General features: G+C 60.3%; 55 protein-coding genes and 1 pseudogene (2 of these 56 cut by a window edge). 28 read left to right on the top strand and 28 right to left on the bottom strand.

Annotated features, from left to right (window positions below):
• Positions 1-431, top strand: the 3' portion of a protein-coding gene (locus JWU58_RS11620; RefSeq protein ID WP_206421997.1) for a hypothetical protein. Its footprint begins 325 nt before the window's first position; the window shows 431 of its 756 coding nt (coding positions 326-756); its start codon lies beyond the left edge, outside the window; it ends in the stop codon at positions 429-431.
• A gap of 24 nt (positions 432-455) precedes the next feature.
• Positions 456-1,067 carry a hypothetical protein gene (locus JWU58_RS11615; RefSeq protein WP_206421996.1) on the top strand — a complete coding sequence of 204 codons (612 nt, stop codon included), beginning with the start codon at positions 456-458 and terminating at the stop codon, positions 1,065-1,067.
• Between the two features lie 43 nt (positions 1,068-1,110).
• Here the strand turns inward: JWU58_RS11615 and JWU58_RS11610 are convergent, their stop codons facing one another.
• On the bottom strand, positions 1,111-1,473 hold the full coding sequence (locus JWU58_RS11610; protein ID WP_206421995.1) for a DUF427 domain-containing protein: 363 nt from the start codon (positions 1,471-1,473) through the stop codon (positions 1,111-1,113).
• Positions 1,474-1,665: 192 nt separating this feature from the next.
• On the opposite strand from JWU58_RS11610, the gene JWU58_RS11605 reads away from it, so the two are divergent.
• Entirely contained in the window at positions 1,666-3,609 is a 1,944-nt protein-coding gene (locus tag JWU58_RS11605) for a DNA topoisomerase III (RefSeq protein ID WP_206421994.1), read from the top strand.
• Between the two features lie 542 nt (positions 3,610-4,151).
• Positions 4,152-4,481: a hypothetical protein gene (locus JWU58_RS11600; protein WP_041480831.1), complete on the top strand. Its 330-nt coding sequence runs from the start codon at positions 4,152-4,154 to the stop codon at positions 4,479-4,481.
• 172 nt (positions 4,482-4,653) lie between these two features.
• On the opposite strand, the gene cynR is transcribed toward JWU58_RS11600, so the two are convergent.
• Entirely contained in the window at positions 4,654-5,535 is an 882-nt protein-coding gene (gene cynR, locus JWU58_RS11595) for a transcriptional regulator CynR (RefSeq protein WP_206421993.1), read from the bottom strand.
• Positions 5,536-5,657: 122 nt separating this feature from the next.
• Here cynR and cynS point away from each other — a divergent pair, with 122 nt between their 5' ends.
• The gene (cynS, locus tag JWU58_RS11590; RefSeq protein ID WP_206421992.1) at positions 5,658-6,125 is read left to right on the top strand and encodes a cyanase; all 468 of its coding nucleotides are present in this window, start codon (positions 5,658-5,660) and stop codon (positions 6,123-6,125) included.
• Positions 6,126-6,183: 58 nt separating this feature from the next.
• Positions 6,184-6,843, top strand: coding sequence for a carbonic anhydrase (locus JWU58_RS11585; protein WP_206421991.1), 660 nt, complete (start codon positions 6,184-6,186; stop codon positions 6,841-6,843).
• Positions 6,844-6,962: 119 nt separating this feature from the next.
• Here JWU58_RS11585 and JWU58_RS11580 read toward each other — a convergent pair whose 3' ends face one another.
• Together JWU58_RS11580 and glsB are read right to left on the bottom strand one after the other, a co-directional pair.
• Complete coding sequence (locus JWU58_RS11580; RefSeq protein WP_206421990.1) at positions 6,963-8,465, bottom strand: aldehyde dehydrogenase family protein; 1,503 nt, start codon at positions 8,463-8,465, stop codon at positions 6,963-6,965.
• A gap of 182 nt (positions 8,466-8,647) precedes the next feature.
• Entirely contained in the window at positions 8,648-9,556 is a 909-nt protein-coding gene (glsB, locus tag JWU58_RS11575) for a glutaminase B (RefSeq protein WP_024013269.1), read from the bottom strand.
• A gap of 138 nt (positions 9,557-9,694) precedes the next feature.
• Here glsB and JWU58_RS11570 point away from each other — a divergent pair, with 138 nt between their 5' ends.
• Positions 9,695-10,183 carry a GFA family protein gene (locus JWU58_RS11570; protein ID WP_123442228.1) on the top strand — a complete coding sequence of 163 codons (489 nt, stop codon included), beginning with the start codon at positions 9,695-9,697 and terminating at the stop codon, positions 10,181-10,183.
• A gap of 99 nt (positions 10,184-10,282) precedes the next feature.
• On the opposite strand, the gene JWU58_RS11565 is transcribed toward JWU58_RS11570, so the two are convergent.
• The 3 genes from JWU58_RS11565 to JWU58_RS11555 all read right to left on the bottom strand — a co-directional run bounded on the left by JWU58_RS11565 (position 10,283) and on the right by JWU58_RS11555 (position 13,021).
• Complete coding sequence (locus JWU58_RS11565; protein WP_206421989.1) at positions 10,283-11,569, bottom strand: ATP-binding protein; 1,287 nt, start codon at positions 11,567-11,569, stop codon at positions 10,283-10,285.
• Complete coding sequence (locus tag JWU58_RS11560; protein WP_016775114.1) at positions 11,570-12,277, bottom strand: response regulator; 708 nt, start codon at positions 12,275-12,277, stop codon at positions 11,570-11,572. It lies immediately after the preceding gene.
• Between the two features lie 141 nt (positions 12,278-12,418).
• A complete protein-coding gene (locus JWU58_RS11555; RefSeq protein ID WP_016775115.1) occupies positions 12,419-13,021 on the bottom strand; it encodes a MiaE family protein in 603 nt (200 codons plus the stop codon).
• 159 nt (positions 13,022-13,180) lie between these two features.
• Here JWU58_RS11555 and JWU58_RS11550 point away from each other — a divergent pair, with 159 nt between their 5' ends.
• The gene (locus tag JWU58_RS11550; RefSeq protein ID WP_123442225.1) at positions 13,181-14,044 is read left to right on the top strand and encodes a universal stress protein; all 864 of its coding nucleotides are present in this window, start codon (positions 13,181-13,183) and stop codon (positions 14,042-14,044) included.
• A 100-nt stretch (positions 14,045-14,144) separates the two neighbouring features.
• Here the strand turns inward: JWU58_RS11550 and JWU58_RS11545 are convergent, their stop codons facing one another.
• Complete coding sequence (locus JWU58_RS11545; protein ID WP_024013275.1) at positions 14,145-14,615, bottom strand: DUF1289 domain-containing protein; 471 nt, start codon at positions 14,613-14,615, stop codon at positions 14,145-14,147.
• A 467-nt stretch (positions 14,616-15,082) separates the two neighbouring features.
• Between JWU58_RS11545 and acnB the strand changes: the two genes are divergently transcribed.
• Positions 15,083-17,692, top strand: coding sequence for a bifunctional aconitate hydratase 2/2-methylisocitrate dehydratase (gene acnB, locus JWU58_RS11540; RefSeq protein WP_024013276.1), 2,610 nt, complete (start codon positions 15,083-15,085; stop codon positions 17,690-17,692).
• Between the two features lie 166 nt (positions 17,693-17,858).
• Here the strand turns inward: acnB and JWU58_RS11535 are convergent, their stop codons facing one another.
• From JWU58_RS11535 to JWU58_RS11525, 3 genes are all read right to left on the bottom strand, one after another.
• Positions 17,859-19,139, bottom strand: coding sequence for an HAAAP family serine/threonine permease (locus JWU58_RS11535; protein ID WP_206421988.1), 1,281 nt, complete (start codon positions 19,137-19,139; stop codon positions 17,859-17,861).
• A gap of 251 nt (positions 19,140-19,390) precedes the next feature.
• Positions 19,391-19,561, bottom strand: a complete 171-nt coding sequence (locus JWU58_RS11530; protein WP_177433339.1) for a hypothetical protein — start codon at positions 19,559-19,561, stop codon at positions 19,391-19,393.
• 52 nt (positions 19,562-19,613) lie between these two features.
• Positions 19,614-19,898, bottom strand: coding sequence for a hypothetical protein (locus JWU58_RS11525; protein ID WP_404939668.1), 285 nt, complete (start codon positions 19,896-19,898; stop codon positions 19,614-19,616).
• 137 nt (positions 19,899-20,035) lie between these two features.
• On the opposite strand from JWU58_RS11525, the gene JWU58_RS11520 reads away from it, so the two are divergent.
• From JWU58_RS11520 to JWU58_RS11505, 4 genes are all read left to right on the top strand, one after another.
• Entirely contained in the window at positions 20,036-20,419 is a 384-nt protein-coding gene (locus JWU58_RS11520; RefSeq protein ID WP_016775121.1) for a tautomerase family protein, read from the top strand.
• 156 nt (positions 20,420-20,575) lie between these two features.
• Positions 20,576-21,544 (top strand): 2-hydroxyacid dehydrogenase, encoded by a 969-nt coding sequence (locus JWU58_RS11515; protein ID WP_125926941.1) that lies wholly within the window; start codon positions 20,576-20,578, stop codon positions 21,542-21,544.
• Positions 21,545-21,707: 163 nt separating this feature from the next.
• Positions 21,708-22,775: a phosphotransferase family protein gene (locus JWU58_RS11510; protein ID WP_206421987.1), complete on the top strand. Its 1,068-nt coding sequence runs from the start codon at positions 21,708-21,710 to the stop codon at positions 22,773-22,775.
• Between the two features lie 37 nt (positions 22,776-22,812).
• Complete coding sequence (locus JWU58_RS11505; RefSeq protein WP_024013283.1) at positions 22,813-23,580, top strand: SDR family oxidoreductase; 768 nt, start codon at positions 22,813-22,815, stop codon at positions 23,578-23,580.
• 1,009 nt (positions 23,581-24,589) lie between these two features.
• Here the strand turns inward: JWU58_RS11505 and JWU58_RS11500 are convergent.
• From JWU58_RS11500 to JWU58_RS11480, 5 genes are all read right to left on the bottom strand, one after another.
• Entirely contained in the window at positions 24,590-24,847 is a 258-nt protein-coding gene (locus JWU58_RS11500) for a DUF1652 domain-containing protein (protein ID WP_024013284.1), read from the bottom strand.
• Between the two features lie 140 nt (positions 24,848-24,987).
• The gene (locus tag JWU58_RS11495) at positions 24,988-26,484 is read right to left on the bottom strand and encodes a helix-turn-helix transcriptional regulator (RefSeq protein ID WP_016775127.1); all 1,497 of its coding nucleotides are present in this window, start codon (positions 26,482-26,484) and stop codon (positions 24,988-24,990) included.
• A gap of 201 nt (positions 26,485-26,685) precedes the next feature.
• Positions 26,686-27,969: a Zn-dependent hydrolase gene (locus tag JWU58_RS11490; RefSeq protein ID WP_125918691.1), complete on the bottom strand. Its 1,284-nt coding sequence runs from the start codon at positions 27,967-27,969 to the stop codon at positions 26,686-26,688.
• Between the two features lie 136 nt (positions 27,970-28,105).
• Positions 28,106-29,590, bottom strand: a complete 1,485-nt coding sequence (locus JWU58_RS11485) for an NCS1 family nucleobase:cation symporter-1 (RefSeq protein ID WP_206421986.1) — start codon at positions 29,588-29,590, stop codon at positions 28,106-28,108.
• 286 nt (positions 29,591-29,876) lie between these two features.
• A complete protein-coding gene (locus JWU58_RS11480) occupies positions 29,877-30,029 on the bottom strand; it encodes a hypothetical protein (RefSeq protein WP_178083612.1) in 153 nt (50 codons plus the stop codon).
• Positions 30,030-30,214: 185 nt separating this feature from the next.
• Between JWU58_RS11480 and hydA the strand changes: the two genes are divergently transcribed.
• The 3 genes from hydA (at position 30,215) to preA (ending at position 34,461) form a co-directional block, all read left to right on the top strand.
• Positions 30,215-31,654: a dihydropyrimidinase gene (gene hydA / locus JWU58_RS11475; RefSeq protein WP_206421985.1), complete on the top strand. Its 1,440-nt coding sequence runs from the start codon at positions 30,215-30,217 to the stop codon at positions 31,652-31,654.
• A gap of 164 nt (positions 31,655-31,818) precedes the next feature.
• Positions 31,819-33,186 (top strand): NAD(P)-dependent oxidoreductase, encoded by a 1,368-nt coding sequence (locus JWU58_RS11470; RefSeq protein ID WP_206421984.1) that lies wholly within the window; start codon positions 31,819-31,821, stop codon positions 33,184-33,186.
• Positions 33,187-34,461 (top strand): NAD-dependent dihydropyrimidine dehydrogenase subunit PreA, encoded by a 1,275-nt coding sequence (gene preA, locus JWU58_RS11465; protein WP_071172797.1) that lies wholly within the window; start codon positions 33,187-33,189, stop codon positions 34,459-34,461.
• Between the two features lie 202 nt (positions 34,462-34,663).
• Here preA and JWU58_RS11460 read toward each other — a convergent pair whose 3' ends face one another.
• Entirely contained in the window at positions 34,664-35,284 is a 621-nt protein-coding gene (locus JWU58_RS11460) for a TetR/AcrR family transcriptional regulator (RefSeq protein WP_024013291.1), read from the bottom strand.
• Positions 35,285-35,374: 90 nt separating this feature from the next.
• Entirely contained in the window at positions 35,375-36,397 is a 1,023-nt protein-coding gene (locus JWU58_RS11455; RefSeq protein ID WP_206421983.1) for a hypothetical protein, read from the bottom strand.
• A 281-nt stretch (positions 36,398-36,678) separates the two neighbouring features.
• Between JWU58_RS11455 and JWU58_RS11450 the strand changes: the two genes are divergently transcribed.
• Positions 36,679-36,960, top strand: a complete 282-nt coding sequence (locus JWU58_RS11450) for a hypothetical protein (protein WP_125926934.1) — start codon at positions 36,679-36,681, stop codon at positions 36,958-36,960.
• 51 nt (positions 36,961-37,011) lie between these two features.
• On the opposite strand, the gene JWU58_RS11445 is transcribed toward JWU58_RS11450, so the two are convergent.
• Complete coding sequence (locus tag JWU58_RS11445; protein WP_016775135.1) at positions 37,012-37,218, bottom strand: hypothetical protein; 207 nt, start codon at positions 37,216-37,218, stop codon at positions 37,012-37,014.
• Between the two features lie 244 nt (positions 37,219-37,462).
• On the opposite strand from JWU58_RS11445, the gene JWU58_RS11440 reads away from it, so the two are divergent.
• Positions 37,463-39,217, top strand: coding sequence for an L-lactate permease (locus JWU58_RS11440; RefSeq protein WP_110601004.1), 1,755 nt, complete (start codon positions 37,463-37,465; stop codon positions 39,215-39,217).
• Positions 39,218-39,293: 76 nt separating this feature from the next.
• Here JWU58_RS11440 and JWU58_RS11435 read toward each other — a convergent pair whose 3' ends face one another.
• Positions 39,294-40,130, bottom strand: coding sequence for an IS3 family transposase (locus tag JWU58_RS11435; protein ID WP_241196157.1), 837 nt, complete (start codon positions 40,128-40,130; stop codon positions 39,294-39,296).
• Positions 40,127-40,432 (bottom strand): transposase, encoded by a 306-nt coding sequence (locus JWU58_RS27260; protein WP_225927690.1) that lies wholly within the window; start codon positions 40,430-40,432, stop codon positions 40,127-40,129. The genes JWU58_RS11435 and JWU58_RS27260 overlap by 4 nt, the downstream gene beginning before the upstream one ends.
• Positions 40,433-40,818: 386 nt before the next feature.
• Here JWU58_RS27260 and paoA point away from each other — a divergent pair, with 386 nt between their 5' ends.
• From paoA to paoC, 3 genes are read left to right on the top strand one after another with little or no spacing between them, the layout of a single operon-like run.
• Positions 40,819-41,442, top strand: coding sequence for an aldehyde dehydrogenase iron-sulfur subunit PaoA (gene paoA / locus JWU58_RS11430; RefSeq protein WP_016775137.1), 624 nt, complete (start codon positions 40,819-40,821; stop codon positions 41,440-41,442).
• Positions 41,439-42,395 (top strand): FAD binding domain-containing protein, encoded by a 957-nt coding sequence (locus JWU58_RS11425; protein ID WP_206421982.1) that lies wholly within the window; start codon positions 41,439-41,441, stop codon positions 42,393-42,395. Before paoA ends, JWU58_RS11425 begins: the two co-directional genes overlap by 4 nt.
• Positions 42,392-44,590 (top strand): aldehyde oxidoreductase molybdenum-binding subunit PaoC, encoded by a 2,199-nt coding sequence (gene paoC, locus JWU58_RS11420; protein WP_206421981.1) that lies wholly within the window; start codon positions 42,392-42,394, stop codon positions 44,588-44,590. The genes JWU58_RS11425 and paoC overlap by 4 nt, the downstream gene beginning before the upstream one ends.
• A gap of 337 nt (positions 44,591-44,927) precedes the next feature.
• On the opposite strand, the gene JWU58_RS11415 is transcribed toward paoC, so the two are convergent.
• Positions 44,928-45,404: a (R)-mandelonitrile lyase gene (locus JWU58_RS11415; protein ID WP_206421980.1), complete on the bottom strand. Its 477-nt coding sequence runs from the start codon at positions 45,402-45,404 to the stop codon at positions 44,928-44,930.
• 96 nt (positions 45,405-45,500) lie between these two features.
• Here JWU58_RS11415 and JWU58_RS11410 point away from each other — a divergent pair, with 96 nt between their 5' ends.
• Positions 45,501-46,394, top strand: a complete 894-nt coding sequence (locus JWU58_RS11410; protein WP_206421979.1) for a LysR family transcriptional regulator — start codon at positions 45,501-45,503, stop codon at positions 46,392-46,394.
• 6 nt (positions 46,395-46,400) lie between these two features.
• Here JWU58_RS11410 and JWU58_RS11405 read toward each other — a convergent pair whose 3' ends face one another.
• Positions 46,401-47,360: an aldo/keto reductase gene (locus JWU58_RS11405; protein ID WP_174823843.1), complete on the bottom strand. Its 960-nt coding sequence runs from the start codon at positions 47,358-47,360 to the stop codon at positions 46,401-46,403.
• Positions 47,361-47,471: 111 nt separating this feature from the next.
• Between JWU58_RS11405 and JWU58_RS11400 the strand changes: the two genes are divergently transcribed.
• Entirely contained in the window at positions 47,472-48,242 is a 771-nt protein-coding gene (locus JWU58_RS11400; protein WP_206421977.1) for an alpha/beta hydrolase, read from the top strand.
• Positions 48,243-48,493: 251 nt separating this feature from the next.
• A complete protein-coding gene (locus JWU58_RS11395; RefSeq protein WP_024013299.1) occupies positions 48,494-49,360 on the top strand; it encodes a CAP domain-containing protein in 867 nt (288 codons plus the stop codon).
• A gap of 1 nt (position 49,361) precedes the next feature.
• On the opposite strand, the gene JWU58_RS11390 is transcribed toward JWU58_RS11395, so the two are convergent.
• Positions 49,362-50,165: an OBAP family protein gene (locus JWU58_RS11390; protein ID WP_024013300.1), complete on the bottom strand. Its 804-nt coding sequence runs from the start codon at positions 50,163-50,165 to the stop codon at positions 49,362-49,364.
• Between the two features lie 96 nt (positions 50,166-50,261).
• Positions 50,262-50,429, bottom strand: coding sequence for a hypothetical protein (locus tag JWU58_RS11385; protein ID WP_206421975.1), 168 nt, complete (start codon positions 50,427-50,429; stop codon positions 50,262-50,264).
• A 177-nt stretch (positions 50,430-50,606) separates the two neighbouring features.
• Here JWU58_RS11385 and JWU58_RS11380 point away from each other — a divergent pair, with 177 nt between their 5' ends.
• Positions 50,607-51,035, top strand: coding sequence for a nuclear transport factor 2 family protein (locus JWU58_RS11380; protein ID WP_041480873.1), 429 nt, complete (start codon positions 50,607-50,609; stop codon positions 51,033-51,035).
• Between the two features lie 69 nt (positions 51,036-51,104).
• Here the strand turns inward: JWU58_RS11380 and mqo are convergent, their stop codons facing one another.
• The gene (gene mqo, locus JWU58_RS11375; RefSeq protein WP_024013303.1) at positions 51,105-52,751 is read right to left on the bottom strand and encodes a malate dehydrogenase (quinone); all 1,647 of its coding nucleotides are present in this window, start codon (positions 52,749-52,751) and stop codon (positions 51,105-51,107) included.
• A gap of 529 nt (positions 52,752-53,280) precedes the next feature.
• On the opposite strand from mqo, the gene JWU58_RS11370 reads away from it, so the two are divergent.
• Complete coding sequence (locus tag JWU58_RS11370) at positions 53,281-53,712, top strand: nuclear transport factor 2 family protein (RefSeq protein ID WP_016775147.1); 432 nt, start codon at positions 53,281-53,283, stop codon at positions 53,710-53,712.
• A gap of 167 nt (positions 53,713-53,879) precedes the next feature.
• Here the strand turns inward: JWU58_RS11370 and JWU58_RS27565 are convergent, their stop codons facing one another.
• Positions 53,880-54,605, bottom strand: coding sequence for a methyl-accepting chemotaxis protein (locus tag JWU58_RS27565; protein ID WP_420893287.1), 726 nt, complete (start codon positions 54,603-54,605; stop codon positions 53,880-53,882).
• A 132-nt stretch (positions 54,606-54,737) separates the two neighbouring features.
• Positions 54,738-55,022: pseudogene (locus JWU58_RS27560) on the bottom strand (HAMP domain-containing protein); the annotation flags it as partial.
• A gap of 714 nt (positions 55,023-55,736) precedes the next feature.
• On the opposite strand from JWU58_RS27560, the gene sodC reads away from it, so the two are divergent.
• Together sodC and JWU58_RS11355 are read left to right on the top strand one after the other, a co-directional pair.
• Positions 55,737-56,258 (top strand): superoxide dismutase family protein, encoded by a 522-nt coding sequence (sodC, locus tag JWU58_RS11360; RefSeq protein ID WP_016775149.1) that lies wholly within the window; start codon positions 55,737-55,739, stop codon positions 56,256-56,258.
• A gap of 125 nt (positions 56,259-56,383) precedes the next feature.
• Positions 56,384-56,507, top strand: partial view of a DUF2388 domain-containing protein gene (locus JWU58_RS11355; protein WP_016775151.1) — the beginning only. The gene runs 191 nt beyond the window's last position; 124 of the gene's 315 nt are visible here — the first part of the coding sequence; it begins with the start codon at positions 56,384-56,386; the stop codon falls past the right edge of the window.

The following is a 56,507-nucleotide window of genomic DNA, read 5'->3' as shown; positions in this document are numbered from 1 at the left end:
CGGAACTCGCTCGCGCCGTGTCCCAGTGCAGCACTGAGCTCTACATCAAATATGAAGAACTGGCACTGGTGACCGGTACCTACACAAAGTTCAAGGAGCTGGCCAAGACACGAGATGAGAAACACGCGGATATCAACCGCAGGCTGCAGCAAAGCAAGGATTCATTGACCGCTCCCGTCCAGGCAGAAGACATGATGGGGTTGGCGCGCAAGCTGGTGTCCACGCCATTCGAAAAAACAGAAGAGCAGCAAAAGCTGCTCGACGAAATAAAGGTTTATGCCGAACCAACCGTCAAGGCCTATGAGCTGATAGGAGCAGCCGAAAGCGAGACATTCGATAACGAGCGAGACTTTTTCTGGGCCACACATGATCTGTTTGCCGAAGAGATCAGCGCCAGGCAATCCAAAGGCTTCCTCAGCTATTTTTTCTGACCCGAACTTTGAAGGAGTATCGCCATGTTCAACGATAAACGTGTCGGCATTTCCTGCCCGGCATTGCAGGCAATCGAGCCAGTACTGAACAGCTGGATAAACTGCACGCAGCGCTACATTGATGTTTGGGAAGGTGGTGATTTGCCCTACTGGTACAACGAGCAGGCCAACGTGAGCATTCTCGCCGGAGCCGCCTGGAAAGCCGACTGGACCGCCATCGAGGAATACCAGATCATCAAGATCGCTACCGAGGCGGACGAAAAGACCTCAGTGATCGGCTGCAACGATTTGTACATTGCCGATGACAAAAACGGTTATTGCATCGAAGCCAAGATCGCTTACGTGCCAATTGATGATCTGACGGCCGCCCGCGACCGGATACTGGGCAAATGCAAACTGGCGACCTTTGAGGCCGGCCGGCTTGACTACGACGAGCCTAAAGTCGGCGCCGTATTTATCGCGCCCTATTCGCTCGCCAAACCGGCAAGCATTGAGCAGATCGAGGCCTTCCAGACAATGCTCCTGGCATTGCCCAACGATGCGCTCGCCTGGGTCTGCCCAACAGACGCACAGAAAACTCCCAGCCATGACAACAAGCGGTACCCGATGGTGGCGCTACTTTTGTTAAATGGCTGACTCGGCAAGATTGCCCGCTGGCGTATGAAGTACGTCAGCGGCATCAGCCTTCAGCCTTGATCACCTCGAATTTCACTTGATCCGGATAAAACGCCACGTACTCGCGGATCGGTTCAACCGAGACCTTCGGGTTTTCATAAGTCCACACCGCGTTGGCACCCTCATGTCCGGGCACTTGCAGGCTGAAATAGTTGGCGTCGCCCTTGTACGGGCAATAGCTGGTGTGGTCGGTGCGGGCGAAGTATTTTTCGTCGATGTCTTCGCGGGGGATGTAATAGACCGGCGGGTAGTTGGCTTCGTTGAGGATCATCGCGTGAGAGGACGCGGCGACCTGGATGCCGTGGAACTTCACCAGCAGGCAGCCGGCAAGTTGTTCCAGGCTGATCACGGGACTGGGGCTTTTCATGAGGTTCTCCTGAGCACAGCGAAGAGACCGGTTCAGGTATAGCTGATGGTTGCGCAGCTCGACTGGATTACGGCCGAACGGCTAAACCTCCTGCAACGCTTTTATCTGTATATCCATACAGATAAAAGTTGCTCCCGCCGCGAACTCCCGCCATTCTGTGCCCTCTCCACACACCAACCAGCGATGGTAGCTATGCGGCTGTACCTCTGTGAAAAACCTTCCCAGGCCAAAGATATTGCGGCCGTGCTCGGCGCCAAACGGCGCGGCGACGGCTGCTGGTTGGGGACGGACGTCACAGTGACCTGGTGCATCGGCCATTTGCTCGAAACAGCGCCGCCGGACGCCTACGACGCGCGCTACAAGCGCTGGGTACTGGCCGATCTGCCGATCATTCCCGACAAATGGAAAATGACCGTCAAGCCGCGCACCGCCAGCCAGTACAAAGCGGTAAAGCGTCTGCTTGGCGAGGCCAGCGAACTGATCATCGCCACCGACGCCGACCGCGAGGGCGAGATGATCGCCCGGGAACTGGTCGAGCACTGCCGCTATCGCGGGCCGATCCGCCGCTTGTGGCTGTCGGCGCTGGACGAGGCATCGATTCGCAAGGCCTTGGCCGCGCTGAAACCGGGAGCCGAAACCTTCAGCCTGTATCACTCGGCGCTGGGCCGTTCACGCGCGGACTGGCTGATCGGCATGAACATGAGTCGACTGTTCACCTTGTTGGGCCGGCAGTCGGGTTATCAGGGCGTGCTGCCTGTGGGCCGAGTGCAGACGCCCACCCTGCGACTGGTGGTCGACCGCGACCGCAGCATCGCCGATTTCGTCCCCGTACCGTTCTGGGCAATCGACGTGGATTTGCTGCACAACGGCACGACGTTTAGCGCGCAATGGCGCGCACCAGCGGATGCTTGTGATGATCAGGATCGCTGCCTGAATCAGGCGTTGGCGCAGCAAGCGGCAGCGGCGATCAACAGTGCAGCCAGCGCCCGAGTGATCAAGCTGAAAACCGAGCGCATGCGTGAAGTGGCACCACTGCCCTTCGATCTCGGCACCTTGCAGGAAGTCTGCTCGAAAAAGCTTGGCCTCGGTGCGCAGGAAACCCTCGACATCGCTCAAGCCCTGTATGAAACCTACAAAGTCATCACCTATCCGCGCAGTGACTGCGGCTTTCTGCCATTGAGCCAGCACAGTGAGGCGCCATCGATCCTCACAGCGTTGCGTCAGGCCGATCCGAGCCTTGAACCTTTGCAGAGGCATCTCGAACCGCAGCGGCGCTCGCGGGCCTGGAATGACGCGAAGGTCAGCGCTCACCACGGCATCATTCCCACCATCGCCGCGAAGAACCTCGAACGTCTGACCGGCAAGCATCGCGCGGTGTACACGCTGATTCGCGCGCGCTACCTGGCGCAGTTCCTGCCCAATTACGAATATGATCGCACCCAGGCCGATTTCGATTGCAGCGGGCAGGCGTTGCGCGCGGTGGGCAAGCAGATCATCGAAGCGGGCTGGAAGCGCGCATTGCCCGAAGCACTGGCACCGGCCAGGGGCCGCGAAGCACCAGCACCGCAAACCTTGCCGGCTCTGAGCCAAGGCGTCGAATGCGCTGTGGCGAAGGTGAATCTCAAGGACCTTTGGACGCAGCCGCCAAAACCCTACACCGAAGGCGATCTGATCAAGGCGATGAAGAACGTCGCCAAACTGGTCGAGGATCCGCTGCTCAAACAGAAACTCAAGGACACCACCGGCATCGGCACGGAAGCTACCCGCGCATCGATCATCCAAGGGCTGCTGGATCGTGGTTATCTGGTGAAGAACGGCAAGGCGCTGGCGGCGACACCTGCGGCATTCAGCCTGATCGATGCAGTGCCGCGGGCGATCGCCGATCCTGGCACTACGGCGATCTGGGAACAGGCGCTGGACATGGTGCAGAGCGGCGAGATGAGTCTGGAAGAATTCGTCACCAAACAGGCTGCGTGGATGAGCAAGCAGGTCAGCCGCTGCTCAGCTCTCAGCCTGACCATCAGCGGCCCGCCGCCAGCCGGCAAAGTCGCAGCGCCGTGGAAGAAAAAGCGCAAGTCGACGACCAGCAAAACCGCCGGTACGCGCAAACGCACGGCGCGTCCGACGACTCGCTGAATCCCTCGCGGTTCCCTTCTCTACGTTGCTGAAACGGATCTTTTCTCATTCCAAAACAGCTTTGTCCGACAATATGTAGTGCTTGAAAATAATCACTACAAAACCGTTGACGGCATCGTTTTGCTTTTGCATGATGAAGACGTTCCCCGATCGGGAGCACTGGTAACACGCTTGAGCAAACTCGTCTGACCGCCGAGTTGTTTTTTCCGGATACACGCTGCCCACAAGGCAGATTGAAGAAGCTGACCTGGCCTGAACGTCCAGTACAAGGACGAGAAGCGCTGGCGAAAATTCTCAAGACGCTTGTGGCCGACACTGGATTGTCGTCAAGGAGCCTCCCGGTTTTCGCTGCTTCTCCTCGTTGTGACGCTATTGCGTAGCAGTTATTCAACACGACTACATGCAACAGATGCATGACCCCGTACTTCATACGGGCGAGCGCTGACGTCCTGGTTTCGGTGCCAGGGATCAACTAACCGATGGGCTACCTGTATTAGCGAATCAACTTTGAAAGATCACCAGACTGGTCAAGGGGCATAACAATGAATCTGAACAATCAACCCACCATCGAAGAACTGGCGCGTATGTTCGCGGCGCAGAAAGACAGCCACGACAGCCATATTCTCTGGATCAGCAAGTCGGGCCAGGTACACATCGACTGCCTGTCGCCCCATGCTGGCGAGGAAGAGTTCGACCGCAACCACCAGAACCTGCTGGCCCGCCTGAAGATGTACCGCCGCGGCCACGGTTATGTCGGCAAGAAGGCTGCGGCCGACAAGGACTTCATTGGAAGTGTGCTGCAGACGCTGAAACAGGCGTGGGATTCGATGCAGAATCAGAATGAAGTTCGGGTGATTGATCGGTTGTATTGAATAACGCTTCAGTAAAAAAGGGCCTGCTTCGATAAGAAGCAGGCCTTGTTACATCCGGAACTCACCCTGCAACTTTGTGGGAGCGAGCCTGCTCGCGAATGCAGTCTTCAGGCGCAAACATCAGTGTCTGACACAGCACATTCGCGAGCAGGCTCGCTCCCACAGGTCTTGTTCATGTCGTACGCGTTTGCAGAACAAGATCAACAAACGCCAACGCCGCCGCACTGTGATAATTATTTCTTCGCCGCAACAACGCCGCGCCACGCTGTGGCGCCTCCCCTTCGACCCGCAAGCGGCGCAACGCGCGGTCTTCGCTGGCAATCGCCTCGGGCAGCATTGTCGCCAGCGGCGCATGCCGCACCACTTCCAGCAGCGTACTCACCGAATTCACTTCAATCCGCACCTGCGGCGTAATCCCGTGCTCACGGAAATACTCATCCACCAATAACCGCGTAATGAAGCCCGGCGCCAGCAAGGCGAAGTCCATTGAAGCCAATTCCGTCGACGTCAACACCGAAGGGCTGTCATAGAGCGGATGCCCAGGCCCGACCATGATCCCCAGCGTCTCGGTAAACGCCGGTATGCATTCGATATCGGCATTGCGCACCGGGGTAAACGCGATCGCGACATCCAGCGAGTCATCCGCCAGCCCTGCCTCGATGTCGTCCATCGACAGTTCGAACACTTCCAGATGAATCCCGGGAAACAGTGCCCCATAGTCGCGCACCAGTGGCCCGACCAGATACGCCATGAACGTCGGCGTCATCGCCAGGCGCAGGGTGCCGCGGGACAAGTCCTTCACGTCGTGCAAGGCGCGCTGCCCGGCCTCCAGCTCCACCAGCACGCGCCGCGCGCACTCGATGTAAGCCACGCCGGCATCCGTCGGCTTCACCGTGCGTGAGGTGCGATCGAACAGGCTCACGCCGAGGGTCTCTTCCAGTTGCCGGATCTGTTGCGACAGGGTCGGCTGCGACACGTGCAGCGCTTCGGCGGCGCGGGTGAAGCCACCGTGATCGGCAACGGCGAGCAAATAACGCAAATGTCGCAACAGCATGAGGGCACCATTTATAGGCAGGGCTTATGCGAAGCATTGTATATCGGTCTTGGACGCTATGAATCGACCGGCGCAACATTGCTTCCACACACAGCAAGCCAACCCCTGAAAGGAGTGACACCATGCAACAGTCCCACGCCTACAACGACAACAGCCTGGCCCTGACCACCCGCGTTCTCGACGCCAAGGCGAAAAAAGATCTGTCGTGGCAGGATCTGGCTGACGGCACCGGCCTCAGCCTGGCCTACGTCACCGCCGCCCTGCTCGGCCAGCATCCGCTGCCAGAAAACGCTGCTCAAGTGGTCGGCGACAAGCTTGACCTCAGCGCAGATGACGTCGCCGCTGTGCAGATCATTCCTTTGCGCGGCAGCCTCAGCGGCGTGCCAACCGATCCGACCATCTACCGTTTTTACGAAATGATCCAGATCTACGGCACCACGCTGAAAGCACTGGTTCATGAACAGTTCGGTGACGGCATCATCAGCGCGATCAACTTCAAACTGGACATCAAAAAAGTCGAAGACCCGGAAGGCGGCTCCCGCGCCGTGGTGACCCTCGACGGCAAGTTCCTGCCGCTGCGTCCGTTCTGATACGCCCGGCCCGCACCCTGCGTGCGGGCCATCTCATTTCTGCCACGAGGACACGCCCATGAAAGCCCTGATCGACGGCTTCCTGAAATTCCAGAACGAAGCCTTCCCGCAACGCAGCGAACTGTTCAAACATCTGGCCACGACTCAGCAACCCGGCACGCTGTTCATCACCTGTTCCGACAGTCGCGTGGTGCCTGAGCTGCTGACCCAGCAAGAGCCCGGCGAACTGTTCGTGATCCGTAACGCCGGCAATATCGTGCCTTCCTACAGCCCGCATCCGGGCGGGGTATCGGCGACAGTGGAGTATGCGGTGGCGGTACTGGGGGTGACCGATATCGTGATTTGCGGCCACTCCGATTGCGGCGCAATGACGGCGATTGCCCAGTGCAAATGCATGGATCACCTGCCCGCCGTCAGCGGCTGGCTGCAGCATGCCGAGTCGGCGAAGGTGATGAACGAAGCGCGCGTGCATGGCAGCGACGCGGCGAAATTGAGCTCGATGGTGCGCGAGAACGTGATTGCGCAACTGGCAAATATTCAAACTCATCCGAGTGTGCGCCTGGCGCAGGAGCAAGGGCGGCTGAATCTGCATGGCTGGGTGTATGACATCGAGACCGGCTCGATCGACGCGCTGTCGGCCGACCGCCGCACGTTTGTGCCGCTGGTCGAGCAACCTGAGACTTGCGCGATCAGCGCGCAAGCCAGCCACGCTGCCTGACTCCCCACCGTGATCGTTCCCACGCTCTGCGTGGGAATGCCTCAAGGGACGCTCTGCGTCCAGTGACGCGGAGCGTCACGGGCTGCATTCCCACGCGGAGCGTGGGAACGATCAACAGATCAGCGTTTCACCGTGAGATCAACCTGAGTCATCCGGCTACGCACGGTAAACACGCCATCGCCGGAAAGAATGGCACTGCGCGCAAACAGGCGCCCGCTCTCCCAATTCGAAAGGCCCAGTTCCGGCTTGTTCAACGCGTACTGGCCATCGACCCAACGGGTGATGCCGTTGCCCACGAACGGCGCATTCACCGCGTTGTAGAAGCGTTCCTGAACCGCCGCCGCCTCGCTGATCAACGACACGGTGAATTGCGGGCTGTAGCGGTTGAAGAGCGCAATCGCCTGATCCAGATCGTCGACAATCATCAGGCTGACTTCCGGGGTTTCTTCCCATTCCCACTCGCGGCCCAGGTCCGACTCGGGCAAAGACTCGGCCAGCGCTTCGGTCTGGTAACCCTCGGCGCGATAAACCTCGACTGTTGCGTTCTGCCATTCGCTTGGCAGGCAACTTTCACTGCCCGCGACGATGTGCAATTTGCAGCCTTGGCCGCGCGCAGTACCGGCGTCTTTCAAAGCTTCGAGGAACAGCGGCACCAGCTCATCGGCGCGTTCGCGCTGAATCAGGCAGACGTTCAGGGTGTTGCAGACCTTGCGGTCAAGCGAGTTGCGCACCACCGCCGCGAAGCGTGTGGCATCGGCATCACGGTCGGCGATCAGCCACGCACCGCCGGTGCCGTGCAGGCTGACGGCGGTACCGGCCTGCTGGGCAATGCTGCCCAACTGGCTGACCGCACGGCCCGAGCCGCGCGCCACCGCCAGCGACAGACGCCGATCGGCAAACATCGCCCAACCGGCAGCATGATTGACACTTTCGACCAACGACACCGCGCCAACCGGCAAGCCGGCTTCGGCCAGTGCCGGGTTCAAGGCGTGAGTGACGATGGCTTGCGCAGTGCCCAACGCATCGCTGCCGATGCGCAGCACAGCCGTATTACCGGTGCGCAACACTCCGGCGGCGTCGGCAAATACGTTGGGTCGGCCTTCGAAGACAAACGCGACGATGCCCAGCGGCGAGACCACTTGCTCAACCTTCCAGCCATCGTGCTCGACACTGCTGATCACTTTGCCCCGGGTCGGTGGCGCATCACGCCAGGCGCGCAGCCCGGCGATCATGTCGCGGCGCATGCGCTCATCGGCGAGCAAGCGTGTGGTCGAGCGGCCGCGCGCCTTGGCTCGCTCGATGTCGGCGCGGTTGGCGGCTTCGATCTGCGTCCAGCATTCAGGACTTTCCAGGCGCTGAGCGAACAGATCGAAAAACTGGCTGATGGCTTCATCGGAGACCGCCGACAACGCTGTGAATGCCGCAGCCGCACGCTCGATTGCCACCGAGGCGGCCTGTTGATCGGCCACGGGGATCAGCAACAACTCGCCACTGACCTGCTCGACCAGCAGATGGTCACCGGGCTGAAACCGCGCGGCCAGCTCGGGGCTGACCACGGTGACGCGGTTACCAGCGAAAGGGATCGGCGTGCCAGCGACTAGACGTTCGAGCGCAAGAGACATGAAGCGGATTCACCATGCAGAGGGCGGCCGAAAAATGTATAGAACACGATCCTGCAAAGCAACACTGCACCCGGTGGGAGCGAGCCTGCTCGCGAAAGCGGCCAGTGAGACGACATCGATGCTGAATGTACCGGCCTCTTCGCGAGCAGGCTCGCTCCCACACTGGAAATCGTGGTGTGTCTTCAGAACACCGACCAGCCAATCCGCGAGCTCAGCAGTTCCAGCGCCGCCATCCCCGCCAGCGAGTTGCCGGCGGCATTCAACTCCGGCGACCACACGCACACGCTGAACTGCCCCGGCACCACCGCAACGATGCCGCCGCCGACGCCGCTCTTGCCCGGCAGGCCGACGCGATAAGCGAAGTTGCCCGCCTCGTCATACAGACCGCTGGTGGCCATGATCGAGTTGACCTGTTGGGTCTGGCGGCGCGTCAGGATCTGCTCGCCGCTGTGCTTGCAGAACCCGTCATTGGCCAGAAAGCAGAACGCCCGGGCCAGATCGATGCAATTCATCCGCAGCGCGCAATGGCTGAAATAGCTGCGCAACACCGCTTCGACATCGTTGTGAAAGTTGCCGAAAGACTGCATCAAATACGCCATCGCCGCATTGCGCGCGCGGTGCTGGTATTCGGAGTCGGCGACCTTGCCGTCGATCATGATTTGCGGGTTGCCGGACAGACGCCGGACGAAGTCGCGCATCGACAGTGTCGGCGCGGCGAAGCGCGACTGGTTGATGTCGCAGATCACCAGCGCACCGGCATTGATGAACGGATTGCGCGGGCGGCCGCGCTCGAATTCCAGTTGCACCAGCGAGTTGAACGGCTGGCCAGAAGGCTCGTGGCCAAGCCGTTCCCAGATCGCTTCGCCGGAGTGATCGATGGCCTGCACCAGGCTGAATACCTTGGAAATACTCTGCACCGAGAACGGCGTTTCAGCGTCGCCGGCGCAATACATTTCGCCGTCGTTACTGTACACGGCGATGCCCAACTGGTTGGCCGGCACCGTGCCGAGGGCGGGAATATAGTCAGCAACTTTGCCCTGCCCGATCAGGGGCCGGACGGCGTCAAGGATCTCGTTCAACAGCGCTTGCATGCCGGGTTCCGAAAGTCTCGCCCCATGGGATCGCGGGGACACTGGGGCTAGACGCTGCGCCCGCCGGTCGCATCACACCGGCAAGCATCAGGCAGAATGTTCTAGGCTGAAGCGGACCATTAGACACGGGAGAGCACCATGCAACTCGAAGGCTCCTGCCATTGCGGCGAAGTCACGTTCAGCCTCGACAGCGCCCATCCTTATCCCTATCAACGCTGCTATTGCTCGATCTGCCGCAAGACCCAGGGCGGTGGCGGTTATGCGATCAACCTTGGCGGCGACGCGACCACTCTCAAGGTTCGCGGACGCAAAAACATCAGCATCTATCACGCGAAGATGAAAGCTGACGGCGATAAACGCGCCCATCGCAGCAGCGCCGAGCGCCACTTCTGCTCACTGTGCGGCAGCGGCCTGTGGCTGTTCAGCCCGGAGTGGCCAGAGCTGATTCATCCATTCGCCTCGGCGATCGATACGCCGCTGCCGGTGCCGCCGGAACACACGCACCTGATGCTTGGCTCGAAAGCGCCCTGGGTTGAAGTCGAGGCGAAGCCGAATGATCAGCAGTTCGATGAATATCCCGAAGAATCGATCGCCCAGTGGCATGAGCGACTCGGCGTGACTCGCTGAACACCGCGCCCTTCGCGAGCAGGCTCGCTGCCACATTTGGATTGCGATCACCTGTGGGAGCGAGCCTGCTCGCGAAGGGGCCGGGTCAGGCAATATCAATCAGTCCAGATGCGCCCAGGTCATCCTGAACAACGCCCCGCCCCACACCGATTCGCCAACCTCAACCTGCCCGCCATGGGACTGCGACACCCGCCGCACCAACGCCAGGCCCAATCCAAAACCGCCAGTGCGCCGATCCCGGCTGGCGTCCAGTCGGGAAAACGGTTCGAAGATTTTCTCCCGTCCCTCCAGCGGCACACCCGGGCCGTCATCGCTGACCCGTACTTCATAGTCATCGCCATTGCGCAGCAGCGACACCTCGACACGCTGTTCGGCATAGCGAATGGCATTGCGCAAAAGGTTGATCACCGCCCGCGCCATGAAGCGCGGTTCGATGCTTACCGTGTCGACCTGGCAACCGGCGATCGACAACTGCACGCCCACTGCTTCGGCCTCAAGCGCCACACTGCCGACGACGCTGTCTAGCCAATCGGCCGCGTGAATATTCTCCCGTTTGATCACTGTCGCGCCGTGCTCGAGGCTGGCGTAGGTCAGCAGCTCCGAGACCATCTCCTCCAGCTCACCAAGGTCGGCATACATGTCGGCGATCAGCTCGCGATTCTCGCTGGCGTCCGGTAGCTGTTTGAGCTGATCAAGTTCGAACGACAGCCGCGCAATCGGTGTGCGCAATTCGTGAGACACCGCGTTGGTCAGTTCGCGCTGGTTGGCGATCAAGCCTTCGATGCGCGCCGCCATCAGATTGAAGTGCTCGGCCAGATCGCGGATGTTCGAGCGCCGCGACAACTGAATGCGCACCGACAGATCGTTGTCGCCGAAACGCTCGGCCGCCAGCCGCAGCTTTTCCAGGTCGCGCCAGTGTGGACGCACCCAAAAAAACAGAACGATGCCGATCAACACCGCGAGCATCATGTACGCCGCGGTGATGTAGAACGGCATCAGGCTCGGCTCTGGCGGCAGCTTGATGCTGAGCAACTGCGAGCCGCCATCGATGTTGCTGATGAACTGCGTGTAATCGTCGCGGATCACCAACAGGTTCCGCGCGAGCTCGGCTTTTTCCTGCGGTGTGAGGGCCAGTTGATCGGCCTCGACCAGACTCAGCGACAGACCGTAATGCGCACGCAATGAATCGAGTTTCTGTTCACGCTCGGCGCCCTGGCGGCCTTGCAGATGATCGACCAGCGACCATGCCTGACCACGCACGGCTTCACGGTTGTAATCCTGCGTCTGGCTGTCGAGCAACGCATTGAAGGTGTGCTCGACCGCCTGCAAGGCCAGCACCAGACCCACCGTCATCACCAGAAACAGGCCGAGGAACAAGCGCAGCATCTACAGCTCCCACGCGAACGGATTGAACAGATAGCCCTTGCCCCACACGGTCTTGATGCACACCGGCTCGCGAGGGTTGTCCTTGAGTTTGTTGCGCAATTTGCTGATGTAGACGTCGACGCTACGGTTGAGGCCGTCGAAGGCAATGCCGCGCATGCGATTGAGAATGTCATCGCGGGAAAGAATCTTGCCTGCCGCGCTGGCAAGCAACCAGAGCAATTCGAACTCCATGGTGGTCAGCTCGATCAGCTCACCGGTCAGGCGCACTTCCCGGCAACTGCGATCGATGCTCAATTGCCCGAACTCGAGGAAACTGACGACGCTGGTATCCGGCGTCTGCCGCCGTTGCAACGCCCGCAGCCGCGCGAGCAATACCGGCGGTTTGATCGGTTTGATCACGTAATCGTCAGCGCCGGACTCCAGACCGAGAATGTGATCGAGATCGTCTTCCTTGGCCGTGAGGATCACGATCGGCGTGTCCGAAACACTGCGAATTTCCCGGCAGACCTGCAAACCGCTCTGCCCCGGCAACATCAGGTCGAGCACCAGCACTTTCGGCTTGAATTCCAGGAATGCAGCCATAGCCAGATCACCGCGATGCACCGTGCGCACCTCGTAGCCGTGTTGTTCTAGAAAGTGTGCGATCAGTGCGGCGAGACGCTCATCGTCTTCGACCAGCAGAACTTTGCCGAAACCCAGGTTATCCATAACAACCGTTGCCAAGCCAAACGTGGAAGGGCCGATATTATGCTGGCATTCATCGAATAGGCGATGACGGCAGACAGCAAAAACCGGCCACTCGGGCCGGTTTTCGGTGATGTTTCATACTCTTAAGAGTTTTTAACAAATTCAGGCGGGCACACCGCTGTGGAAGCGGAATTCCTCGTCCGGCGATTCGATCAGTTCCTGCTCGGCCGCACGGACGCGCTCGATCACCTGCGCGACATCCTTGGCATCACCATACTGATAGGCCAGTTTCAGATAACCCTGAAAGTGCCGCGCCTCGCTTTTCAGCAAACCGAAATAGAACTTGCCCAGTTCTTCGTCCAGATGCGGCACCAATGCTTCAAAGCGTTCGCAACTGCGCGCTTCGATGAAAGCACCAACCACCAGCGTATCCACCAGTTTCACCGGTTCGTGGCTGCGCACCACCTTGCGCAGGCCCGAGGCGTAGCGGCCGGCGTGCAGCTGACGCAACTCGATCTTGCGCCGTTTCATGATGCGCATGACTTGCTCGTGGTGCACCAGTTCTTCCCGGGCCAGGCGCGACATCATGTTGATCAGGTCGACATGGGCGTGGTACTTGGCAATCAGGCTCAGCGCCGTGCTGGCGGCCTTGAACTCGCAGTTCTTGTGATCGATCAGCAGGGTTTCCTGATCGGCCAGTGCCGCCTGGACCCAGGCGTCGGGCGTGCGGCAGCCAAGGAATTCGTGGATTTCGGGAAGGATCATGGGGCTCACGGTAAAAGGTGTTCGAGCGAAGGGCGCCGATTATACCGGCCTGCCCGCAGACCACCAGCGGCGGCTGTTGATATGCATCAAGTCGCAGACGTTCGGGTAGCAACTATAGTTGTGCAACGCCGTGCCTTTTCTTTGCTGGAGACTCCGCTCATGCAAGCCATTCGCAGCATTCTGGTGGTCATCGAACCTGAACATGCAGAAAGCCTGGCGCTCAAGCGCGCCAAGCTGATCGCCGGTGTCACCCAGGCCCATCTGCATCTGCTGGTGTGTGACAAGAAGCATGACCACGCCGGCCTGCTCAGCGTGCTCAAGGCGGCATTGCTCGCCGAAGGCTACAGCGTGACCACCGAACAGGCGTGGAACGAGAGCCTGCACGAAACCATCATCGATGTGCAGCAGGCCGAGGGATGCGGCCTGGTGATCAAACAGCACTTTCCCGACAGCTCGCTGAAAAAAGCCCTGCTGACCCCGGCCGACTGGAAGCTCCTGCGCCACTGCCCTACCCCGGTGCTGCTGGTGAAAACCGCCGGTTCGTGGAAAGACAAAGTGATTCTCGCTGCCGTCGATGTCGGCAATGCCGACGGTGAGCATCGGCATTTGCACAGCACCATCATCGATCACGGCTATGACATCGCCAGTCTGGCCAAAGCGCACCTGCATGTGATTACCGCGCATCCGTCGCCGATGCTCTCGGCGGCGGACCCGACGTTTCAGCTGAAATCGACCATAGAAGCCAAATACCGCGAGCAGTGCCGGGCGTTTCAGGCGGAGTTCGATGTCGATGACGAGCACCTGCACATCGAGGAAGGCCCGGCAGATGTGCTGATCCCGTTCATGGCGAACAAGCTCCAGGCGGCAGTAACGGTAATTGGCACGGTGGCGCGCAGTGGTCTGTCAGGCGCGTTGATCGGCAATACCGCTGAAGCGGTGCTGGATACGCTGGAAAGCGATGTCCTGGTGCTCAAGCCGCAGGAGGTTGAGGATCATCTGGTGGAACTGACGGCAAAACACTGAGGATTGCCATGCCTGACTGGCGCTTTCGCGAGCAGGCTCGCTCCCACATCTGGAATGCATTTCCCTGTGGGAGCGAGCCTGCTCGCGAAGCTTTTGCTGTTCAGGCGCCGAAGGCGTCTTTCAGAAAGCCCGGGGCGATGTAGCGCTGATAATGCGCTTCCGACAGCAGGAAGAATTCCCGATCAATGGCATCGCGCAGTTCCGGCAGGTTCCAGTCGCGGAACTCCGGCAGCAACACCATCCCGTACGCCTCAAGATTAATGATCACCCGCGCGCCCCGGGCAATCAGCTGATAGGCCCAGCAATATTCCGACTGATGCGGTACGAAGCGGATCTTGCGCTGTTCGAGCTGCTCGCGCAGGCGCGCCGGATCGAAGATCTCGACTTTGCTCGCCATCACTTGTGACAGCAATTGCTCCAGACGCAGCCACACAGCACGCTTTTCCTCCTCGTTGTACCCGTTCCAATGGATCACTTCGTGGTGGAATCGCTTGCAGCCACGGCACACCAGGTCACCGTAAACGGTGGAGCAGAGGCCGACGCAGGGGGTCTTGATGGTCTGATTGGGCATAAATGGGCAGAACACTGAAACGCGGAACAGGCCGGCATGTTAGCCCTTTGTAGGGCATTGATCACCCCTCAAACAGCAAGGTCTCGCCGGCGTCGCAAGTTTGCTCCGGCCGCGCTGATTGCCACGAAAGTCCAATAGAGCGCGACTTACCTTTAAATTTTTTTTGCCGTAGAATCAGCCAGCCTTTTAAGGCGCCAATGTCCGTTAGAAGCTGTTTTCAAAGCGTCACGAGCACAGTCGTTCCTTCAGAGCGGTGTTGGCGAAGGGTTTTTCCAGCGGGGAAAAGCCCAACGCCAACCCTCATCAGCTCCCCGTTCTGCAGGCGTAAAACTTTGAAAGCAGCTTCTGTAAGGAATTGCCGGTAATTCTGGCCGAACGACCCACAACGTCGTGAGGCGCATGAGTACGGCAATTTCGGGATGAGCGTCCCGGACACCCATTTGGGACCACTGATGAGGGTAATAACTGTGCTTGAAGCCTACCGCAAACATATCGAAGAGCGTGCAGCCCTGGGTATCGTTCCCCAGCCGCTTAACGCCGAACAAACAGCAGGCCTGATCGAGCTGCTGAAGAACCCTCCGGCTGGCGAAGAAGCTTTCCTCGTTGACCTGATCACCAATCGCGTACCACCTGGAGTGGACGAAGCCGCCTACGTCAAGGCAGGTTTCCTGTCTGCCCTGGCCAAGGGCGAAGCCACCTCCCCTCTGCTGGACAAGAAACGCGCTGTCGAACTGCTCGGCACCATGCAGGGCGGCTACAACATCGTCACCCTCGTTGAACTGCTGGACGACGCCGAGCTCGCGCCAGTCGCCGCCGAAGAACTCAAGCACACCCTGCTGATGTTCGACGCCTTCCACGACGTCGCTGAAAAAGCCAAGAACGGCAACGTTCACGCCAAGGCCGTGCTGCAATCCTGGGCTGACGGCGAGTGGTTCAAGAAGCGCCCGGTCCTGGCCGACAAGATCAGCCTGCGCGTATTCAAGGTCACCGGCGAAACCAACACCGACGACCTCTCCCCTGCGCCAGACGCCTGGTCGCGTCCTGACATCCCGCTGCACGCCCTGGCCATGCTGAAAATGGCCCGTGACGGCATCGTTCCGGACGAGCAAGGCAAGACCGGCCCGATGAAGCAGATCGAAGAAATGCGCGGCCAGGGCTTCCCGATCGCCTACGTCGGTGACGTGGTCGGTACCGGTTCCTCGCGTAAATCGGCCACCAACTCGGTGCTGTGGTTCTTCGGCGACGACATCCCGTACGTGCCGAACAAGCGCGCTGGCGGTTTCTGCTTCGGCAGCAAGATCGCTCCGATCTTCTACAACACCATGGAAGATGCCGGCGCCCTGCCGATCGAGTTCGACGTGTCGAACATGAACATGGGCGACGTGATCGACCTGTACCCGCACGCTGGCAAAGTCTGCAAGCACGGTACCGACGAAGTCATCACCACTTTCGAAATGAAAACCCCGGTGCTGCTGGACGAAGTCCGTGCCGGCGGTCGTATTCCGCTGATCATCGGCCGTGGTCTGACCGAAAAGGCTCGCGCCGAACTGGGTCTGCCAGCGTTCGATCTGTTCAAGAAGCCGGAAGCTCCGGCTGAAAGCACCAAGGGTTTCACCCTGGCGCAGAAAATGGTCGGCAAGGCCTGCGGTCTGGCAGAAGGCCAGGGCGTGCGTCCTGGCACCTACTGCGAACCGAAGATGACCACCGTGGGTTCTCAGGACACCACCGGTCCAATGACCCGTGACGAACTGAAAGACCTGGCGTGCCTGGGCTTCTCCGCTGATCTGGTGATGCAGTCGTTCTGCCACACCGCGGCCTATCCAAAGCCGATCGACGTGACCACCCACCACACCCTGCCTGACTTCATCATGACCCGCGGCGGCGTCTCCCTGCGTCCGGGCGACGGCATCATCCACTCGTGGCTGAACCGCATGCTGTTGCCGGACACCGTCGGTACCGGTGGTGACTCGCACACCCGTTTCCCGATGGGCATCTCGTTCCCGGCCGGTTCCGGTCTGGTCGCGTTCGCTGCAGCCACTGGTGTAATGCCACTGGACATGCCGGAATCGATCCTGGTGCGCTTCAAGGGCAAGATGAAACCTGGCATCACCCTGCGTGACCTGGTTCATGCCATTCCGTACTTCGCTATCCAGAACGGTCTGCTGACCGTCGAGAAGAAAGGCAAGAAAAACGCCTTCTCCGGCCGCATCCTGGAAATCGAAGGCCTGGAAGGTCTGACCCTGGAGCAGGCGTTCGAACTGTCCGACGCCTCGGCCGAACGTTCGGCTGCCGGTTGCACCATCAAGCTGTCGAAAGAGTCGATCACCGAGTACCTGCAGTCCAACATCACCCTGCTGCGCTGGATGATCGGCGAAGGCTACGGCGATGCGCGTACCCTGGAACGTCGTGCTCAAGCGATGGAAGCCTGGATCGCCAATCCTGAGCTGATGGAAGCCGATGCCGACGCCGAATACGCCGAAGTCATCGAAATCGATCTGGCCGAGATCAACGAGCCTGTGCTCTGCGCGCCGAACGATCCGGACGACGCCCGTCTGCTGTCCAGCGTTGCTGGCGAGAAGATCGACGAAGTGTTCATCGGTTCGTGCATGACCAACATCGGTCACTTCCGCGCTGCCGGTAAACTGCTGGATCAGGTCAAGGGTCAGCTGCCAACCCGTCTGTGGCTGTCGCCGCCGACCAAGATGGACGCTCACCAACTGACCGAAGAAGGCTACTACGGCATCTACGGCAAGGCTGGCGCACGCATGGAAATGCCAGGCTGCTCGCTGTGCATGGGTAACCAGGCACGCGTTGAGCCGAACAGCACCGTGGTCTCCACGTCGACCCGTAACTTCCCGAACCGTCTGGGCGACGGCGCGAACGTCTACCTGGCCTCGGCCGAGCTGGCGTCCGTTGCTTCGATCCTGGGTCGCCTGCCGACCGTCGAGGAGTACATGGAATACGCTGGCAAGATCGACAGCATGGCGGCCGATGTCTACCGCTACCTGTCCTTCGACCAGATCGCCGAGTTCCGTGAAGCTGCTGCGAACGCCAAGATCCCGGTCGTTCAAGCCTAACGCTGCAAGGCAATAAAAAACGCCGCCCATCGTGAGATGAGCGGCGTTTTTTTTGATCGTTCCCACGCTCCGCGTGGGAATGCAGCCCCGGACGCTCTGCGTCCCCAAGCGTGACGCAGAGCGTCACAAGAGGCATTCCCACGCAGAGCGTGGGAACGATCAGTCATTACACAGCCAGCTTGTAAACCAGCGCCGAAATCGCCACCAGCCCGACTGCCGTAACAAATACGTTCGACGCCTGACCGCGATAGCGCGCCATCGCTGGCACTTTGCGAATCGCGTACATCGGCATCAGGAACAGAATCGCCGCAATCACCGGCCCACCGACGGTTTCGATCATGCCCAGGATGCTCGGATCAAGCGTTGCGACGATCCAGCAGATCACCAGCATGAACGCCGCCACGATGCGATCCAGCGCCTTGGCGCCCGGACGTCTGCCGCTCTTGACGATCAGGCCCTTGAGGCCTTCGCTGGCCCCGATGTAATGACCGAGGAACGACTTGGAGATCGCCACAAACGCAATCAACGGCGCCGCAAACTCGATGGTCGGGTTGCTGAAGTGGTTGGCCAGGTACGACAGGATCGAAAGATTCTGCTCTTTCGCCTCAGCCAGTTGCTCTGGCGACAGGGTCAGCACGCAACTGAATACGAAGAACAGCACCAAAATGACCATCAATGCATGAGCGCGCGCGAGGATCTGTGAGCTGCGCTCGTCGGCGTGCACACCGTAACGACGCTTCTGGTCCATCGCGAACGCCGAGATGATCGGCGAATGGTTGAACGAGAACACCATCACCGTAATCGCCAGCCACAGCGTGTGCAGCAGCGCTGACGGCGCCGGCACTTGCGACGCGGTGGCGAGGATGCCGCCATTCCAGTGCGGAATCAGGTACACGCCAAGGAACAGCAGCGCAACGATGAACGGATAGACCATCAGGCTCATGGCTTTGACGATCGCCTGCTCACCGCAACGCACCACGGCCAGCAGGCCGAGAATCAGCACGAACGACAGCAACGCGCGCGGCGGCGGCGTGATGTGCAGTTGGTGTTCGAGGAAACTGGCGACCGTGTTGGTCAGGCCGACGCTGTAGATCAACAGGATCGGGAAGATGGCAAAGAAGTACAGCAGCGTGATCAAGGCACCGGCCTTGATACCGAAATGCTGCTCGACCACTTCGGTAATATCGGCACCTTCGCGACCGGACAGCACAAAACGGGTCAGCCCACGGTGCGCGTAAAACGTCATCGGGAAGGCCAGCAGCGCGAGGATCACCAGCGGCCAGAAGCCCCCCAGCCCTGCGTTGATCGGCAAAAACAGGGTGCCGGCGCCAATGGCCGTCCCAAACAGTCCCAGCATCCAGGTGGTGTCCTGGCGATTCCAGCTCGAAAGTTCAGCGGGTGCTGCTGCGTCGAAGCGCTTTTCGAGGCTATTGGCCTGATCATTCATCCGGTCGGATCTCCGCATTCCGGTCACTTGCCACTCGGTCAGGACGCGTCGGAAAAAACCGACAGACATGCTCCGGCCGAAACAGGGGCGCGATTCTCCGTGATAAATCAATGCAAGCAAAGACTTAGCTGAGGAATGGTTGTGCGGAGCAGACCGATGGGGAGTCGTTTTCGGAATGCTTTTTGCCGTTTCCAGCTACGCTGCATGTCGTTTTCTGGCAGTTTTTCCGGCACCGTGCGCAGCCGGAACGATCAGATCAATCGAGCGACCAGAAAGCCAAACGACATGCAAAGCAAGGCAAGACTCAGCAATGCGAGGATCGGAACGATGTCGCCTCGCTGCTGGAGGCGCAACCTTTCTACGTACTCGTCGTGCTCTCGATCGGAACGGTCAATCATGGCTTGGCGGTCGAACGTACTCATGGTGATTTCCTTTTTCGCGGGTAACGGGTTGGATAGAGCGAAACGCGCACATTCATAACTTGAGCGAAAGGCCGATCAAGGCCGCTGTCGCGGTCAACATTCCGGCCACTACCGCAACCGGGTAGAAATAGGTTTCCCATTTCATCTTTTTTTCTTCCGCCACAAGTTTTTTCCTCTCGGCCACAAGCTTGCGTATTTCATTCAACAGCTTGTCCAGTTCGAGGTTTTCCCGGTCGTTTTGAAGCATTCGCCTTCCCTGGCTGGTGGCAGCTATCGCGCAAGCTGCTCTGAGGCGTGATGATTTCGCATCCATACGGGTGCTGACCAGCAGACGCATCTGCCATTCCCGTAGGCAAAATCCGCGAGTCACGTAAGCCTCCTCATACACGGTATTTGCAATATTCCAGACCAATTACCTACCAGAACCCTGCCCTTGATCTAGCGTGTGAGAAGCCATAACCCAAGGAGCCTCCCATGCCACTGGTCCGCGTCGACATCCAGCAAAATCCCGATCCCACTTTCGCCAGGCGCATCGGCGAACAGATCTACGCCGCTCTGCGCAGCTGTATCGATGTGCCCGAGCACGACAACTTCCAGATTCTCAACGAACATGACGCCCAGCATTTCGTTTATGACCCGCAATACCTCGGCATCCAGCGCAGCGACGGCGTGGTGTTCATCCAGATCACCATCAGCGAAGGGCGCAGCGTGGAAAAGAAACAATTGCTGTTCAAAACCATTGCCGAGCGCCTGCATGCGCAACTGGGTATTCGCCTGGAGGATGTGTTCATCAATCTGCTGGAGGTAAAGAAAGAGAACTGGTCGTTCGGTAATGGTGTTGCGCAATACGTCAGCTGATGGGTCGTGCGCCATGCCTGCGTACTTGCTTGTTCCACGAACCCGTCCAGAATCAAAGCACCACTGCGTGAATGCAACGATTGCCAAGCCGCTGCGGATTCAGCACTCTGAGTCGACTTTCGCGACCCACCCGCCGCCAATCACAGGAGCCGCGCAATGCCCGCAACCGTTCTGGTACTGGTTGAAACGATCAATGACTATCTGCCGATTCTTGAGCATCAGGGATTCCACCTGATCCTTGCACCAACGCCAGCCGAACGCGCGCAAGCCATCGCCACCCATGGCAGTCGCGTCGACGCCGTGCTGACTCGTGGCCCGCTGGGCCTGACTGCGCAAGAGATCAGCGCCCTGCCCGCCCTGAAAATCATCACGGTGATCGGCGCCGGTTATGAACAGGTCGATCTGCAAGCAGCCAGTGACCGCGGGATCACCGTCACCAATGGCGCCGGAGTCAATGCCTCGTCAGTGGCCGATCATGCGATGGCATTGCTGCTGGCATTGGTCCGCGACATCCCGCGCTGCGATGCCGCCGTGCGCCGCGGTGAATGGCCGAAAATCATGCGCCCGTCGCTGGCCGGCAAGCGTCTGGGCATCCTCGGGCTGGGCGCCGTGGGCATGGCGATTGCCAAGCGTGCGGAGCTGGGTTTCGACATGCAGATCAGCTACCACAACCGCCAGGTGCGCAGCGACGTCGCTTATGCGTTCTGCTCGACACCGACCGATCTGGCGCGAGCTTCGGACTTTCTGGTCGTTGCCACGCCTGGTGGCATTGCTACTCAACATCTGGTGACGCGAGCCGTGCTCGATGCCCTCGGCCCCAAGGGATTTATCGTCAACATCGCCCGCGCCAGCGTTATCGCAACGGCAGACCTGATCACTGCACTCGAACAACGTCGTATCGCCGGCGCAGCGCTGGACGTGTTCGATCACGAACCGGAAGTGCCTGATGCCCTGAAACACCTCAGCAACGTTGTGCTGACCCCACACGTCGCCGGGCTTTCCCCTGAAGCCACGCAAGGCACTGTCGAACTGGTCGGCAAAAACCTGATGGCGTTTTTCTCCGGGCAACCGGTGCTGACGCCTGTCGCCCTGCCACCGAAACTGAGCAACCAGCGCGTGCATTAAGGCGCGCAGGATCCTCGGTCTGCGCCGCTGCTCGCCCCATTCTCAAAGTTGATTATCCAGCAACACGCTAACCTATAAGACCGACCCGCGCTTGTGAGCACCCGAGCGCGCCATTAGATTAGCCAATGATGTCTGGCCTCCAAAATAAGCAGAAGGGATAAGCATGGCGCTTACTGACCAGTCCACCCGGATCCGCGCGGGCGAAGAACTCGATGCCAGCCTGATCGATCCGTACCTCAAGGCGCACATTCCCGGCCTGACCGGCACGCCGCAGATCAGCCAGTTTCCCGGCGGCGCGTCGAACCTGACCTACCTGCTGGAATACCCGGAGCAGGAATTCGTTCTGCGCCGCCCGCCGTTCGGCCACAAGGCCAAATCCGCCCACGACATGGGCCGTGAGTTCCGCATTCTCAACCAACTGCGCGACGGCTTTCCGTATTGCCCGAAGGCCTACGTCCATTGCACTGACGAGGCCGTCATCGGCGCCGAGTTCTATGTGATGGAACGGGTCAAAGGCATCATCCTGCGCGCCGAACTGCCGCCGGAACTGGGCCTTGATTCGGCGAAAACCGAAGCGCTGTGCAAAAGCTTCATCGACCGCTTCGTCGAACTGCATCGGGTCGATTACAACGCCTGCGGCCTCGGCGATCTGGGCAAGCCCGAAGGCTACGTCGCGCGGCAGATCAGGGGCTGGAGCGAGCGCTACGAAAAAGCCCTGACCCCGGACGCGCCGCACTGGGAAGCAGTCAAAGCCTGGCTCAACGACAAGATGCCGGCCGACCACCCGACCTCAAGCATCGTCCACAACGACTACCGCTTCGACAACGTCATCCTCGACCCGGCCAATCCGATGCAGATCATCGGCGTGCTCGACTGGGAACTGACCACCCTCGGCGACCCGCTGATGGACCTGGGCAACACCCTCGCCTACTGGATCGAAGCCGGTGACCCGGCACCGGTGCAACTGATGCGCCGCCAGCCAAGCCACGCACCGGGCATGCTGACCCGCCGCGAATTCGTCGACTACTACGCCGAGCGCTCGGGCATCCGCATCGACAATTTCGACTTCTACTACACCTACGGCCTGTTCCGCCTGGCCGGCATCGTGCAGCAGATCTACTACCGCTTCTACCATGGCCAGACGCAGGACAAACGCTTCGCGCAGTTCATTCACATGAACAAACTGCTGGAGCAGATGAGCCTGCAGGTCATCCAGAAATCCAGCCTCTGATCCGGGCCAATAACAAGACTTCCAACAAGGGAAACCCATGTCCAAGACTCAGTTGTTCGACCTCGACGGCAAAATCGCTTTCGTCTCCGGTGCCAGCCGTGGCATCGGTGAAGCCATCGCCAAACTGCTGGCCCAGCAAGGCGCCCATGTGATCGTCTCGAGCCGCAAGCTCGAAGGCTGCCAACACGTCGCCGACGCCATCACCGCCGCCGGCGGCAAGGCAACAGCCGTGGCCTGCCACATCGGTGAGATGGAGCAGATCAGCCAGGTCTTCGCCGGGATCAAGGAACAATTCGGCCGCCTCGACATCCTCGTCAACAACGCCGCAACCAATCCGCAATTCTGCAACGTACTCGACACCGATCTGGGCGCGTTCCAGAAGACCGTCGATGTAAACATTCGCGGTTACTTCTTCATGTCGGTCGAAGCCGGCAAGCTGATGCGCGAAAACGGTGGCGGCAGCATCATCAACGTCGCCTCGATCAACGGCATCTCGCCGGGTATCTTCCAGGGCATTTACTCGGTGACCAAAGCGGCGGTCATCAACATGACCAAAGTCTTCGCCAAGGAATGCGCGCAATTCGGCATCCGCTGCAACGCCCTGCTCCCCGGCCTGACCGACACCAAATTCGCCTCGGCGCTGGTCAAGAACGATGCGATTCTGAAACAGGCACTGACCCAGATCCCGCTCAAACGCGTAGCCGACCCAAGCGAAATGGCCGGCGCGGTGTTGTACCTGGCCAGCGATGCGTCGAGCTACACCACTGGTGTGGCGCTGAATGTGGATGGCGGGTTCCTGTCCTGATTTCCAGGGCAAATTGCTAACCCGTGTGGGAGCGAGCCTGCTCGCGAAAGCGTTGGGTCAGTCAGCTGTGTTTTGACTGATACCACGCCTTCGCGAGCAGGCTCGCTCCCACAGGGTCACTGCTGGGTTCCAAGCCTCGTGCAATCGAGGAATCGCGAGTGTTATTGGGTTATGCAACGGGTAGTGGTGATGTGGCGAGTTACCTGCCCATCGACATACATATCTCCGGCAACCTCAGTATTCTCCAGCACCTCACACCGACGTTCCGGCGGTGGCGGCGGCGCGACAGGCGCAGGCGGTGGAGGACTGGAACAACCGGCCAACAGCACAGCAAGAAAAGCCAACGGCAATACGCGTTTCCCAGGATTATTCATAGGACGACCCGCGGTAAAGGGAGACAAACTCCCGCAACCCAACCGGCCGCGGAAGACCTGACCACTCATTCTTTATAGCTGAGCGCCTTGTTAGCGCCAGTGGATTGGGGAGATTGGCTGGGATTGGCTGTCGGTTTTGCGGGTATTGTCCGGCAAAGGGCTGGATTGAGATCATCGTTGCAGGCGAGGTCCTCATCGCGAGCAGGCTCGCTCCCACAGAAAAGCAAAATCAAAATCAAAAGATCGCAGCCTTCGGCAGCTCCTACACACGATGAGCGTTAGCTCGAGTACCGCTTTTGATCTTGATCTCAGAGCCCGTCGGCAGGCTGAGTGGAGGGATTGATCCGGGCGTGGGAGCGCAGCGACCGTACGACGCAGTCGTACACAGCGAGTGTAGGTGCAGCGAAGCAAACCGGAGCCGCTGCGCCAGGATCGATCCCAGAGCGAAGGAACCCCGAGCCTCAGCGAGCGGGCCGAACGTCAGGGCGAAGACCTTTTGGTTCCTTTTGGGGCGTTTGCCAAAAGGGACTCGCCGTAAGGGCGAAACCGCCAGCCGCAACACCCGCAGAAACGGAGATACACCCAACCCCCCCAGAGCATGGCCGGCCCAAAGGCCGCCAAGACCCAAAGCGCGCTTAAGCCAAATCCGGATCCCGCGAAGAACGCAAGGAATTGCTCTCAAGCTCATACCGCAACTCATCCACCAACGCCTCGACCGCCCCAGGCGTACGCAGCGAAGCCAGATCCAGCCCGCTGATCACCAGATCCACCTGCCCCGAATCCCGGTGATACAACTTGACCGTCAGCGAATGATCACCATCCACCGAACACTCACAAGCCAGCGGCGCAAAACTGTGCTCGAGCCGAGCGCGCAACTGCGCAAGATTCATCATTGACGTTGTTCCTATGACTGTTTCAAAAGGGGCACGATCGCAAACCCGAAATGGTCTACACCGCACCCCACCAGCCTAAGAACACAACGCCTTGGCCAATACATGAATTTGCACCCTTGTAACTAGTGCATTTGCACCCCTCAACGCTGGCCCTTGGTGCCCCACTCTCCCGAAAACAAACCGCGCTCCCGAGCCCAGACGATCGCCTCGCTGCGGCTATGCACATCGATTTTCGAGTACACAGTGGCAACATGATTGCGCACGGTATTGGGCGCCAGTTTCAACCGCGCGGCGATCTCCTTGTCCGCCAGTCCTTCACAGATCAAACCCAGCACATCGCGTTCACGGGCCGTCAGGTCAGTGAACGAGGCACTTGGCAGCTGCGGCGAGTTGATCTTCTTCACGTTGGCCAGCTTTTCGATCAGCGTCCGGCTGAACCACGACGCATCCTTCATCACCTCTTCAATCGCCGCGACCAGCTCAAGCTCAGTGCGCTTGCGCTCGGTCATGTCCATCAACACCAGCAAATAGCAGGACGTGTCGTGAATGTTCACGGTGTCGGCCGAGACCGCACACTCCAGCAACTCCTCGTCCTTCTTGCGCACCGGCACATCGACCCGATCCACCCGACCGTTCTTCGCCAGCGCCGACAATAACCGGGTGCGCGCGCCGTCATCGTGGATGAAGCTCAATTGCGTCACGGTTTTGCCGAGTACGTCATCGCTGTCATAGGCCAGGGTATCGAGGAATGCCTGGTTGACGTCGATGACCTCCTGCTTTTCAGCGGTGCAGATCAGAATCGGCACCGGAGTCAGACGAAAAGCCTTGGCAAAGCGCTCCTCGCTCTGACGCAAGGCCACTTCGACCCGGCGCCGGGGCTCCATGTCGACGAAAGAGAACAGCATGCAATTCTCGTCATTGAGCAGCAACGGCTGACCGGCAACGATCACCTGTTTACTGCCACCGTCGGGGAGGCGCAGTTCCGCCTGCATTTGCGGAATGGTCGCGACATCGCGCAAGCGCTGAACAGCCAGATCGCGCTGATCGGCCTGCTCGAAGATATCGATTTCGTAAGCCGAGGTGCCGATCACCTGATCGCGGGTATAGCCGGTCATTTCCAGAAAGCCCGGGTTGACCTTGATGTAGCGCAAATCGCTGAGACGACAGATCACTGCCGGCGCGGGGTTGGCGTTGAAGGTTTTTTCGAAACGCTGCTCGGCGTTGGCCCAGTCGGTAACGTCGCTCATGATCAGCACCAGCGACTCGGGCTGGCCGACGCGGTCGGTCAGCACCATGCTGCGCACGCTGTGCACCCAGACCCGCTCCGGGTCGTCCACGGACGAGACTTCGATCAGCACATCATTGAACGCCTCGCAGCGGGCGACACGGCTGATCGGGTAGTTGTCCGGCGGCAAGACATGATTGTTGCGATAGCGCAGCGTGAAGCGTTTGGCGTACTCGTCGGCGTTGCTGCCCAGATCACCGATGGTGCTGACACCGTGCATGGTCAGCGCCGCTTCGTTGGCCCAGAGAATGCTTTTGTCGAGTTCCAGCAGAATCACCCCGTCCGACAGCCCGGCGATGATCTGCTGCAACTGGCGACGGTTGGTTTCGGTGGTCAGGACTTCCTGGCTCATTGGATCTCCACACTGTGATGCGGCTAGGTGAAGAGTACGACCGCAGCGGCTCGGGATCGTGCCACAGCCTCAAAATCGCCAGAAATCCCCTGTGGGAGCGAGCCTGCTCGCGTAAGCGCTGGGTCAGATAGACCATTCGGTGACTGACCCGGCGCATTCGCGAGCAGGCTCGCTCCCACAGGTTTGCTTGGTGTGTTTACCTTAGGCGGCACGCTCGCTGTCCGCCACCATCGCCGAAGCCGCGAGCATCGCCCTTAGCAACACCGCGCACCCCGCCGCCAGATCATCCGGTGCGGCATTCTCTATTTCGTTATGGCTGATCCCACCCTCGCATGGCACAAAAATCATTCCCGCCGGGCCTAACTCAGCGAGGAAGATCGCGTCATGCCCGGCGCCACTGACAATGTCCATGTGCGACAGACCCAGCCCTTTCGCGGCGCCGCGCACCGCCTCCACACAGCCCTTTTCGAAGTACAGCGGCGGGAAGTCGGCGGTCGGGGTCAGTTCATAGGTGAGGCCGTGCTCTTCGCAGGTCGCATCGATCACTTGTTTCACTTCGGCAATCATCGAATCCAGCCGCGCCGGCTCCAGATGCCGGAAGTCGAGGGTCATGCGCACTTCGCCGGGGATCACGTTGCGCGAGCCGGGATAGGCTTGCAGGCAGCCGACCGTGCCGCAGGCGTGAGGCTGATGGCCGAGGGCGGCGCGGTTGACGGCGCCGACGATCACCGAGGCGCCGACCAGGGCATCCTTGCGCAGGTGCATCGGCGTCGGGCCGGCGTGGGCTTCGACGCCGCGCAATTTCAGGTCGAACCACTTCTGCCCGAGCGCGCCGAGTACCACACCGATGGTTTTCTCTTCGTCCTCGAGGATCGGGCCTTGCTCGATGTGCGCTTCGAAATACGCGCCGACCGCGTGCCCGCTGACCTTGCGCGGGCCGGCGTAGCCGATGGCATTCAGTGCTTCGCCGACGGTGACACCGTCGGCGTCGACCTTGGCGAGGGTTTCTTCGAGGGTGAATTTCTCGGCGAAGACTCCGGAGCCCATCATGCACGGGGCGAAGCGTGAGCCCTCTTCGTTGGTCCAGACCACCACTTCCAGCGGCGCTTCGGTTTCCACGCCGAGGTCGTTGAGGGTACGCAGCACTTCGACGCCGGCGAGCACGCCGAAGCAACCGTCGAACTTGCCACCGGTGGGTTGAGTGTCGATGTGGCTGCCGGTCATCACGGGTGGCAGGTTCGGGTTGCGCCCGGCGCGCCGGGCGAAAATGTTGCCCACGGCATCGACCGTGACGCTGCAACCGGCGTCCTTGCACCATTGCACGAACAGGTCGCGGGCCTGGCGGTCGAGGTCGGTCAGGGCCAGGCGACAGACGCCGCCCTTGACCGTGGCGCCGAGTCTGGCCAGTTCCATGAGCGAGGCCCAGAGGCGATCGCGGTTGATGTGCTGATGGGTGGATTGCAGAACGTCTACGGCTGCGTTCATGGGGATCTCCTCAATGCTGATGCCGATAGTGCCCATGCTCTGCGTGGGCATTCATCCATGGACGCTCTGCGTCCGCTGTTGGGACGCGGAGCGTCCCGGGCTGCGTTCCCACGCAGAGCGTGGGAACGATCATGTGTTACACCGCTGTTTTCACGGCAGAAGGCTGCGCCCGCATCACGCACAACCCGTAATAAATAATCCCGCCCAGCGCCGAGCCGGTGAACCAGCCATAGCTGTAGAACCAGCTGAACGCGTCGCTGCCCAGCGACAGCAAGGTCAGCGCCACCGGAACGCCAAAGGCGAGAAAACCCGCCCGGTTCCACGCCGGATACACGTCATCGCGGTACAGCCCGGCGAGGTCCAGTCGCTGTTTCTTGATCAGGAAATAATCCACCACCATGATCCCGGCGATCGGCCCGAGCAGGCTCGAATAGCCCAGCAGCCAGTTCGAGTACACGGTTTCCAGGCTGATGTCGGAAACGATCAGGCCAAGCTTTTTCAGCAGTTCATGACCCATCAGCACCAGCCCGACCAGACCGGTGAGCAACACCGCTTTGGTGCGGTTGATCACCTTCGGCGCGATGTTCTGGAAGTCATTGGTTGGCGAGACGATATTGGCGGCGGTGTTGGTCGACAGTGTGGCAACGATGATCAGCGCCATGGCCACCGCGACCCACACCGGGCTCTGGATATGGCCGATCAGCGTGACCGGGTCGGACACGGTGACGCCGACCAGTTTCACCGATGCGGCGGTCATCACCACGCCCAGCGCAGCGAAGAGGAACATGGTCAGCGGCAGGCCGAAAATCTGCCCGAGGATCTGATCCTTCTGGCTCTTGGCGTAGCGACTGAAGTCGGGAATGTTCAGCGACAGCGTGGCCCAGAATCCGACCATCGCCGTCAGCCCTGCCGCGAAGTAACTGACCACGCTGGCGCCTTCCGGACGCTTGGGCGGGATCGCCAGCAACTCAGTCATCGACACATTGGGCATCGCCCACACCAGCAGGCCTATGCCCACCGCCACCAGTAACGGCGCCGACAAGGTTTCCAGCCATTTGATCGACTCGGCACCGCGAATCACCACCCACAGATTCAGCGCCCAGAACACCATGAAACCGATCACCTCGCCGGTGCCGCCGAGGGATTTCCAGCCCTCGAACACCGAGCCGAGAAACAGGTGAATCGCCAGTCCGCCGAACATGGTCTGGATGCCGAACCAGCCACACGCCACCAACGCGCGGATCAGGCACGGCACGTTGGAACCGAGAATGCCGAACGACGAGCGCAGCAGCACCGGAAACGGAATGCCGTACTTGGTGCCGGGGAAAGCATTGAGGGTCAGCGGAATCAACACGATGACGTTGGCAAACAGAATCGCCAACAGTGCTTCGCCGACGCTCAAGCCGAAATAAGCGGTGAGCACGCCGCCGAGGGTGTAGGTCGGCACACAAATCGACATGCCGACCCACAGCGCGGTGATGTGCCATTTGTTCCAAGTGCGTTCGCGCACCTTGGTCGGTGCCATGTCGTGGTTGTAACGGGGACTGTCGAGGACGTCGCTGCCGGCTTCGAGCTCGCACAAGCCGTCGCGCTCGGTCACTTGTGATCTGGTCTGTTGCATGGCCGCTCCACTGTTCTTCTGATTATTTTTTGCTCATCAGGCGGCTGGCGCATACGGCGCCAACCGGACGATGGCCGGAGGAACTGACAACTTTCATGCACCGTCCATGGTGTCAGCGGCGGCATCAATAAACGTGCCGGGTCTGGCGCTGAACGCTTGGGCGGTGCACTGGACGCTTTGCAACTTTCTGATATTCATCAGTTTTAATTGAATATTCGATGAGTCCGGGAAAACTTGTCTGAACGCTCAGGCTAAACGTCGGGCAAGTTGTCCGAAGTGTCAGGACTCAAACTGGTGCACTGCATTTATTTTTGTCGGTGAACCCGCAACCGCAGCACAACTTCAAGCGGCTGATTTCACATAGGAAATCTTGCTCATATTTCCATCCTGTCAAGTGCGTCAAAATGGTGAGCAGCCTCACCATTTTGGTGATTTCCATTATTTATCCTTATTTATCAATAGCTTGAAATAGCTATAAGCTTATAAAAAATATTCTTGATCATTCTTGAAATCGCGACTAGTTTCTATTCCTGACAGCGATGACAGGAATACGAACTGCGCCGCTGTACTTCAATAAAACATCTAGAACCGGCACAAGTCGGTCATGCCTGCGAGGAATCCGGAATGTCTCTGTTGATCCGTGGCGCCACCGTTGTTACCCATGATGAAAGTTACCGCGCCGACGTCTATTGCGCTGACGGCGTGTTCAAAGCCATTGGTGAAAACCTCGATATTCCCGCCGGCGCAGAAATGCTCGACGGTAGTGGCCAGTACCTGATGCCCGGCGGCATCGATCCGCATACGCATATGCAACTGCCGTTCATGGGCACCGTTGCCAGGGAGGATTTCTACAGCGGCACCGCTGCCGGCCTGGCCGGCGGCACCACGTCGATCATCGACTTTGTGATTCCCAACCCGCAGCAATCGCTGATGGAAGCGTTTCATCAGTGGCGCGGCTGGGCGCAAAAGTCTGCGTCGGACTATGGCTTCCACGTCGCAATCACCTGGTGGAGCGAGCAGGTGCGCGAGGAAATGGCCGAGCTGGTCAGCCACCACGGCATCAACAGCTTCAAGCATTTCATGGCCTACAAGAACGCGATCATGGCCGCCGACGACACTCTGGTGGCGAGTTTCGAGCGCTGCCTGGAACTTGGTGCGGTGCCGACCGTGCACGCGGAAAATGGCGAGCTGGTCTATCACCTGCAACGCAAGCTGATGGCCCAGGGCATTACCGGGCCGGAAGCGCATCCGCTGTCGCGGCCTTCGCAGGTCGAAGGTGAAGCCGCGAGCCGGGCGATCCGCATTGCCGAAACCATCGGCACGCCGTTGTACCTGGTGCACGTTTCCACCAAGGAAGCTCTGGACGAAATCACCTATGCCCGCAGCAAGGGCCAGCCGGTTTACGGCGAGGTGCTGGCCGGGCACTTGCTGCTTGACGACAGCGTCTATCAACACCCGGACTGGCAGACCGCCGCCGGCTACGTGATGAGCCCGCCGTTCCGTCCACGCGGCCATCAGGAGGCGCTGTGGCACGGGCTGCAGAACGGCAATCTGCACACCACCGCCACCGACCATTGCTGCTTCTGCGCCGAGCAGAAAGCCGCCGGCCGCGACGACTTCAGCAAGATTCCCAACGGCACCGCCGGTATCGAAGACCGCATGGCGGTGTTGTGGGATGAAGGCGTCAACTCCGGGCGATTGTCGATGCAGGATTTCGTCGCGCTGACCTCCACCAACACCGCGAAGATATTCAATCTCTATCCACGCAAAGGTGCGATCCGCGTGGGCGCCGACGCCGATCTGGTGCTGTGGGATCCGCAAGGCACGCGGACCATTTCCGCCAAGACCCACCATCAGCAGGTGGACTTCAACATCTTCGAAGGCAAGACCGTGCGCGGCGTGCCGAGCCACACCGTCAGCCAGGGCCGCGTGGTCTGGGCCGACGGCGACCTGCGCGCCGAACGCGGCGCCGGACGCTACATCGAACGGCCGGCCTACCCGGCGGTGTTTGATTTGTTGAGCAAGCGGGCGGAGTTGCACAAGCCGACTGCCGTTAAACGCTGACCCCTAGTGATCGTTCCCATGCTCTGCGTGGGAATGCAGCCCGGGACGCTCTGCGTCCCATTGGAACGCAGAGCGTCCCTTGAGGCATTCCCACGCAGAGCGTGGGAACGATCAACCACTGCCCATCAGAGGCAGCACCTCAATTAGCCATGAGGCCATAAACCGTGATCGAAACCCTGAACCACCTCCCCCACCCGCACGAAAGCGCGGCCGCCCTCGCCGGCCATTTCACTGATCTGGCGCCGCCGCTCAATGCCCGGCAAGCGCATCTGGAGGCCTCGCGCTGCCTGTATTGCTACGACGCGCCTTGCGTCAATGCGTGCCCCAGCGAAATCGATATCCCGTCGTTCATCCGCAACATCCATCAGGACAACGTCCAAGGCGCGGCGCAGAAAATCCTTTCGGCAAACATCCTCGGCGGCAGTTGCGCGCGGGTCTGTCCAACGGAAATCCTCTGCCAGCAGGCCTGCGTGCGCAACAACGCGCAGGAATGCGCGCCGGTGCTGATTGGTCTGCTGCAACGCTATGCCGTGGACAACGCGCATTTCGCCGAGCATCCGTTCCAGCGCGCCCCGGTCACAGGCAAACGTATCGCCGTGGTCGGCGCCGGGCCGGCCGGGTTGTCCTGCGCCCATCGCAGCGCAATGCACGGGCATGACGTGGTGATTTTCGAAGCGCGGGAAAAGGCCGGCGGGCTTAACGAGTACGGCATTGCCAAGTACAAACTGGTCGACGATTACGCGCAGAAGGAGCTGGACTTCCTTCTGCAGATTGGCGGGATAGAAATCCGCCACGGCCAGAAACTCGGTGCAAACCTGACCCTCAGCGAACTGCATCAGCAGTTTGACGCGGTATTCCTCGGCCTCGGCCTGAATGCCAGCAAGCAACTCGGTCTGGCCCACGAAGACGCGCCGGGCCTGCTCGCCGCCACCGACTACATCCGCGAACTGCGCCAGGCCGATGACCTCACGCAACTGCCCTTGGCCGAACGCTGCATCGTTCTCGGCGCTGGCAACACGGCGATCGACATGGCCGTGCAAATGGCTCGCCTCGGCGCGCGCGACGTCAATCTGGTGTATCGCCGTGGTGCGGCAGACATGGGCGCCACCCACCATGAGCAGGACATCGCCAAAGCCAATCAGGTGCGATTGCTGACCTGGGCGCAACCGGAGCAAGTGTTGCTCGATGATCAGGGCCGCGTGCGCGGCATGCGTTTCGCCCGCACCGATCTGGTTGAAGGCCGTCTGCAAACCACCGGAGAAACCTTTGAGCTGGCTGCCGATGCGATCTTCAAAGCGATCGGCCAGAGCTTCGATGACAGCACCCTCAGTGATCCGTTGGCGCGCGAACTCAAGCGTCAGGGCGAACGCATCGAGGTCGATGAACACCTGCGCACCAGCGTCCCCGGCGTGTATGCCGGCGGCGACTGCACCAGCCTCGATCAGGACCTCACCGTGCAAGCAGTGCAGCACGGCAAACGCGCCGCCGAGGCGATCAACGCTCAACTGATGCTCAACGTGGAGGCTGCGTAAATGGCCGATCTCTCGATAGTCTTCGCCGGCATCAAAGCGCCCAACCCGTTCTGGCTGGCCTCCGCGCCACCCACCGACAAGGCCTACAACGTGGTCCGCGCCTTCGAAGCGGGCTGGGGTGGCGTGGTCTGGAAAACCCTGGGTGAGGATCCGGCGGCGGTCAACGTTTCCTCGCGTTATTCGGCGCATTACGGCGCCAATCGCGAAGTGCTGGGCATCAACAACATCGAACTGATCACCGACCGTTCGCTGGAAATCAACCTGCGCGAAATCACTCAGGTGAAAAAGGATTGGCCGGATCGCGCGCTGATCGTGTCGCTGATGGTGCCGTGTGTCGAGGAATCGTGGAAACACATCCTGCCGCTGGTCGAGGCCACTGGCGCCGACGGCATCGAACTCAACTTCGGCTGCCCCCACGGCATGCCCGAACGCGGCATGGGCGCAGCGGTCGGCCAGGTGCCGGAGTATGTCGAACAGGTGACGCGCTGGTGCAAGACGTACTGCTCGCTGCCGGTGATCGTCAAACTCACCCCGAACATCACCGACATCCGCGTCGCTGCCCGGGCGGCGCATCGTGGCGGCGCCGATGCGGTGTCGCTGATCAACACGATCAACTCGATCACCAGCGTCGACCTGGACCACATGGTCGCCCTGCCCACCGTCGGCAGCAAAAGCACCCACGGCGGTTATTGCGGTTCGGCGGTCAAGCCGATTGCGCTGAACATGGTCGCGGAAATTGCCCGTGATCCGCAGACCCAGGGTTTGCCGATCTGCGGCATTGGCGGCATCGGCAGCTGGCGCGACGCCGCTGAGTTCATGGCGCTAGGCAGCGGTGCGGTGCAGGTGTGCACGGCGGCGATGCTGCATGGTTTCCGCATTGTCGAAGAGATGAAGGATGGCCTGTCGCGGTGGATGGACAGCCAGGGTTACGCCAATATCGCCGAATTTTCCGGCCGCGCCGTGGGTAACACCACGGATTGGAAGTACCTCGATATCAACTACCAGGTCATCGCAAAGATTGACCAGGAGGCGTGCATTGGTTGCGGGCGTTGCCACATCGCTTGTGAAGACACCTCACACCAGGCGATCGGCAGTCTGAAACAGGCCGACGGTACGCATAAATATGAAGTGATCGATGAGGAATGTGTGGGCTGCAACCTGTGCCAGATCACCTGCCCCGTGGCCGACTGCATCGAGATGGTGCCGATGGACACGGGCAAGCCGTTTCTGGACTGGAATCATGATCCGCGTAACCCCTACCACGTCGCAGTCTGAAAAACCCCCTCACCCTAGCCCTCACCCCAAGGGAGAGGGGACTGATTGGGGGATGCTGACAAACTTCGCCGACCTGAAAGAGTTGTTGTGAATCCATAATCGACACGGTCTTTCAGGTCGATGTACCTCTCAATACACCTCGGTCGGCCCCCTCTCCCTCTGGGAGAGGGCTGGGGTGAGGGTAAGCCCTTGATGGTGCTCTTCAAGGCTCCAGCCCGATCCCGCGCAAAATCACCCCCGTCACTGTCTGCACCGCCCGCTCGAACTGCATATCCGACAACGGCTGGTGATCATTGAGAATGTTCACCTGATGATCGAAGTCGGCGTAGTGCTGGGTCGACGCCCAGATCATGTACAGCAACCCCGACGGCTCCACCGGCAGAATCCGCTTGTCCTCGACCCACTGGCGAATCTTCGCTTCCTTCATCTTCGCCCAGTCATACAGGCTCGCATCCAGCGCCTCGCCCAGGGTCGGCGCGCCGTGGATGATCTCGTTGGCCCAGACTTTCGAGCCATAGGGCCGGCTGCGTGAGTGGTTCATCTTGGCGCGGATGTAGCTGCTCAGCACCACGCGCGGGTCGTCGAACATCTCGAAGCACAGCGCGTCCTGCTTCCACACTTCCAGCAGATCGAACAGCACTGCGCTGTACAGCTCGCTCTTGGTGCTGAAGTAGTAATGCAGATTGGAACGCGGCAACTGCACCTCGGCAGCGATGTCCGCCATGGCGGTGCTGCCGAAGCCTTTTTCGGCGAAAACCTTTTCCGCCGCCAGCAGGATTTTCTCGACGTTACTGCGGCGAATTTCGATCTTGTGATTGCCCATGTGGGCTCCCTGACAACAGCGTTGCGCAAGACTAGCATCCGCTCTGATCCGGGCGCGACCGCCGCCAACAAAACTTCGCAGGTACAAGCGCTATGGCACAGCGCTCACACCGATAGGCGATGGTTCACTCACGCCCAGATTACCTTCGACCTGCCCGGCCATGTGCAACGTGCCGGCCATCACCCCCGTGGTCGGGTTCTGCAGCAGTTTCTGCCAGGCCTTGTCGAAGGTGTTGCCGAGGCTGCTGCGAATCAGCGCTTCGCTGTCGGGGCGGTCGTTGGCCTGGATGATGGCGCGAATGCCGGCCACGCCGACCGAAATCATCGCCCCGGCGAGTTTACCCGCCGCTGCCGCCACCGCACTGGCGGCGCCGCGCGGGGCCATTTCTGCCTCGATGCGTTGGCTGGCGCGCTTGGCCACCGGGGCCATCGCTGCGTCGGTGGAGGAAATGCCCTTGACGCCGCCGTCGGTGTGGATCTTGTCGATCAGTGCGGCGTACGCCGGGAGGGTGTTCAGCGGCTCGGTGCTGATGACTTTGAACAGCGAAGCATCCCGCGCCGGCGGCGGGCCCAGGGCGATGGCCGGGATCTTCTGCAAACGCCCATTGAGCTGCGCAATCGGCACACCATGACGCTGGGCGATGAGCGGCATCTGCTGCGCCATCAACTGCGCGTAGAACGCCGTGGCCTGCGCCAGGATCGCATCCGGATCAATCTCCACGGCAACCGGCGCGAGGACCTTTTCCTGATATTGCTCAAGCAGATACGCCGCCAGCCGTTTCGCCGAAGCGTCCTGCTCGCCGCCGGCGCTGATCGTGTACCAACTGACCTTCATCGACAGCCATTCCTGGGTCCAGTAGCTGCTGAACCAGGGGATGAAAATTTCTTCAGTTTGCTGATAGACCCGAGTGCGCCAATGTTCCATCGAGCCACGGGCGAACAGCTTGACCTGCTCGGTGGCCTGCTGCGAAGCGCTGAGGATCTCGCGGTCGATCTGCTGCCAGGTTTGCGCCGACACCACCACCGCCTGCGGCGCACTCACCGGTGCCCGGGCCGAGGTGGCGCAGCCGGCCAGCAAAAGCAGTGCGGCGACGACCAGCGCTCGTGGGTTCACGGTGGTGGTGTCCTTTGGCTTGGGGAGGGGCAGGTTTGAGTATAGGTGGGTCAGTCGATTTCGATGCTGAAGGTTCCGGCCTCTTCGCGAGCAGGCTCGCTCCCACATTTGAAATGTGTTGCACCTGTGGGAGCGAGCCTGCTCGCGAAGGCGCCATCAGCCCCACTGCAAATGCTCAACCATCACCGACATCGATATCCACCATCGCCACGATTGCCTTCCGCCCTCCCATGATGAAAGGCACGATTGACTCATCCGAAACACAACGAGGCGTTCACATCATGATCCACACCCAAGTCACCCTCTCCGTGAGTTTCCCGGTGTTCGGCAGCAACTACTACCAACAGCACGTCGTGCCGCGCAAGGCGCAGACGCTGGTGTTCAACAAGGATTTCGACGATCTGCTGATGCCCGCCGCCAGCAACCATTTCAGCAATGAAGTGGTCGGCCTCAACGATCAGTTCCGTTTTCTGAGCGACATACTCGCCACCCATTTGCTCGATCACGAGGCCCCGGTGCCTGCGCGATCCCGCGTCCAGGCGAACGCTCGTTTTTTCAGCTGAAGGCTGATGCACAGAGGGCGTTCCTTTGACGGGAACGCCCTCTTCATTCAATCAGTCATCATCGCGATCACGGTGATAACGACGGCCATCGCGGCGGTCGTCATCGCGGTCGTCCCAGCGCCGGTCATGGTCGTAATAGCGGCCGTGGTCGCGGTCGTAGTGCCGGCCATGCCGGTGGTCATCATCAAAATCCGCAATACAGCCGCTGAGCAATACGGCGGCGGTCACAGTGAGCAGCATGGTTGTCGCTTGCTTCATTCAACACTTCCCTAAAACCCAAGGTCTTGACGACGGAAATCGCCACGCTGCCCGCGTCTTCGGGACGCAGTGCGCGCAGCCGCAGATACGACCGGGCCAAAGCGCGTTGATTCAGTGGCCACTATCGACCGTTTGTCGGCTTGTTCGTCGCAGCCGAACAGCGGCGTAACGCCACCTATACTGCTTGCAACCTACCCCCATGCAATGGATCTGCGCCCTCAATAACAATAAGCAGAGGTGGATCATGGTCTGGCAGCAAATCTACGACCCGTTCGGCAACCCGGTACTCTCCACGCTGATGGCCGCAGTGCCGGTGGTGGTGATGCTCGCGGCGCTGGCGTTCTTTCACGTCAAGGCGCATCTGGCGGCGCTGTTGGCGCTGGCGTCCGCCCTGCTGATCTCGATTTTCGCCTTCGACATGCCGGCGGGCATGGCCGGTTCGGCGGCGTTATTCGGCGCGGCGAATGGCTTGCTGCCGATCGGCTGGATCGTGCTCAACATCATCTTTCTGCATCGCCTGACCACCGAAAACGGTTCGTTCAAAGTGCTGCAGGACTCCCTAGCACGCATCACCGATGATCGACGCTTGCAGTTGCTGCTGATCGCCTTCTGCTTTGGTGCATTCTTCGAAGGTGCGGCAGGCTTTGGCACGCCGGTGGCGGTGACCGGGGCGATTCTGATCGGCCTGGGTTTTTCGCCATTGGCCGCATCCGGCCTGGCGCTGATCGCCAACACCGCACCCGTAGCTTTCGGTGCGCTGGGCACGCCGATCATCACCCTGGCCAAAGTCACCGGGCTGGACGAGATGGAGCTGTCGATGATGGTCGGGCGGCAGCTGCCGTTCTTCTCGGTGCTGGTGCCGTTCTGGTTGATCTGGGCCTTTGCCGGGTGGCGCAAGATGCTCGAGGTGTGGCCGGCGATTCTGGTGGCCGGGGTGAGTTTCGCCATCCCGCAATTTCTCGTCTCGAACTATCACGGGCCGATGCTGGTGGACGTCATCGCTGCGCTGATTTCCATGGCCTGCCTGACGCTGTTCCTCAAGGTGTGGAAACCGGCGACCATCCACACCTCGGCAGCGTTGTCCGGGCGCGTCGACAACTCCAAGGTCGACGAAGAAACAGTCACCGCCAGCGCCGCGTTCAGCGATCAGGCGCGCCCGGCAGTGATGCGTGCGTGGATGCCGTGGATCATTCTCACGGTGTTCGTGTTTGCCTGGGGCACGCAGGGCTTCAAGAACATGTTCGATACGCGACCGGTGATCGACCCGGTCACGCAATCGGCCAAGCTCGACCCGCAAGGCAAACCGGTGCGCGAGGCCAATCCGATCTTCGCCCCGGCGCTGACCTTCACCGGTCTGCACCTGCAAATCGAGAAAGTACCGCCGGTTGTCGCGGCGCCGAAAGCCGAGGAAGCGATTTACAAGTTCACCTGGCTAACCGCCACTGGCAGCGGGATTTTGCTGGCGGCGATTGTCGGCGGTCTGCTGATGGGGTATTCGATCCCGCAACTGATCAAGCAGTACCTGCGCACATTGTGGGTGGTGCGGTTTTCGTTGATCACGATTGCGGCGATGCTGGCGCTGGGCTTCCTCACGCGCTATTCGGGGCTGGATGCGACCATGGGCCTGGCGTTTGCGGCGACGGGGATTTTCTACCCGATGTTCGGCACGCTGCTCGGCTGGCTGGGGGTGGCGCTGACCGGTTCCGATACCGCGTCAAACGTGCTGTTTGGCGGCTTGCAACGGGTGACCTCGGAACAGCTGGGTATCAGTCCGGTGCTGATGGCGGCAGCGAACAGTTCCGGTGGGGTGATGGGCAAGATGGTCGACGCGCAGTCGATCGTCGTCGCCTCCACCGCGACCCGTTGGTATGGGCATGAGGGCGAGATTCTGCGTTATGTGTTCTTCCACTCGATCGTGCTGGCGATCCTGGTCGGCGGGCTGGTGACGTTGCAAGCGTATGTCGCACCGTTTACCTCGATGGTGGTGGGTGGGCATTAGATTCAGAGTGAACGCGTCGGCCTCATCGCTGGCAAGCTGAACTGGTCAAGTAATCCCAGACACCGGTTACGGTGTTTTAGGCAGCTTTTTGCTCCATCGCTATTGGCGACAGATAACTGTTGTAGCTGTGAAGCCGGGTGCGGTTGTAATACACGAAGAAACGCACCATGTCGGTTTCTGCTTCATCGATCAGGCTGTAGCCGCTGCGAGGCACCCATTCTGATTTCAAGGTTCCAAAAAAACGCTCTGTCGGAGCGTTATCCCAGCACTGGCCACGATGACTCATGCTTTGCAAGATGCCATGGCTCATTAGTTCTTGTTGAAACTTGCGACTGGTGTATTGGCAACCCTGATCCGAGTGAAACATCAGTCCCGGCGGGCATGTTCGTATCTGTGTCGCCATGCGTAACGCCTTGCTGACCAAGTTAGCGTCATTGACCAGCGAGAACGCCCAACCAATGACCCGGCGAGCAAACAAGTCGATCACAATGGCTAGATGAACCCAGCGCTTGCCCACCATCAGACTGGTAACGTCTCCACACCAGACCTGATTAACCGCCGTTGGCTTGAAATTTCGTTTGAGTAGATTGGGTGCGACAAATGCTTCAACTCCCCTGGATCTAAATGGATGCGGTTGGCGCTGTTTGCTGACAATGTTTGCCTCTCTCATTAGCGCTCTGACAAGACTCCTTCCCGCCGCTATGTTTTGGGCCTGCAGACCTTTGCTGATCATTCTGGAGCCCATGGCACCCCGGCTTTCGCTGTGCAGTTCAACCACTTTCAGCTTGAGTTCTTCGCGTTTTATCTGTGGCTTGGCTAGCCGCTGAAGCCACTCGTAAAAGCTGCTGCGCTTCACATCGAAAACACGGCACAGAGTGGCAGTCGGAAAAGACTCTCTTAGCTCCGCGATCATCGAAAACGATCGGGATCCGACATCAAGAGAGCAGTAGCCTTTTTTAAGATATCGGCTTCCATCTCCATGCGTTTGATCTTGGCTTTCAGCTCCTGAATCTCGCGCTTGTCTTCGGTAATCGCTTTAGTGCCATTGACCGGCTGTCCTTCGCGCTCTTTGCGAACTTGGTCCACCCACCGCCTTAAGGCAGTAGGGCCTATATCTAGCGATGCGCAAACGTCTGGAACCGGGCAGTTGTCGTCAAGCACCATGCTGGCAGCACGCAGCTTGAATTCGCGGGTATAAATCTTTCTTTCGTTCATGAAACCTCCAGATTGGCGAAATCATATCGCCCTTAAGAGGTGTCCGGAATTATTAGGCCAGTTCAAGCCAGCTCCCACAGGTTTTGATGATGTAAATGCAATTGGATTAACAACTCGGGACCCTGTGGGAGCTGGCTTGCCAGCGATAGCGGTGTGTCAGTCGAATCAGTATTAACTGACACACCGCTATCGCGAGCAGGCTCACTCCAGGGTTTTTGTGTGATCTGCGGATTGATGAGCTCAGCACATAACTCTTTAGCGCAAATCCGACAAAACCTTTTCCCTCCCGCTGCGGTCACTCCTTTTACGAGACTGGCATGCATGCCGGCGCGCCCGTTTGGGCCTTTTGCAATCCTGCCGCCCGATGAGAGAAAAGGAATCGAACCATGCCGATTTCCCGACGCAACTTCATGATCCTCGGCGCCGTAACCGCGACGGCGTTCGCCATGCCCCCCTTTATTAGCCTCAAGGCCTACGCGGCCAGTCTGGAGCAACCGGCCATGAGTAAAGTGACCCTGCAAGTCAACGGTAAACCGCAAACCCTCGAAGTAGACACCCGCACTACCCTGCTCGACGCCCTGCGCGAACACCTGCACCTGACCGGCACCAAGAAAGGCTGCGATCACGGCCAGTGCGGCGCCTGCACGGTGATCGCCGACGGTCGGCGGATCAACTCCTGCCTGACCCTGGCGGTGATGCACGACGGCAGTGAGGTGACCACCATCGAAGGCCTCGGCATGCCGGACAAGCTGCACCCGATGCAGGCCGCCTTCATCAAGCACGACGGTTACCAGTGCGGCTATTGCACCCCTGGGCAGATCTGCTCGGCGGTCGCTGTGCTCAAAGAAATCCGCGACGGCATTCCCAGCCACGTCAGCCCGAGCCTGACCGAGCCGCCGAAGCTGATTGCCGCCGAACTGCAGGAGCGCATGAGCGGCAATATCTGCCGCTGTGGCGCTTACTCGAACATCATCGAAGCCATCACTGAAGTCGCGGAGGTGCCGGCATGAGAGCCTTCAATTACAGCCGCGCCGACTCGCCTGCCGCAGCCGCTTCCCAGGCTGCGCAAGTCGAGGGCGCCAAGTTCATCGCCGGCGGCACCAACCTGCTCGACCTGATGAAACTCGACATCGAAACCCCGGTGCACCTGATCGATATCAACCACCTCGGCCTGGACCAGATCGAAGCCACACCCGAAGGCGGACTGCGCATCGGTGCGCTGGTACGCAACACCGATCTGGCCGCCGACGCGCGCGTGCGCAAGGACTACGCCCTGCTCTCCCGCGCCTTGCTCGCCGGGGCTTCCGGGCAGCTGCGCAACATGGCGACCACCGCCGGCAACCTGCTGCAACGCACCCGCTGCCCGTACTTTTACGACACCCACCAGGCCTGCAACAAACGCAACCCCGGCAGTGGCTGCGCGGCGATCGGCGGGGTCACCCGGCAACTCGGAATCATTGGCGTCAGCGACGCTTGCATCGCCACCCACCCGAGCGACATGGCCATCGCCATGCGCGCGCTGGATGCGCAGATCGAAACGGTCAAGCCTGACGGCAGCACGCGCAGCATTCCCATGGCCGATTTCCATCAATTGCCGGGCAACACGCCGCACATTGAAACCAGCCTCACACCCGGTGAATTCATCACCGCCGTGACCCTGCCGGCGCCGGTTGGCGGCACGCACATTTATCACAAGGTGCGGGATCGCTCGTCCTACGCGTTTGCCTTGGTCTCGGTCGGTCTGATCCTGCAAAAGGATGGCACGGGCCGTGTCGCCGTCGGCGGCGTTGCGCCGAAACCGTGGCGGGTCGAAGCCGCTGAAGTGCTGTTGCCCAAGGGCGCCAAAGCGGTCAGCGAACGCCTGCTCGAAGGCGCAACACCCACCGATGACAACCAATTCAAACTGACACTGGTCGAGCGCACGCTGGCTTCGGTGTTGGCGCAAGCGAGGGAAACCGTATGAAATTCGACACGCCCGCCACCACCAATCCCATCGACCGCCTGAAGGTCGTCGGCCAGCCCACCCAGCGCATCGAAGGCCCGTTGAAAACCAGCGGCCAAGCCACTTACGCCTACGAGCAACATGAGGCGGCAGCCAATCAGACCTACGGTTTCATGGTCGATTCGGCGATTGCCAAAGGGCGGATCATAGCCATTCATCTCGACGAGGCCAAAGCCGCACCCGGCGTACTCGCACTCGTCACTGCCGAGAACGCCGGCAAGCTAGACAAAGGTGATTACAACGCCGCGCATCTGCTCGCCGGTCCCGAGGTACAGCACTACCAGCAAGCCGTTGCATTGGTGGTTGCCGAAACCTTCGAACAGGCCCGCGCCGCTGCGCAATTGGTCAGGGTCGATTACGAGACCAGCGAAGGCAAGTTCGATCTCGCCAGCGTCAAAGACCTCGGCGTCGAGCCGAAAGACGAGTTGCCGGACGTCAATCACGGCGACTTCGACAAGGCCTTCACCGCCGCGCCGGTGCAGTTCGATCAGACCTACACCACACCAGACCAGTCCCACGCGATGATGGAACCGCACGCCACACTGGCCGCGTGGAAAGGCGATCAACTGACCGTATGGACGTCGAATCAGATGGTCGCCTGGAGTGTCGGTGACATCGCGAAAACCCTCGGCCTGCCGAAGGAAAAAGTCCGATTGGTCTCGCCGTACATCGGCGGTGGTTTCGGCGGCAAGCTGTTCATCCGCGCCGACGTGATCCTCGCCGCTCTCGGCGCGCGCATGGCGGGGCGGCCGGTGAAAGTCGCCCTCGCCCGCCCGCAAATGGCCAACAACACCACCCATCGCCCGGCAACGATTCAGCGCATCCGCATGGGCGCCACGGCGGACGGCAAACTGACCGCCATCGCCCATGAAGGCTGGTCAGGCAACCTCGCTGACGGCAAGGTCGAACTGGCCGCGCAACCGAGCCAGTTGCTCTACGCCGCAGAAAACCGCCGCGTCAGCATGCGCCTCGCACCGCTCGACCTGCCTGAAGGCAACGCCATGCGCGCGCCGGGTGAAGCGCCGGGGCTGATGGTGCTGGAAATCGCCATGGACGAAATGGCCGAACAACTGAAGATGGACCCGGTGCTGTTCCGCATCGCTAACGACACACAAGTCGACCCGGTGAAAACCGAGCGGCCGTTCTCCCAACGCCAACTGGTCAAATGCCTGCAGATCGGCGCGGAGAAATTCGGCTGGGATCAGCGCAAGGCGCAACCGGGCAGCCGTCGTGAAGGCCGCTGGCTGATCGGCATGGGCGTGGCGGCGGCGTTTCGCAACAACCTACTGGTCAAGTCCGGCGCCCGCGTACGCCTGGAGCGCGACGGCAAGGTGGTTGTCGAAACGGACATGACCGATATCGGCACCGGCAGCTACACGATCATCGCGCAGACCGCTGCCGAGATGATGGGCGTTGGTCTCAATGATGTGGTGGTGCGTCTGGGCGATTCGGACTTCCCGGTGTCGGCCGGTTCCGGTGGCCAGTTCGGCGGCAACTGCTCGACCGCCGGGGTCTACGCCGCGTGCGTGAAATTGCGCGAAGCGGTGGCGGCCAAGCTGGGCCTGGCGGCGGATCAAGCGGAGTTCGCCGATGGTCAGGTGCGCGTCGGCAGCAAGAGCCTGCCGCTGCGCAACGCGGCTGAAGGCGGCGCATTGGTCGGCGAGGACAGCATCGAATTCGGTGATCTGGCCGAGAAGTATCAGCAATCGACCTTCGGCGCGCACTTCGTCGAAGTCGCCGTCGATGCCGCCACTGGCGAAGTTCGCGTACGGCGCATGTTGGCGGTGTGCGCTGCGGGGCGAATTCTCAACCCGACGTCGGCGCGCAGTCAGGTCATCGGCGCGATGACCATGGGCGTCGGCGCGGCGTTGATGGAAGAGCTGGCGGTGGACAAGCGCCTGGGCTTTTTCGTCAACCATGACCTGGCTGGATACGAAGTGCCGGTGCACGCCGACATTCCGCATCAGGAAGTGATCTTCCTCGAAGAAACCGATCCGATTTCGTCGCCGATGAAGGCCAAGGGCGTGGGTGAATTGGGGATTTGCGGCGTGAGTGCGGCGGTGGCGAATGCGATTTACAACGCCACCGGCGCGAGGGTGCGGGAGTATCCGATTACGCTGGACAAGATTCTTGATTCGTTGCCGGAGATGATCTGAAGCGAAAAGCCCCTCATCGGAACGCCGCCCGCCTAGCCCTCTCCCAAAGGGAGAGGGGACCAATCCGGGTATATTCAGGATGTGCAGCGACGTGAAAGTCTTCTGTGTATCCATAATCGCAACGGCAAGTTCAGGTCGATGCACATCGCAAGACACCTCGGTCGGCTCCCACTCCCCCGGGAGACGCCTGGGGTGAGTGGCATGCTGTTAGCGCACCTGCATGGGGTGCTAGGGGTCGAGTGGATTCACCACCACGCTTGCAGAATGCCGAACGTCTCGAGCATCCCCCAATCGACTCCCTCTCCCTCGGGAGAGGGCTGGGGTGAGGGGCGCGGTTTCACTCGATCTTTGGATATTGCTCTTCACTGACCTGCTCCATCCAGTCCACCACCTTGCCATCCAGCACTTCCGCGATCGCGATATGACTCATCGCCGTCGTCGGTGCTGCCCCGTGCCAATGTTTGGCGCCCGGGGCAATCCACACGGTATCGCCCGGACGGATTTCACGAACCGGCTGGCCCCACTCCTGCACCAAGCCTGCCCCCGAGGTGACGATCAATGTCTGCCCCAGCGGATGGGTATGCCATGCAGTGCGCGCGCCCGGCTCGAACGTTACGGTCGCACCACTGACCCGCGCCTCGTCGGTACCTTTGAACGGCGCATCCACCCGCACCGTGCCGGTAAACCAGTCAGCAGGGCCTTTGGCCGACGGTTGCGAGCCATTCGGTGTGACCGTGACACGGGGATTTTCGGTGGCCTGCACCTCACCAGCCAGCAGCGAGAGCGTCAGTGCGGAAGCAGCAATCGGGTTCATGGCATTTCCTCCAATAAATGATGCAACCACTGTAGCGATCCGCACTCTTTGGATAATCGACTAGAATCCGAAAAAACTTATGCAGGACAATCATCAATGCTTCGGGAAAACGCCACCGACCTGCTCGCCTTTCTCGCCGTCGCCCGTGAACGCAGTTTCACCAAGGCTGCGGCCAAACTCGGCGTGTCACAATCGGCGCTCAGCCACACCATTCGCAGCCTCGAGGCGCGACTCGGCCTGCGCCTGCTGACCCGCACCACGCGCAGCGTGTCGCCGACCGAGGCCGGCGAACACTTGCTGCAAACCATCGGTCCGCGCTTCGATGAAATCGAAGGGGAACTGGCCGCCCTGAGCAACCTGCGTGAAACCCCGGCGGGCAAGATCCGCATCAGCGCCACCGACCATTCGCTGAACTGGATCCTGCGTCCGGTGTTGCAGGATTTCCTGCCGCAGTACCCGGATGTGTCCGTCGAGGTTTGCTGTGACTATGGCTTCGTCGACATCGCCGGCCAAGGCTTCGATGCCGGTGTGCGCCTGGGCGAAGACGTCGCCCAAGGCATGATCGCCACCCGTATCGGTCCGGACATGCGCATGGCCGTGGTCGGCTCCCCCGCCTACTTCGCCCGGCGCCCTGCGCCGCAAACCCCGCGCGACCTGACCGATCACGCCTGCAACAACCTGCGCCTGCCAACCAATGGCGGGCTGTATTCGTGGGAGTTCGAAAAGGACGGTGAAAGCCTGAAAGTGCGCGTCTCCGGCCAAGTCACCCTGAATGGCGTGTACCCATTGCTCGACGCCGCGCTGGATGGTTTCGGGCTGAGCTACATCCCAGAAAACGTCGTCGCGCCGTTTCTGGCGGACGGTCGCCTGGTCCAGGTGCTGAGAGACTGGTGCCCGGCATTTTCCGGTTATCACCTGTACTACCCGAGCCGACGCCAGGCAGCGCCAGCGTTTGCGTTGTTGCTGGAGGCGTTGCGCTATCGCGGTTGACCCGGCTCAGCCCAGCAACGCGATCAACTGATGCCGCTGCGCATCGGTCAGCATCGGCCCAAAACCGGCTCCGGCGTTGTCAGCCATGTAGCGCGGATTGCTGGTCCCGGGAATCACGCAGGTCACCGCCGGATGCGCCAGGAGAAATTTCAGTGCCAGTTGCGGCCAGCTGTTGACCTGTACATCCGAGACCCACGCCGGCAGCGGCTTGCCCTTGAGCCGGGCGAGCAAATCACCGCCGCCAAACGGCCGATTACAAATCACCGCCACCCCACGCTCGCGGCACAGCGGCAGGATGCGTTTCTCGACCGCACGATCATCGAGGGCGTAGTTGATCTGCAGAAAATCCAGCTTCTCGGCTTTCAGCACCGCTTCGACTTCGTCATAGGCCGACGAGGTGTAATGGGTGATGCCAATGTAGCGAATCCGCCCCTGCTCCTGCCATTCGCGCAGGGTCGGCAAGTGGGTTTGCCAGTCGAGCAGGTTGTGAATCTGCATCAGGTCGATGCGCTCGGTTTGCAGCAGTCTGAACGACTGCTCCATCTGCGCGATGCCCTCCTTGCGCCCACGCGTCCACACCTTGGTGGCGAGAAACGCCGGCGAGCGCGGTTCGTGGATCGACAGCAATTCACCGGTGGTTTGCTCGGCGCGGCCGTACATGGGTGAGCTGTCGATCAGCGTGCCGCCCTTCCTGAACAGCGCTTCGAGGACGGCGGGCAACTGCCGGTAAACCGGATCGCCCGGCGCGACGTCGAAACCGCGATAGGTGCCCAACCCGACCATGGGCAGTGCCTCGGAGCTGGAAGGGATGGCGCGGGTCTGCATGGTCTGGTCTCCTGCCGTGGGCGGCGCAGTGGCGGTCGGCGCTACGCTGCCGGCCAATGCCCGATCAATGGTGAGCAGCGCCGCAGCTTGGGCAGCCAGCGTGAGCAAGCGGCGACGTGAGTAACCCTCAGTGTGGCGCATGCGAGTCCTCCTGCTGCGCGGATCTGTTGCACGGTGTGTGCGCCGGCTGTCAGGCGCAGTCGCTGAACTACACTGCCACAGCCAACCTCTCTCCCCGTTAAAAGTAGCCGAATGTCCCGAACCCTGATGTTACTCGTCGTTTTCATCATTGCCGTGTACCTGGTGCTGTGCGCCGCGCTGTTCGTGTTTCAGCGCTCGCTGATCTGGTTTCCCCAGCCTGCCGCCGTGGTTGCAGCGGACTCGCGAATGAAACTGCCGATGCCGGATGCCGAGGTCTGGGTGACAACCCGAGAGCGCAGCGGATCGCGCGCACTGATTTATTTCGGCGGCAATGCCGAGGACGTATCGCGAAATCTGCCGGAATTCACTGAGGCGTTTCCTGACTACGCGCTGTATTTCCTGCATTACCGGGGCTTTGCTGGCAGCACCGGCTCGCCATCGGAAGCCGCGATCGCCGAAGATGCACTGGCGCTGTTCGATCAGGTCTATGCCACTCATCCGCAGGTCGCCGTGGTCGGTCGCAGCCTCGGTTCGGGGGTGGCGGTGCGCCTGGCCAGTCAGCGGCCGGTGCAGAATCTGATTCTGGTGACGCCGTTCAACAGCCTCGAGGAAATCGCCGCACGGCAATACCCGTGGGTGCCGGTGAAGTGGTTGCTCAAGGATCGTTTTGAATCGGGCAAGTACGCGGCGCATATCCGCACGCCGACATTGCTGTTGGCGGCCAGCGATGACGACGTGATTGGACGCAGCAGCACGCAGCGCTTGTTCGAGAGTTTTCCTGCGGGCGTGGCGACGCTGAAGGTGGTGCCGGATTCGGGGCACAACTCGATATCCGAGCGGGGGGAGTATTTGCGGTGGATGGGGGATGTGCTGAATCGCTAGTGGTTGTTTGCCAGTGATAGAGGGGTTGACCCGGGCGGCGTCTTCGCGAGCAGGCTCGCTCCCACAGTTGTTCCGAGTACGCCGTAAGCGCGATGTGGGAGCGAGCCTGCTCGCGAAGGCAGCGGTTCGAACAACAGCAATTCAATTGCATTTGCCGCCACTGAACCAAGTCCAAAAAACCCAGTCCTATCCGCGCCGCCACACACGGCTCCCTCACTCTAGCGCTGTCCCCTTTCAGAGCTGTCCGTCCCATGCGCCACGCCGTTCGTTCGTCTCGCTTCGTTTCGCTGTGCCTGCTGAGCCTGTTCCCCTTTTTCACTGAATCCGCCCACGCCGGTGCGGAGCGCGAACTGGTGGCCGCGATCAATGATTACCGCGCCCATCCGCAGCGCTGCGACCGCCGCCCTGCGCAGCGTCTGGCGCCTTTGGCTTTGAAATCGAATCTGGCCTTGCCGATCGGCTATCGCTACGGCGGCGGCATGCGCGAGGCGTTGAAGTCTTCCGGCTATTCAGCAATCACGGTGCGCAGCATCCGCATTATCGGAGCCGAAGACGCCGACGAGGCCTTCGATCAGTTGCAGAGCGATTATTGCGGCGCCTTGCTGGATGCGAACTACGCCGACATCGGCATCAGCCATTCGCGCAATCAATGGCAGGTGGTGCTGGCGCAACCGGTGCTCGACAGCCGCGTCGGTGACAACCGCAGCGTTGGCAAGGCGCTGCTCGCCGAGGTCAACGCTGCCCGCGCCCGGCCGCGTATGTGCGGCCGCCAGCGCTTTGCCGCCGCGCGGCCATTGAGCTGGAATGCCGCCCTCGGCGCAGCGGCTCAGGGCCACAGCAAAGCCATGGCTTACGGCAATTATTTCGCCCACCGCGATCCCGACGGTGACATGCCGGCCGACCGCGCCCGTGCTGCCGGTTATCGCGGCCGCCAGGTCGGGGAAAATATCGCTGCGGGACAAAGCTCACCAGGCAAAGCCATGGCCGGCTGGCTGGCCAGCCCGGGCCACTGCGCCAACCTGATGAACCCGATGTTCACTCAGGTCGGCGCCGGCTTCGCCAGCGAAGCGCGCAGCGACGACGGCGTTTACTGGACGATGCTGTTCGGCGCGCCGTAAATCACGGCTGACTCCGGGCATTCTCATCGCTTGGCGTGGCCGGGCGCGGCATGACGTGTTGATGGCCGGTCGGGTCGTTGAGCTGGATGACATTACCCTTCTGCCACGCATCAGCCCCCGTTGCGACAGGCGCCGGTTTGATCCCGGCGCGGGCCTTTTTCTTTTCGGCGCTATCAATGCCCAGACGCTGATCGCGCTGGCGGATCATTTGCGCATCGGCCTGACCGTCAGCGGTAAAGCCCATCATCAGCTGCGGCACGCCCAGCGGCAGTTGCTTGTCCTGATCGGTGTGCCAGGTGTGCCAGGTCTTGCCGTAGGTATTGGCGAGTTTTTCCATCAAGCGCGTTTCTGCCACTTGCGGGATGCCCGGCGCGACCAACTGGCCAGAACTGACTTCGTGAGCGTGGCTGTGCCACAAGGCTTTCTCTTTTGCCGGCAATTGCGTGAACAGGCGCTGGCTGATGATGTATTCGACGCCCATCAGCTTGGCTTCAGCGGTGTTGCCGTCGTAGATCACACACTGGAACACTTCTTCGTTGAGCGCCGAGCAGTAGTGGTGCGCTTCCATCTGCGCGCCGGGATGACCGTTGTAAAAATGGAAACCATCGAGGTACATGTTCAACGCGCGAATTGGCGGCTTGTCCTGCAACCACTGCGCGCCGACTTCGAGCATTTCCGTGTCGGACGCCTTGGCCTGGCCGGGTGTCTGCACCGGCGAATCGGTGTTGCTCATGGCGCAACCGGTCAACGCGGCGACCATCAAACCTATGGGAACCCAACGTCCCTGTGAGGTTGTCGTACGCATGTTTCACTCCTCGAACTGTCAGTGACGGGCGCGTGCTGGCCCAGTTCTGCAACTGAAAGCAGGAGAACGGCAGAGTTCGAAAAAGCTGCGTGCGGATCAGACTGGAGAGATCGTCGCCAGCACGCCGATCAGAATGGTCAAGGTCAGAAAGCCGCCGAGAAAAATCGCCATCTTGTACATGTTGCGCTCCTTGAGGCTGGGTGTGCGGTGCACCGGACGCTGCGGGATGAAGTCGGAGGGTGATTGGCCGCACTGCCGGGGCATTCTGAGCCTGTGGCTGTACTGAATACAGAGGCAGATGAAACAGAAAAATACGGATCAGATGCGCATCTGGTCCGCTTCGGGGATGAAGCGGTATTCAGGCTGAGATTTGAGGATCCACTTTCGGCGCGGTTGATCTACAGTCATTGCCGACCGACAACAAGAAAAACCGGAGTGACCATGCCCGACCTCGCCTTGCAGCCCAACGTCGCCGCGTCCCTCGAGCGCTGGCACGAGATGATCCGCAGCGGCAATCTCAAAGCCCTGCCTGAACTGCTCGATCCGCAAGCTGTGTTCCGCTCGCCCATGGCCCATACGCCCTACCCCGGCGCGCCGGTGGTGGCGATGATCCTCAACACCGTGTTCGAAGTCTTCGAAGATTTCGCCTATCACCGCGAATTGGCGACGGCGGATGGCCTGAATGTGATTCTCGAATTCAGCGCCAGGGTCGGCAGCAAGGAACTCAAAGGCATCGACATGATTCGCTTCGATGAACACGGCAAGATTGTCGAGTTTGAAGTGATGGTGCGGCCGCTGAGCGGCTTGCAAGCACTGGGCGAAGAAATGGGTCGGCGACTCGGTGCTTATCTCGCGTCTGCAAAAGCCTGAATCCATCCCGCATAAAAAAACCCACTGACCGTCGCCGGTTCAGTGGGTTTTTGTGTGTCAGGGTTCTGCTTACAGAGCCATGTCACGTGCAGCGTTTTCCTTCGGCGCTACGGCTTTGTCAGCCGCAGGTGCCGCCGGAGCAGCTACCTGACCGATCGCTGGAGGCGTCGGCAGTTCGAGGATTTTCGCGGTGTAAGCCCACTCGGCAGCCACTTTGGCCGGATCGCTGTTCAGCTGGGTGCCATAGCTCGGCACGATCTGGTGCAGCTTGGTCTGCCACTCAGGGGATGCGACTTTGTCTTTGAAGACTTTCTGCAGCACGCTCAGCATGATCGGTGCAGCGGTCGACGCGCCTGGCGATGCGCCCAGCAGGCCGGCGATCGAGCCGTCTTGCGAAGCAACGATCTCGGTGCCCAGCTTCAGCACGCCACCAGCGGCTTCATCACGCTTGATGATTTGCACGCGCTGGCCGGCTTGCCACAGGCGCCAGTCTTCGGCTTTGGCGTTCGGGAAGTATTCCTTCAGCGCGTTCAGACGGTCTTCATCCGACAGCATCAACTGGCCGGCAAGGTACTCGACCAGCGGGTATTCCTTGATGCCGACCTTGGTCATTGGCCAGATGTTGTGGGTGGTGGTGCTGGTCAGCAGGTCGAAGTACGAACCTTCCTTGAGGAACTTGGTGCTGAAGGTCGCAAACGGGCCAAACAGAATGACGCGCTTGCCATCCAGAACACGGGTGTCCAAGTGCGGAACCGACATCGGTGGCGCGCCAACCGAAGCCTTGCCGTAGGCCTTGGCCAGGTGTTGCTCGGCAATCGTCGGGTTCTCGGTCACCAGGAACGAACCGCCAACCGGGAAGCCTGCGTATTCCTTGGCTTCCGGAATGCCCGACTTCTGCAGCAGGTGCAGGGCACCGCCGCCAGCGCCGATGAACACGAACTTGGCGTCGGTTTCGGTCTTGCTGCCGTCCTTGAGGTTTTTGTAGCTCACACGCCAGGTGCCGTCGGCGTTCTTGGTGATGTCTTCGACTTCGCTCGACAGCTTCAGATCGAAGTTGGGTTTGGTTTGCAGGTGAGCGGCGAACTGGCGGGTGATTTCGCCGAAGTTCATGTCCGTACCCAGCGGGCTCCAGGTGGCCGCGATTTTCTGGTTCGGGTCACGCCCTTCCATCATCAGCGGTACCCACTTCTTGATCACCGCCGGGTCTTCGGAGTACTGCATGCCGGCGAACAGCGGGCTCGCCTGCAGGGCTTCGTAGCGCTTTTTCAGGAACTTGATGTTGTCATCGCCCCACACGAAGCTCATGTGCGGTGTGGTGTTGATGAACGAGCGAGGGTTCTTCAGCACGCCCTGCTGAACCTGCCAGGCCCAGAATTGACGGGAAACCTGGAACGCTTCGTTGATCTCGACAGCTTTCGGGATCGTTACGTTGCCCTTGTCGTCTTCCGGGGTGTAGTTCAGCTCGGCAAGAGCCGAGTGACCGGTACCGGCGTTGTTCCAGCCGTTGGAGCTTTCCAGGGCGACGCCATCGAGGCGCTCGACCATTTCCATCGACCAGGTCGGTTCCAGCTCATTGATCCACACACCCAGGGTGGTGCTCATGATGCCGCCGCCGATCAGCAGGACGTCAACTTTCTTGGCTTCGGCAGCATTGGCAGACGACATCCCCATCGCCAAAGCCAGACCGAGCAAGGCTGTGTTCACTTTCTTAAACATCTGTTGCACCTATGATAAAACGCCTTCCGCCCGTCGTTGTTATCAGTCTGCGTTGCGCTGTGTTGACGCTCAGGCTGGCGTCGCGCAATCCGGCACACTTCAATATTGACGGGTGGGCACACAAGGCCGACATGTGGCATCGACCTCAGTTAATGTCCCTTCTGAACTGACTTCTTATCGTTATTGGCTTCAGCTGCTTGAGCGACAGGGATCCCGTCGGCCCGCCCGAAAGGCCAGCCAACCGAATTAAGTCAAAGCAAATTTGGCGCGGAGAATATCACGTCAGGGCGAACCCGCGCGTCTGTTCCCGACTTGAAAGTCTTTTTCCGCTCAGGGGCTTATCGGCCATCGGGCACCAAACATGATGGCGATCAGGCATCGGCCTGCAAACTTTTTTGCGCGATGTGCTTCGCAACTTGATAAATCAGTGCCAACCGCTCGTTGTTCATGCAGAAAATTACCTGCTAAGTTGTACGATGACTGACGAAATAAACCAGTCATCCAAACCCAATAACAACAAGGAAACAACATGACCAAATCCCGCCTCCTCATCGGTTTATTCTGCGCGTTCAGCGCCTGCGCCATGGCCGCCCCTGCCCCGGCGGAAAGAGAAGTCGCCCAAGCAGTTGATCACCTGACTCAGGCGATGCTGCATAAAGACATCGCCGAGTTGAACGCTCTGACCGCGCCGAACCTGACCTACGGCCACTCCAGCGGCAAGATTCAGGACAAGCAGGAATTCATCGCCGACATCGAAACCGGCCGCAGCGCATTCAAGACCCTGGAGATGCAAAAGCAGACCATCACGATGTCCGGCGATACCGCATTAGTGCGCCACCACTTCTCCGCACAGGCGTTGAAAGGGACCGAGGTGATTCCGACCGAGATCGAGAATTTCCAGATCTGGCAGAAACAGGGTGGAAAATGGTTGTTGGTTGGGCGGCAGGCGTTCAGGTTTTGATTGAGGGCACATTGGCCTGATTCAATCCTGTCAGAGCTGGCCTATTCGCGAGCAGGCTCGCTCCCACAGTGGATGATGGTGTACACACCGTTGCATTCACAACATCAGACCCTGTGGGAGCTGGCTTGCCAGCGATAAGGCCGTGATAAACACCAGTCCTACCGCTATCACAACCGAAACCGATCCACCGACTGCGCCAACTGTCCCGCCAGATTCGATAATTCATCGGTAGTCGTCGCCGTCTGCCCGATCACCCGGCTATTGCCCTCGCTCATTCCCGCAATCATCTCCACCTGATGGGCGATTTCATTACTGGCCTGACTCTGTTCGCCAATCGTGCGGGTGATGTCATTGACCAGTTGCGTGGTGTTCAGCGTGGCGTTGAGGATCTCGCGAATTGCTCGCTCAACCTCCGCTGTTACCGCCATGCCTTTGTCGACCTGCGCCACACCGGCCTCCATGCTGCTTACCGCCTCGCGCGTGCTGCTCTGGATGCGTGCGACCATCGCTGCGATTTCCTGGGTCGAGGCGCTGGTGCGTGCGGCCAGGCTGCGCACTTCATCGGCGACCACAGCAAAGCCACGGCCCTGTTCGCCCGCCCGCGCTGCCTCGATCGCCGCGTTGAGGGCCAGCAGGTTGGTCTGGTCGGCGATGCTCTTGATCACCTGAATGATGTTGAAGATTGCCTCGGATTCCTGATCCAGCGTGCGGATCACCTGCGCCGACTGCTGTGCCGAGCGGGCGATGTCGTCCATGTCGCTGACCACTTGATGAATCACCCCGCCACCCTCCTTGGCCAGGTTTTCGGCCTGATTGGCCATGCTCAGGGCACGTTCGGCGTGGCGGGTGATCTCTTCGATGCTCGCGGTCATCTGGCTGGCGGCGGCCGCCATGGTGCCGGCGGCAACGCTTTGCTGCTGGCTGCTGTCGGCGACCTGATGGCAGCCGTGGCTGAGCTGCTCGCTCATGCCACTGACGCCGTGAGCGTTGCGCCGGACCACGTCAATCATGTTGCGCAAATCGCGCTGCATGGTCGCCAATGTGCGTATCAAAACGCTGGCTTCGTCCTTGCCGGCGGGCTCGACAATTGGTTCGCTGAGATTGCCATGGGCAATGCTTTCAGCGATGCGGCTGGCGGATTTGAGCGGCCCCATGATACTCAGGATCACCCAGCGCCCCTGAATCAGCAGCAGCAACAGACTGACGACCAGCACCACTGCCAGCGCAAGATTGGCGTGGCGGATGGCCGCTTCGGTGCCTTCGCTGGTGTGCAGGGTGTTGTTTTCGATCAGTTCGCTGAGCGCGCCCATCTGCTCTTCGAGCTGAGTAAACGCGCTATTGAACGTGCCGAGCTGCTGTTGGGCGGCATCCGGCTTGTCCAGCGCCACGCCGACGATCTGCTCGGCGGATTTGATGTAGGTATCGAGGCTCGGCTTGATCTGCTCCAGCGCCGTGCGCAATGCCGGGTTGATCGGCAGCTTGAGGTTGTCATCCAGCACTTCACGAAAATGCCCGGCGTGCTCGGTGAGCGAATCGCGCACGTCGGTGGCGGTGGCGGTGCTTTTGCCCAGGCCGACCAGCATCGCCGAATAGACATCGGCGCGCAGGGCGTCGTGCATCATGTCCGCTTCCATGTGATTGCGCAGCGCGCTCATGCTCACCGTGTTATCGCCGACCGCCGTGGCCATCCGCAGATTGCCCACGTAGCTGACCAGACTCACGATCAGCGCCGTCAGCAGGCTGGTCGCAATCAGCAACACCAAACGCAGTTTGATCGACACCGTGAAATCTCCCGTGGGCACGCTGGATTGCGCTTGTCGGATTTCAGTTAAGCCTATGTGCAGGGAACTGCCGACACAGAGCGTATCGGCTGATGTCAGCGGCGACTTGAATCCGGCAAAACTTTTCAAACGCGAACCCGGTCACACCTTGCAGCGCCGCTGGATAATGCCTTCATCGCCGGTTAACCCCGGCGGGCTATCAATCCAGCGCTTCGAACATTCATGCAGCTGAAGGAAACGCTTATGAAACGCGCACTGTGGTTTGGTCTGCTCGGCACCCTGGCAATCGGCACCGCGCAGGCGGCAACGGAGAAAGTCGCGATCAACCTGGTCAGCGCCGACGGCGCGCCGCAGGCGATCGGCTCGGTAACAGTCAGTGAGACGCCATATGGCCTGCTGTTCACACCCGACCTGAAATCGTTGCCGGCCGGCATCCACGGCTTCCATGTTCATGAAAACGGCAGCTGCGAAGCAGGCACCAAGGATGGCGTCAAAGGTGCCGCACTGGCGGCTGGCGGACACTTCGATCCGGCGAAAACCGGCAAGCACCTTGGCCCTTATGCCGATGGGCATCTGGGCGATCTGCCGGCGGTGTATGTGACGGCTGATGGTGTCGCCAACTACCCGGTGCTGGCGCCGCGCCTGAAGAAAATTTCCGAGATCAAGGGCCACGCCCTGATGATTCACGCTGGCGGCGACAACCATTCCGACATGCCCAAGCCACTGGGCGGTGGCGGCGACCGCATGGCCTGTGGGGTGATCTGAACCGACTGAGCGGTGAAAACGCTGACTCACGGCTTTTCACCGCTCACGGAACTCCCGCGCGCCGTTCACCTCTGAGGTTATGTAGTCCCTTCCCTTTTTGCTTAGCGCTTGTGGAGGAACACGTCATGCGCAAGTTAGTCCTGATTTCTTCTCTTATGCTTTGCCTGCCGGTCGGTTCGGCGCTGGCCCGCGTTGACGCGGGTGATGTCGCCACTTCGGCAGGTGTGTCCGCGTCGCTGTACTCGACCT

This window comes from Pseudomonas atacamensis (assembly GCF_017167965.1).
Classification (GTDB): Bacteria; Pseudomonadota; Gammaproteobacteria; order Pseudomonadales; family Pseudomonadaceae; genus Aquipseudomonas; species Aquipseudomonas atacamensis.
Note: the sequence above shows the minus strand (reverse complement) of the source record. Positions and strands in the feature narration are given on the sequence as shown.

Excerpts from the sequence above, each read along its gene's own strand:
- JWU58_RS11615 (WP_206421996.1), top strand. The coding sequence starts at position 456 with ATGTTCAACGATAAACGTGTCGGCATTTCCTGCCCGGCATTGCAGGCA.
- JWU58_RS11610 (WP_206421995.1), bottom strand. The coding sequence starts at position 1,473 with ATGAAAAGCCCCAGTCCCGTGATCAGCCTGGAACAACTTGCCGGCTGC.
- JWU58_RS11605 (WP_206421994.1), top strand. The coding sequence starts at position 1,666 with ATGCGGCTGTACCTCTGTGAAAAACCTTCCCAGGCCAAAGATATTGCG.
- JWU58_RS11600 (WP_041480831.1), top strand. The coding sequence starts at position 4,152 with ATGAATCTGAACAATCAACCCACCATCGAAGAACTGGCGCGTATGTTC.
- cynR (WP_206421993.1), bottom strand. The coding sequence starts at position 5,535 with ATGCTGTTGCGACATTTGCGTTATTTGCTCGCCGTTGCCGATCACGGT.
- cynS (WP_206421992.1), top strand. The coding sequence starts at position 5,658 with ATGCAACAGTCCCACGCCTACAACGACAACAGCCTGGCCCTGACCACC.
- JWU58_RS11585 (WP_206421991.1), top strand. The coding sequence starts at position 6,184 with ATGAAAGCCCTGATCGACGGCTTCCTGAAATTCCAGAACGAAGCCTTC.
- JWU58_RS11580 (WP_206421990.1), bottom strand. The coding sequence starts at position 8,465 with ATGTCTCTTGCGCTCGAACGTCTAGTCGCTGGCACGCCGATCCCTTTC.
- glsB (WP_024013269.1), bottom strand. The coding sequence starts at position 9,556 with ATGCAAGCGCTGTTGAACGAGATCCTTGACGCCGTCCGGCCCCTGATC.
- JWU58_RS11570 (WP_123442228.1), top strand. The coding sequence starts at position 9,695 with ATGCAACTCGAAGGCTCCTGCCATTGCGGCGAAGTCACGTTCAGCCTC.
- JWU58_RS11565 (WP_206421989.1), bottom strand. The coding sequence starts at position 11,569 with ATGCTGCGCTTGTTCCTCGGCCTGTTTCTGGTGATGACGGTGGGTCTG.
- JWU58_RS11560 (WP_016775114.1), bottom strand. The coding sequence starts at position 12,277 with ATGGATAACCTGGGTTTCGGCAAAGTTCTGCTGGTCGAAGACGATGAG.
- JWU58_RS11555 (WP_016775115.1), bottom strand. The coding sequence starts at position 13,021 with ATGATCCTTCCCGAAATCCACGAATTCCTTGGCTGCCGCACGCCCGAC.
- JWU58_RS11550 (WP_123442225.1), top strand. The coding sequence starts at position 13,181 with ATGCAAGCCATTCGCAGCATTCTGGTGGTCATCGAACCTGAACATGCA.
- JWU58_RS11545 (WP_024013275.1), bottom strand. The coding sequence starts at position 14,615 with ATGCCCAATCAGACCATCAAGACCCCCTGCGTCGGCCTCTGCTCCACC.
- JWU58_RS11535 (WP_206421988.1), bottom strand. The coding sequence starts at position 19,139 with ATGAATGATCAGGCCAATAGCCTCGAAAAGCGCTTCGACGCAGCAGCA.
- JWU58_RS11530 (WP_177433339.1), bottom strand. The coding sequence starts at position 19,561 with ATGAGTACGTTCGACCGCCAAGCCATGATTGACCGTTCCGATCGAGAG.
- JWU58_RS11525 (WP_404939668.1), bottom strand. The coding sequence starts at position 19,898 with ATGCGTCTGCTGGTCAGCACCCGTATGGATGCGAAATCATCACGCCTC.
- JWU58_RS11520 (WP_016775121.1), top strand. The coding sequence starts at position 20,036 with ATGCCACTGGTCCGCGTCGACATCCAGCAAAATCCCGATCCCACTTTC.
- JWU58_RS11515 (WP_125926941.1), top strand. The coding sequence starts at position 20,576 with ATGCCCGCAACCGTTCTGGTACTGGTTGAAACGATCAATGACTATCTG.
- JWU58_RS11510 (WP_206421987.1), top strand. The coding sequence starts at position 21,708 with ATGGCGCTTACTGACCAGTCCACCCGGATCCGCGCGGGCGAAGAACTC.
- JWU58_RS11505 (WP_024013283.1), top strand. The coding sequence starts at position 22,813 with ATGTCCAAGACTCAGTTGTTCGACCTCGACGGCAAAATCGCTTTCGTC.
- JWU58_RS11500 (WP_024013284.1), bottom strand. The coding sequence starts at position 24,847 with ATGATGAATCTTGCGCAGTTGCGCGCTCGGCTCGAGCACAGTTTTGCG.
- JWU58_RS11495 (WP_016775127.1), bottom strand. The coding sequence starts at position 26,484 with ATGAGCCAGGAAGTCCTGACCACCGAAACCAACCGTCGCCAGTTGCAG.
- JWU58_RS11490 (WP_125918691.1), bottom strand. The coding sequence starts at position 27,969 with ATGAACGCAGCCGTAGACGTTCTGCAATCCACCCATCAGCACATCAAC.
- JWU58_RS11485 (WP_206421986.1), bottom strand. The coding sequence starts at position 29,590 with ATGCAACAGACCAGATCACAAGTGACCGAGCGCGACGGCTTGTGCGAG.
- JWU58_RS11480 (WP_178083612.1), bottom strand. The coding sequence starts at position 30,029 with ATGGAAATCACCAAAATGGTGAGGCTGCTCACCATTTTGACGCACTTG.
- hydA (WP_206421985.1), top strand. The coding sequence starts at position 30,215 with ATGTCTCTGTTGATCCGTGGCGCCACCGTTGTTACCCATGATGAAAGT.
- preA (WP_071172797.1), top strand. The coding sequence starts at position 33,187 with ATGGCCGATCTCTCGATAGTCTTCGCCGGCATCAAAGCGCCCAACCCG.
- JWU58_RS11460 (WP_024013291.1), bottom strand. The coding sequence starts at position 35,284 with ATGGGCAATCACAAGATCGAAATTCGCCGCAGTAACGTCGAGAAAATC.
- JWU58_RS11450 (WP_125926934.1), top strand. The coding sequence starts at position 36,679 with ATGATCCACACCCAAGTCACCCTCTCCGTGAGTTTCCCGGTGTTCGGC.
- JWU58_RS11445 (WP_016775135.1), bottom strand. The coding sequence starts at position 37,218 with ATGAAGCAAGCGACAACCATGCTGCTCACTGTGACCGCCGCCGTATTG.
- JWU58_RS11440 (WP_110601004.1), top strand. The coding sequence starts at position 37,463 with ATGGTCTGGCAGCAAATCTACGACCCGTTCGGCAACCCGGTACTCTCC.
- JWU58_RS11435 (WP_241196157.1), bottom strand. The coding sequence starts at position 40,130 with ATGATCGCGGAGCTAAGAGAGTCTTTTCCGACTGCCACTCTGTGCCGT.
- JWU58_RS27260 (WP_225927690.1), bottom strand. The coding sequence starts at position 40,432 with ATGAACGAAAGAAAGATTTATACCCGCGAATTCAAGCTGCGTGCTGCC.
- paoA (WP_016775137.1), top strand. The coding sequence starts at position 40,819 with ATGCCGATTTCCCGACGCAACTTCATGATCCTCGGCGCCGTAACCGCG.
- JWU58_RS11425 (WP_206421982.1), top strand. The coding sequence starts at position 41,439 with ATGAGAGCCTTCAATTACAGCCGCGCCGACTCGCCTGCCGCAGCCGCT.
- paoC (WP_206421981.1), top strand. The coding sequence starts at position 42,392 with ATGAAATTCGACACGCCCGCCACCACCAATCCCATCGACCGCCTGAAG.
- JWU58_RS11415 (WP_206421980.1), bottom strand. The coding sequence starts at position 45,404 with ATGAACCCGATTGCTGCTTCCGCACTGACGCTCTCGCTGCTGGCTGGT.
- JWU58_RS11410 (WP_206421979.1), top strand. The coding sequence starts at position 45,501 with ATGCTTCGGGAAAACGCCACCGACCTGCTCGCCTTTCTCGCCGTCGCC.
- JWU58_RS11405 (WP_174823843.1), bottom strand. The coding sequence starts at position 47,360 with ATGCGCCACACTGAGGGTTACTCACGTCGCCGCTTGCTCACGCTGGCT.
- JWU58_RS11400 (WP_206421977.1), top strand. The coding sequence starts at position 47,472 with ATGTCCCGAACCCTGATGTTACTCGTCGTTTTCATCATTGCCGTGTAC.
- JWU58_RS11395 (WP_024013299.1), top strand. The coding sequence starts at position 48,494 with ATGCGCCACGCCGTTCGTTCGTCTCGCTTCGTTTCGCTGTGCCTGCTG.
- JWU58_RS11390 (WP_024013300.1), bottom strand. The coding sequence starts at position 50,165 with ATGCGTACGACAACCTCACAGGGACGTTGGGTTCCCATAGGTTTGATG.
- JWU58_RS11385 (WP_206421975.1), bottom strand. The coding sequence starts at position 50,429 with ATGCCCCGGCAGTGCGGCCAATCACCCTCCGACTTCATCCCGCAGCGT.
- JWU58_RS11380 (WP_041480873.1), top strand. The coding sequence starts at position 50,607 with ATGCCCGACCTCGCCTTGCAGCCCAACGTCGCCGCGTCCCTCGAGCGC.
- mqo (WP_024013303.1), bottom strand. The coding sequence starts at position 52,751 with ATGTTTAAGAAAGTGAACACAGCCTTGCTCGGTCTGGCTTTGGCGATG.
- JWU58_RS11370 (WP_016775147.1), top strand. The coding sequence starts at position 53,281 with ATGACCAAATCCCGCCTCCTCATCGGTTTATTCTGCGCGTTCAGCGCC.
- JWU58_RS27565 (WP_420893287.1), bottom strand. The coding sequence starts at position 54,605 with ATGGCGGCCGCCGCCAGCCAGATGACCGCGAGCATCGAAGAGATCACC.
- sodC (WP_016775149.1), top strand. The coding sequence starts at position 55,737 with ATGAAACGCGCACTGTGGTTTGGTCTGCTCGGCACCCTGGCAATCGGC.